This window comes from Flavobacterium sp. NKUCC04_CG, assembly GCF_019345525.1.
GTDB lineage: Bacteria > Bacteroidota > Bacteroidia > Flavobacteriales > Flavobacteriaceae > Flavobacterium.
In genome coordinates this window covers 57,672-115,296 of the sequence record NZ_JAHKRA010000011.1, presented here as the reverse complement: position 1 = coordinate 115,296, position 57,625 = coordinate 57,672, and the positions used below count along the sequence as shown (strand labels likewise).

Genomic DNA, 57,625 nt, shown 5'->3' with positions numbered 1-57,625 from the left:
GCGTCACACGGGAATGTTGTTTATAATAATAATATATCATTTTCGTATAACCCCGTAGGGGTGACATGATTGTAGATGATGCGTCACACGGGAATGTTGTTTATAATAATAATATATCATTTTCGTATAACCCCGTAGGGGTGACATGATTGTAGATGATGCGTCACACGGGAATGTTGTTTATAATAATATATCATTTTCGTATAACCCCGTAGGGGTGACATGATTGTAGATGATACGTCACACGGGAATGTTGTTTATAATAATATATCATTATCGTAGAACCCCGTAGGGGTGATATGATTATAACCCCGTAGGGGTGATATGATTATAACCCCGCAACAAAACGGAAGGGTGTGTGTTAATGCTTAAAACGGTTTTTTCTCTATATAAACTTTGCCCTTTACTTCGGATTAACGGGCATTTGTATCATCGCATTTTATTAAGTATTACGGCTCTAGTGTACCATGCACGAATCGCTATTCGGGGATAGGAAAATTAATCTCAAAGCCGACAGCGCGTATGGATTGAATTACTATGCTTTTATCATATTGAAAGTATTTGCGCAAACGGCTGATAAATACATCCATACTTCGACCGGAAAAGTAGTCGTCTGAACTCCATATACTGTTTAATATTACATCCCGCTTTATTAAACCGTGGTTGTATTGTATTAATAATTGTAATAAATCGGCTTCACGTTGCGTTAAGCGAATTTTTTCATTTGGATGTAATAGAACTAAGTTTTCATAGTCAAAGCTATAACTGCCTATTGATATGGGTTTTGGCAAGTGAATAGGTTTGGATCGCTTGAGTATGTTGTGTATGCGTAGAATTAATTCATCGGGATCACAAGGTTTGGTTTGATAGTCATCGGCACCAATTTTTAAACCGGTAAGTCTGTCGATTTTTTGATTTTTAGCTGTCAAAAATATAAAGGGAAGGTTGGGGTGTTTTTCCTTGATTTTTTGTGCCAAACTAAAACCATCTAAATGCGGCATCATTACGTCGAGTAGGATGATATCATGATCGAATTTTTCCTCTATTAAAGCTAAGGCATCTAAGGGGTTTTTAATCCAAGTTACCTTGAAGTCCGATAGTCCGAGGTATTGTTTTAGAATGATTCCAAAATCTTCATCATCTTCAATTAAAAGCAGGTTAATTTTCATACGGAATGCTGATTTTGACGGTTGTACCTTGGTTTATTTTGCTCTTAAATGTTATGGAGCCTTTGTGTTTTAGAATAATTTTATGAACAAGGTAAAGACCGAGTCCGAGTCCTTTGGTATTTTGGATGTTGTTTTTTTGTATGCGGTAAAATTTCTTCAAAATGTGTTTTAATTCTTGATGTTCCATTCCTATACCGTTGTCACTAATGGATATTTGGAGTCCAATAGGGTCGCTGTCGATTTGCAAGTTTATCTGGTTAGCTCCGTATTTGATACTGTTGCCAACCAAATTACTAATTAGCGTTTGCAATTCGGTTCTGTGTAATGTTGGAATTTTCGTGATGTGAAATTGTAGTTGGAATTGGATAGTGGGATTGCTAAAAGCAAAATCGTTCCATAGATCTGCTATGTCTTTTTCTTGCACTCGTTCAAAATCGTATGGTTGTTCGTAATCGTACTGTATGGGTATTAAGAGGTTTTCAAGTCTGTTGATTTGGCGGTCAATTAACGGAAGTATAGCTAATGAATTCTCTTTAGAAAGTGTCTTAGAAGCTATTTTTAATGTGGCAATAGGGGTTTTAAACTCATGTGAGATGTTATCTACGATGTCGTGTAGTATAATGGATTCCTGACGGTGTTTAATCAAGTTTTTGTAGGTGAGATAATAAAGTATTAATACGGAAGCCAATATTAATATGGAAGAAAGCATAAGTGGAATTAATTCCCATAAAACCACTGTTGTTAAATTAGCGACGTCGTATGTTGTCTTTCTGTTGATTTGAAAATGAAAGTTTGGTTTTTCATTTTTTGACTGCTTGCCCAAGTCAATAGTATCACGATCAGAATTGAAACTACTAGTCACCCACTTGCCATCAGTCACTGTGCGTGGGACAGTGATTGGAGTAGCGGTCTGATACATTACAAACGGTGTTTTAATTAAAGTGTCGTCTGTGGGTAGTGCAATAAGATTAACGAGTTCTTTTTTAATAGCTACTTGGTAATTTTGTTTTTTAAATAGGCTGTCGATATAGGCTGTAATACGTGGACTTATTTTTAAGTTTCTATTATTAAAGTATTGAACTAGCTCCTGATAAGCAATTTCTTTTCGTTGATATTTTGAAAAAAGAACTAGAATTTCGTCTTCTGCTATGTCGGACTCTTCAAAGTAGGGTATTTGTTCTTCTAAATCGAACAATTTTGAATGTACAGAATTGAGAATTTCCTTCTGTTTTAATTGGTACGAATTATAGAAATAGTATGCATGAATTGCCAGTAGAAGCAAAAAGAGTAGGGTTGAAGCGCCTATGTATAAAAAGTTTTTGTTTTTCATCAAAACAAATATAGTCAATTCCCATATAGCCGCTTTGCATTAACCCATCGTTAACCGAGCATTAACCCATTTTGGATATTAAAAAGCGCAATTTTGATAAAAATACGAATTATGAAAAAATTACTATTTCTATTGCTTTTTCCGCTTTGTGTTGTCGGACAAAGTTTGGAATGTGAAGGCAAGGTGGTTAGTGAAAGTGGGGAAGGTCTTTCTTTTGCAACCATTCTACTCATAGATAATCTACAAAATCAAAAAGTAGAAGCGACAAATTTTGATGGAAGTTTTTATATAAAAAATCTAAGTGATTCTCCATTTTATCTCGAGGTTTCGTATGTGGGATACAAAACTTACAAACAAAATTTGACCGTTGATGATTTGGAGAGAAAGTTGACTATAGTTTTACAGATTGAGGAGCGTGAATTGAATGAGTTAGTAATCGAAAGGAAGGCTCCTCTTGTAAAGCGCAAAATTGATCGATTGGAGTTTGATGTGGAGAACAGTGCATTAAGCGCTTTAAGTGGCTGGGAAATAGTAAAGCAGACCCCTGGAGTGACGGCACAAGGGAGTGATTTAAAAATTAAGGGTAGTCAAGCAATATTGGTAACTATAAATGATAAAAGAGTGATGTTAACAGGAGATGAGCTAAAGAACTTGTTAGAGAATACTCCGGGTAAAGACATTAAATCTATAGAAGTTATAACCAACCCTCCGGCAAATTATGATGCTTCTGGTAGTGCTGTTTTAAATATTGTGATGACTAAGAGTAATGTAGAAGGATATAGGGGTATATTATATGCTAAGTATATACAAAGCAAGTATGATAAAGAGTTATTTGGTTTAACCCAGTATTTTCGGAAGGGTAAACTTTCTTTAATGGGTTCCTACTATCGAGGTATGGGAACATATGTAAGAGAAGGATTTGATGCTGTGCACTTTGTTGAAAATCAAACGACTTGGGAAAGTGAAATGGTACGTAAGGATGTCAATCGGAATCAGCATACTTATACATTTAGTATGGAATATGATTTGGACAGTTTGACTAATTTTACCTTTGGTGCTAACGGATTTATTAATCCTAATAGCCAAGGGGTTTATTTGGTTCCAACCTTAATTTACGATAAAGATAGACAAGTAGAATCATCCTATTTGACAAAGAATGATCATTTTAATGATACAGATTACCATAATTTTTATTTGCAGATTGATAAAAAATGGGGAAAAGATCATCGGATTATTTGGACTAATTATCTGACTAATAATCATCAAAAAAAGTTTCAAAATGTATTTACTCGTCTTAATTTTAAAGACAAAGACCCGTCTGAATCTACTTTTGAAAGTGACAACAGCAGTAAGGTAACTCTGTTTTCTACTCAAATAGATTATAGTTTAAAACGAACAGCATGGAAGTGGGATAGTGGCGCTAAATACAGCACCGTGACCACTAACAGTATTTTGGATTTTTATGATGATGAATTGGGGAGCTTAAATTTCAGAGCTGAAAAAAGCAATGTATTCGAGTATAAGGAGAAAAATTTAGCCGCTTATACTACTTTGGCATACACTTGGAGCCAATGGAGTTTTAAAGCGGGGATTCGTGCAGAATATACAGATTTAACTGGGTTGGTTTCACAAACGTATGAGCATAATAAACAAAATTATTTGGAATGGTTTCCTACTTTTTATGCACAATACGAAACTGAAAATCATCACCAATTTGGTGTTTCTTATGGAAAGAGAATTAGCAGGCCAGGTTATTCGTGGTTAAATCCTGCGAAATCATATTATAATTTGTTTTCCTATTTTCAAGGAGATGCTCAGTTAAAGGCGATGATTGTTCACAATTTAAATTTGACTTATTCTTGGAATAATTGGAATGTGGATTTATATTATCGCAAAGAAAATTTGCCCGCCATGGAAATCTCTTTTCAAGATGTGGAAACGCATAATTTGATTTATAGATATACCAATATTAAAGAAGGGAAAATGGGAGGTTTAGATCTTAGTAAAAATTACGATTTCTTTTCTTGGCTAACGTGGAATGCCTACGCTTCGATACAATACAATGAAAACTATTTTTTCGGATTAGACGAACAGCTGTATAAGAATGATAAATGGATATTTTATGGTAGAACCAGCGCAAGTTTTCGATTGGATAAAGCTACAGATTGGAATATAGAATTAGGATATTATTACCAGACACCGGCCATTCAAGGTACTTTTACGATTAGTAAAGAGTCGAGTACTTACTTTATCATGAATAGAACGTTTTTTGATAGAAAGATGGAGTTGAGTTTGATATTTAACGACATATTTAAAACAGAAAAATCTAAGGTTAGTACAAATTATAGCAATCAAAACAACTATTTTTTGGACTATCAAGATTCTCAAAAGGTGTCATTTTCTGTAAAGTATCATTTCGGAAATCAAGTTGTTAAAAATAAAAGAACGATTGAAGCTACGGAAGAGCAAGGTAGGATATAGAAACGGTTTGAAAAAAAATCCCGTCCTAAATTATATAGGGCGGGATTTTACATTTTTGTGATTAGTTATAGAAGTTCTAAAATGCGTTCTAGTGCCATTCCTCTGGATCCTTTAATGAGTAATAAAGATTCTTGGGGAATCATATTTTTTTGAAAAGCTTTTGAAAAAGAATCGTAATCTTTATAAAAGAACTCACGGGATGAATCTTTTTGATGTTCAAAAAAATGCGTTCCGATATAGAAAGTAGTGAGGTTATCAAGGCCTTCAAGTTTTTGGATTAAGGCTAAATGTTCTTTTGAACTTTCTGCTCCTAATTCAAACATATCTCCTAAAAACAAAACTTTAGAGGTTTTGTTCTCTAATTGAATAAAGTTGTCTAGTGCTGCTTCCATGCTACTTGGATTGGCATTATAGGCATCTAATAGAATTTGATTTCCACCTTTCTCGATCCATTGTGAACGGTTATTCGTTGGGGTGTATTGATTTACGGCTTTTTGAGCATCTGCGATAGGAATTTTAAAATATTGTCCAATCGCTACAGCCGCCGCTATGTTGGTGGCATTATAAATTCCCGTTAGATTTGAAGTAAATAAGGTCTTTTTAGTTGTAATTGACGCCATGGGTTGCGCATCGTACTTTTCAATGACCAAATCGTTCTGTTCGTCTGTACCAAAGGTATATCGAGCAAAAGTCATGGTTTTGGCATCTTGTAATCCGTCGTCTGTATTGGTAAATGCCAATTTGTAATTGTTCTCTAAATAATCATAGAGTTCACTTTTGGCTTTAATAACGCCTTCAAAACTGCCAAATCCTTCCAAATGTGCTCTTCCAAAATTGGTTATATAGCCAAAGTCTGGGTCGGCCAATTCGCATAAATGGGCGATTTCCCCTAAGTGATTGGCACCCATTTCCACCACACCTATATCCGTTTCGTCAGTAAATGATAATAAGGTTAAAGGCACGCCAATATGGTTGTTTAAATTTCCTCGGGTTCCTTTGACGTTATATTTTTTAGATAATACAGCCAGTATTAATTCTTTGGTTGTTGTTTTTCCATTACTACCTGTTAGGGCTAGGATTGGTAAACCCAATTGTTGACGATGGTATTTTGCTAATTCTTGTAAAGCCATTAAAGCATCAGCATACCAAAACATTTTGTCGGGATTGCTTAGTTTTTTCTTGTTGTCCATAACAACAAAGCTGGCACCTTTATCTAAGGCTTCTTGAACTAGGTTATTGGCATCGAAGTTATCGCCTTTTAAAGCAAAAAAAAGCGAATTTGGAGTGATGTTTCTCGTATCAATTGATATCCCATCACACTGTAAAAAACATTGGTAAAGCTCTTCTATTCTCATGATTCAAAAGTATAAAAAAAAGCCCTAAAAAATTAGGGCTTTTTTTAAAAGAGTATAATAGTATTAATTTTTAGATCTTTTTTTAGAAGGTTTTGCTCCAACTTTCGTCATGGCACAACGGAATCCAATATAATCTGTCGCTTGGTCTTCTGCAAAGAATCTTCTAGTTGCAGGATCTAACCAATATGCTCTGTCTTTCCAAGAACCTCCTTTGTAAACACGAGATTGATCGTTAACTAGAGAAGTACGTTTGTTACTATCGTATTTTCTAACCATGTCTCCATTTTCATCAGCCAATAAGGTGTGTTCTGGAGCATTGTAGCCTTTAGTAGTACCTCTTGATGCACCATCTCTATAATCTCTATTGTCGCTTGAATCAAAGTTTTGTCTTAAGAAAGTATCTGAGTCATCAACCAATACTTGAGCAACTTGTCCTGGTAGGTTACGTGCTTTTATCTTACCGTTTGGCAAGGTATCGTATACAATGGTTTCTGCAGTTACAATTTCCACTTTTCCGTCAGCGCCAATTTTATTTTTGTAATAAACGTTTCCTCTGAAATAATTAAAATCATTTTCTTCACTTCCAATAGAAGGTCTGTAAACATCCGCTACCCATTCTGCAACGTTTCCAGCCATATCATATAGTCCAAAATCATTTGGAGGGTAAGATTTAACTTGGTTAGTAATATCTGCACCGTCAGTTGACCATCCAGAAATTCCACCATAGTCAGCACGCCCTTGTTTAAAATTGGCCATTTGATCTCCTAGAACTTTTCTTTTTCCGGTTCTAGTATGTGCACCATCCCACGGGTATTTTTTTCTTCCTTTATATGAGTTATACTCTCTATTGCCGATTAAACCAACAGCAGCGTATTCCCATTCAGCTTCCGTAGGAAGTCTAAATTCAGCGGTAAATAAACCAAACTCTTGTGTGGCATAAATATTTTTCTTACCATCTTTTGCTTTGTTTCTTACACCTTGGAAAACGATATCTCTATTTCCTCCGTATAAAGCATCTGGAGCTGCTAAGTACGTTTCAGTACTAAAGTGATTATCTCCATAAGCTTCAAGAATTTTCGCGTTCTTTTTTAGATATCCCGATTTTTCTAAAGTGGCTTCATTAACACGATCTGTTCTCCATTTAGCGAAATCATTTGCTTGTACCCAACTTACTCCTACTACAGGATAATTGGCATATGCAGGATGACGTAAATAGGAAGTCGTTAAACTCTCACTAAATCCAAGTCTGTTTCTCCACACCATAGTGTCTGGAAGGGCTCCCTCATAGATATGTTTGTAGTTTTCGTCACTTGGAGGAAAAACAGTTTTAAGCCAATATAAGTATTCATTATACATAACATTGGTTACCTCTGTCTCATCCATGTAGAAAGACTGAACATATTGTTGAGTAGGGTTATTATTCCAGTCGTACATTACATCGTCTTGGACTCTTCCCATGGTAAAAGTTCCCCCTTCAATAGTCACCATTCCCAACGGCGCCTGTTGGTCTCCGTAGTTGGTGTTGTATTGAAAACCTCCCTTTTTGTCATTTATTTTCCAGCCAGTTGCAGTTGATACTCCTTTAGTACTTGTATTGCTACAGCTAGTAATACCAAGTGATGCTATAATTCCGGCAATCACTTGCAATGTCATAAGTCTATTAATCTTCATGTTTAAAGTGGGTAATTAATTTGCTCGCAATATAATAATTAACGATTAATTAGCAATATATATTTCGTAAATATTTAAAAAAAACTTAAAATTTGTTCGGTGTTCACAAATTTATAGTCCTATAACGCGTAATTTTGCTGAATATTGCCCTCTAAATTATTTATTTTAGCGGAATGTACTATTATGGAAAAATTAACGTTTACTGTATTATGAAGAATATCTTTTACCTCTTTGTCTTTTTAATTTCGATACATCTCGTCGCTCAAAATCGCGAGATTAAATTGTCGTGGCAAGATCCGAAACCTTATGCGCAAGCTTTAGAACCAAAGGTAATTCCGTTCTTCGAATCACAAAATTATAATTTTAATCCAGTTTCCAATACTTTATTATATATTGAAAGTGTTAATGTTTCGGCAGCGGTAAATCCAGCATCCTTAATGATTACCCAGGTTAATTATGAATCCATTGGGATTTCTGAATTAAAAGACCTGCCTGTTAATGATTTACCTAGTTCCATCGACGCAAAACTACAAAATGTATTCGCTAGAGATCGCGTACACTTGTCCTTTTCCTTTGCCCCAATTATAAAAGAAGGGCAACAAGTAAAAAGAGTTACTTCGATTTCCTATACTTATAAGGAAGGAGGGTATGTTGCAAATGCCAATAGGAATGCAGCCTATAATTTTCGTTCCAATTCCGTTTTACAATCGGGAAATTGGTTCCAATTCTATATAGAGAAGTCCGGGGTTTATAAAATATCCAAAGCTTTCTTGAGTAGAATGGGAGTTCCAGAAGGGGTTGATCCCCGTACTATTCGAATTTTTGGAAACGGCGGTAGTATGCTGCCCCTAGTAAATTCAAAAGCAGCTGCCGATGATTTACAAGAAAGTAATATACAAGTTATCGGTGAAGGCGATGGTGCCTTTAACGATTCGGATTATATATTGTTTTATGGAGAAGGTGTTGATCAGTGGAGTGAAGAGAATTTGACTCACCTTAACTTATATGACAACAAATCCTATTATTTTCTAACCTATGGAGGGGAACCGGGTAAAAGGATTTCGGAATTATATCAGCCTTCTGGCAATGCGAGTAAAACATATACTACTTATGATGGCTATGTGTTCCACGAAAAAGACCTGACTAATATTGGGCGTTTGGGGCGTAAGTGGTTTGGGGAAAACTTTGGAGTACAACAGCAGCAAAATTTTTCATTTAATTTGGTTAATCTAGACCCTTCCCAACCGGTTAAGGTTAATATAAATGCTGCATCAGCTTCTTTTGGAAACACCAATTTTTCCTATACTTTGAATAATCAAAATTTAGGATCGGTAAGTTTTAATAGAATAACTGGGCAAACCGTTTCTGGATATGAGAATTTTTTTACTAGAAATGTCTCGATAAACACTAATGCTGTAACAGTAGCGGTAAATTATAGTAATGGTGGCGTTCCCTCGTCTATGGGGTATTTGGATTTTATCGCATTGGAATATACAGCAAACCTTTCTGGTGGTAATGCTCAGTTGCTGTTTAGTAATAAGGCTTTAGCCATGGAGAGCGGCAATGTATTATACGTGATGAACAACGCGAGCCAAGTGGCACAAATATGGGATGTAACCGATACAAATAATGTACAAAGTTTGTTTAATAATGGACAAAACAACATCAGCTTTAAGGCCACTGGGGGAAGTATTAGAAAATATGCAACAGTAGTCAACAACGATGTTTATGAGCCACTGCTTTTGTCCAACTCAAAGGTGGCGAATCAGAATTTAAAAGGAGCCGTTTTTAATGAGGGAGATGTCGATTATTTAATTATCACGAATAATGCTTTAAAAGCTTCGGCAGAACGTTTGGCGAATTTCCACAGAAGTTCAAATAATCTAAAAGTAAAAGTAGTTACCGTTGATCAAATCTACAAAGAGTTTTCATCCGGAAAACAAGATGTTGCTGCTATACGAAATTTTATCAAATACGTATATAAAAATGCGTCTAGTACCGATACGAGACTTCGTTTTGTCAATATGTTTGGAGATGCTTCTTTTGACTATAAAGACCGTATACCTAATAATACCAATATGGTTCCTGTTTTTTATGGAATGAATTTGGGTTTAAAAACTTCAACTGGTGGAGATGGGAGTAATTTTTCGTCCTACACGACTTTTATGTCTGATGACTTTTACGTATTGATGGACGATGACGAAGGACTTATGGTAGATACAAATTATGGTTTAGATTTGGCTGTAGGAAGAATGTTAGCAACCCATGCTGATGAAGCTAATGCTATGGTCGATAAGGTTTTGGATTATAATGGTAAAGAGTCTCAAGGTCGTTGGAGGAATGTGGTAGTGGCACTGTCGGATGATGTTGATGTTGCTGGCGACTTTATACTGCAAAATGGATTAAATGACATGATTGATAAAGTTTCGGTAAAAAAACCGTTTTTGAACGTAAAGAAAATTCATATGGATTCCTATTTACAGGAATCGGCAGCAGGCGGTAAACGTTATCCGCAGGCCAAAAAAGATTTTATCGAATCGATTGAGAACGGGGCGTTGTTTGTCAATTATTTTGGACATGGAGGGGAAGATGGACTGGCACATGAACGTATTTTTGCCATTGATGATGCACAGCGATTAAATAATTATAAAAAATATCCACTCTTTGTTACAATTACTTGTGAGTTTACGCGTTTTGATAATCCATACCGATTGACCGGAGGGGAAAGTATGTATAAAAATAGACGTGGTGGTGCTATTGCATTGATTGCAACAACTAGAGAAATCGGTATAGAATCAGGACGACAAATCAATGCGAGTTTTAGCGATTATTTATTTCCGGATTCCGATAATTACTCTACAATAGCAGAAGCGTTGATGAATACTAAAAACAATTCATCCCAGCGCGATAAAAATGTGGTGTTTTACATTGGTGATCCAGCTTTAAAATTAGCTATTCCAAGGCCTAAAGTTGAATTGACAAAAATTAATGATATACCTTTTGCTGAATTTACAGGAAATTTAGAAGCCTTGGGATATGTGAAGTTGACAGGTGAACTTAGAGATGAAAATGATCAGTTTCTAAATCAATTTAATGGCGCTTTAGCCGTTCAAATTTTTGACAAGGAAATCGATCGTAAAACCTTAGGAAATGATGGGGTTCTGATTAATGGTGTTTTGGGGATCATGGATTTTAAAACCTTGGGTGAAACCATTTTTAGAGGAAATGCTACCGTAAAACAGGGTGTTTTTAGTTTTGATTTTGTTTTACCTAAAGACATTAAAATTGCTGTAGGACCTGGGAAAGTTAGTTTCTATGCTGCTCAAGATACGGGATTAGATTATACAGGAAGTAACAATCAGGTGAGTATTGGAGGGATTAATAAAAATGCTCCTGAAGACAAAATTCCTCCTGTAGTGAAGCTTTTTATGAATGACGAATCGTTTATTTCTGGAGGTGTCACATCGGAATCGCCTGTATTTTTGGCTTTTCTCGAAGATGAAAATGGGATAAATACCTCTAGTGGTATTGGTCACGATTTAACAGGGATATTGGATGGTGATGAATCCAACCCGTTAATTATGAATGATTATTATGAAACGGAGCCCGACAATTTTAGAAAGGGAAAAATTAGTTACCCCTTAAAAGATTTAGCCAACGGTTTGCATACGCTTTCTTTTAAGGCTTGGGATGTTTACAATAACTTGACGACTTCTGAAATACAATTTACCGTTTCAAAAGAAGAAGGGGTTAGTTTGGAAAAAGTATTGAATTATCCAAATCCGTTTGTGAATTATACCGAATTTTGGTTTACGCATAACCGACCGTTTGAAAACTTGGAAGTACAAGTGCAAATCATGACGGTAACTGGAAGAATAGTTAAAACAATTAATCAACTCATAACGACAAATGGCAATTTGTCACGAGATATAAAATGGGATGGATTGGATGATTTTGGAGATCGTATAGGTAAAGGTGTGTATATCTACCGTTTAACTGTAAAATCTACCGTTACAAATCATAAATCAGAGAAAGTAGAAAAACTTGTAATCCTTTAAGAAAAGAGTATATTTGTTCAATATAAATAGTGATAAATGAAAAAAACGACAATAGTTGCTATGGTTGCGATAAGCTCACAATTCGCAGTAGCACAAAAATCTATGCCGGTTCCCGCAAATTATCAAGACTCCCGTGCAATCACTACAGGAGTACCTTTCTTGCAAATTGCAGCAGATGCACGATCAGCAGGTATGGGAGATATGGGAGTAGGGACTACAGTAGATATTTATTCTCAACAACACAATCCAGCTAAATATGCTTTTGCAACTCAACAACAGGGATTTGCAGTTAGTTATACACCTTATATGACCAGTATTGCCAGTGATGTTTCATTAGGGCAATTGAATTATTTTAATAAATTTAATGAACGAAGTGCTTTTGCAGTTAGTTTAAGATATTTTGGATTAGGAGATATTGAACTAAGACAAAACTATAATGATGTTCCAGTTACAAGAAGTCCAAATGAATTTGCAATCGACGGGTCGTATTCTCTAAAATTGACCGAGCGATTCTCTATGGCGGTGGCAGGTCGTTTTATAAGTTCAAATCTAAAAGTCCCAGAAGATATGGGAGGAGGAGATGCCTCAGCAGCCAATACTTTTGCAGTTGATGTTGCTGGGTACTATGAGTCTGAACAGATGTCATTTAACGGATTCGACGGCCGTTGGAGAGCGGGATTTAATTTTCAAAATTTAGGTCCAAAAATCAAATATGATGATAGTTCGCTTGATGCGAGCTTTATTCCTTCTAATTTGAAATTGGGAGGAGGATTTGATTTTATTCTTGATGCTCATAATACGGTTAGTGTATATGGAGAGGTTAATAAGTTATTAGTACCTACACCACAAATACCGAATTTTATAGATTCAGACGGGGATGGTATTTTGTCTGAAAAAGAAATCAACGAAGCTAGAACAAAATCAAGACAAGATTATAATGATATAGGTTGGTTTTCTGGTGTTTTTAAATCATTCGGAGACGCTCCTGGTGGAATGTCTGAAGAAATGAAAGAGTTTGCTTGGGCTTTAGGTGCTGAATATTGGTATGAAGATGCTTTTGCTTTTAGAGTTGGATATTTTAATGAAAATGAACTTAAAGGAGCTCGAAAATACGCTACTTTAGGAGCAGGTTTTAAATACAATACCATTACTGTTGATGTATCTTATTTGTTTTCAACATCAAAAATCAATAATCCTTTAGAAAATACTTTACGTTTTTCTTTGGCTTTCAATTTTGGAGGAAAATACAGCAAGAATTAAACAAAAATCTTATAAAAACATTAAAATCCAAACTTATATTAGTTTGGATTTTTTGTCTAAAATAAATAGCAGATGAAGGAAATTAAATCGACCTCTACTTTTTTTGAATACGAAAATATGGCAGAGTTAACTCTGATTGATCAAGAGTTGATGCAAGCGGCCATTGAAGTTAGAAAACGGGCATATGCACCCTATTCCAAATTCCGTGTTGGTGCTGCCATATTGCTTGACGATGGCACTATTATCGTTGGGTCAAACCAAGAAAATGCGGCTTTTCCGTCGGGACTATGTGCCGAAAGAACCGCTATCTTTTATGCGGGTGCGACACATCCGAATGCGGTGATGCTTAGCATTGCGATTTCGGCTAGTTCGGACTTAAAACCTACGGTCACCCCTATACCGCCTTGCGGGGCTTGTAGGCAAGCAATTTTGGAATATGAAAATAAACAAGAGCAACCGATTCGAATGTTGTTTATGGGTGCTGAAGGGCCTGTTATTGAGTCGCCCTCATTAATCAATATACTACCTTTCCATTTTGATAAAAATTCTTTGTGATTAAATTGTAATTTGTGGTTGACTGATACGGTATTCTACTGTTGTTTTTAATTTATATATAAAAAGTTTTGAGTAAGCGAATTTTTGATATCACATTGGCCCTGTTGCTGCTGTCTATTATATGGATTCCATTGTTGTTTGCATGGGTTTTAGCTTCCTTAGATACCCGTTCAAATGGATTGTTCTGTCAGTTGAGAATCGGACGATATGGACGTCCCTTTACGATTTACAAATTAAAAACCATGCGGAAAATTGACGGGCAAAACATACAAACGGTGAGTGGACTAGGTCGATTTTTTAGAAAATCTAAAATTGACGAACTTCCTCAGTTAATCAATATCATTAAAGGAGATATGGCTGTAGTGGGGCCTCGCCCAGATTTACCAGGCTATTATGATTTGTTAGTAGGAGAAGCACGCCAAGTATTACAACTAAAACCCGGATTAACCTCTGAGGCTTCATTAAAATATTTTAATGAAGCTCAATTATTAGCGCAACAAAAAAATCCCAAACAGTACAACGACGAAGTTATTTTTCCTGATAAGGTTAAAATGAATTTGGACTATCTCCAAAATCAATCGTTTCGCTTGGATTTGACAATCATCTTTAAAACCTTTTTGAGGTGAATAATCAAAGACGACTTTTAATCTCTTAAATATTGCTTTTGATTAGACCGATTTAAAAGAAGAAATTACAAAAGTAATACCGGTTTAGTGTTGTTTTTTGAGTTCTTTTTTAGTTAGTGTGCTTATTATCTATAAGTTAAAAAACAAGAAAAGTTTGTTCTTTTTATTTAAGTTTTTTATTTTTCGTATGTAAACTTTAAATATATATATTATGAAAAACTTTTTGTATGTCTTTATTGGTGTGTTTATGTTTGTCTCGTGTTCTTCTTCGGACAATCAATTAGAAGAAAAATTAAAAACAAATCGAATTTTTCAAAACCCAATGGAAACTGTAGGTGAAGATCATAATTTCATTTTAAATGACATCATGATGAAATGGAAGCGGTCTGATAGTAAAGAAGGAAATTTTAGAAGTAATTAATTTATTGGATAAAAGCGAAGGTAATCTTTTTAGGATGCTTGAAGAAATAGATCAACGTGAACGATTAGTGGATTTAAAATTTCAGGAAAATGACTTAGAAGTGATTTATAGTTTCTTTGTTACTTTAAGACATTCTTTGATTTTTTGGTCTCCTATTACTGAAGGAGAGGAAGGTAGATTTGAACAGTATTGTTTTGAATTTGAAAGTGATAAGTGGTTATTGAATAATAGGATAAGATGGTGGAAAGTTGCTGCATGTGATGCTGTAGGAGCTACTGTAGGAGCAATTCTAGGTGGGGGTAAAGGTGCTTTGGTTACTGGTATAGGCGCTTCGTCCATTTCTATAATAATGCAATGGTAGAAATTATGTATATACAATTTTTAAAATTTTTTGTTTTTTTTTCCTTTAGTTTGTTTTTTTCGAATATACTGGTTGAATATGTTTTTGAAGGGCACTTGGGTAATTTGCTAAATCTTAAATTTTTAGTCGTAAGTATAGTTGTTAGTGTCTTTTGTAGTTTAATTGGTGTTTATGCTAAAAAGCGTATGCTCAATAAGAAATAGAGATTTTATAAATGTGGTTTTTAGAATTAAAAAACGCTTGCAGCCTTGTTTTTTTATAGGAAGTACAAGTGTTTTTTTGTCATATTGATAAGTGTTATGCAAGTTTTTTTACTAGAATCACCGCATTTAGATTGGTTTTTTGGATTTTGTTTTTTTAAATTAGTAATTAATTAACAGGAGTGTGTTCGATAAAAAGGTAATTTTAGAAGACTAACCAAAATACAAAACTTATGAATAAGCTCGAATTAGAAGGAAAATGGAATCAAGTTAAAGGCGCTTTTAAGCAAAAGTATGGAGAATGGTTTGATAACGACCAAGTACTTGCCGAAGGGAAGTTTGATGAAATTATAGGTAAATTGCAAGAGAAAACGGGTAAAACAAAAGAGGAATTAGAAGATGAAGTCCGCAATTGGAAATAATTGGAAGGATTAAATTTTAAAAACAAAAAAGAGAGTAGTCCTATCGGGCTACTCTCTTTTGTTTTTAAATGTATTTTACGAAGATTTCTAAGGCTTTTTAGCACTTAACATCTTATTCATGATTACGGATAAAAAGATATACAACATGATGATGATAGGAATGGCTAAATATTGAAGCCATAACAGCATCACTGCTGAAGAGATTAAAAACAGGTATTGTATTTTGTTGGTTGCCCAGTTTCCGTATTTTACTTTTAGAGAAAATAACGGAATCTCTGCATTCATTATAAAAGCACTAAATAAACTGATAGCAACTAAAACGTACGGATTGCTTAATAGCGTTATAATCCATTCTAGATTGGTTGTAGATGTAATCATCGGCAAACTCAAAATGAACAAGGCGTTGGCGGGTGTAGGAAGGCCGATAAAAGAATCGGTCTGTCTGGTATCAATATTGAATTTAGCCAATCGGTAGCAAGAACCTAAAGTGATGATAAAGCCCAAATAAGGAATAACTCCCATATAATAGGTTTCTGGAGATAAATTATAAATCTCTTGATTTTCTTGTATGCTCGCTAAAAGTCTGTACATAATGATTCCTGGAACAACTCCGCTGGTTACCATATCCGCTAACGAATCCAATTGAACTCCTAATTCGCTTTTAACATGTAAAAGACGCGCCGTAAATCCATCCCAAAAATCAAAGAATATCCCCAAACAAACCCAGAAAAAGGCCATATGTAGGTTATCGTCAAAGGCGTAAATTGCCGCGATTAAACCGGAAGTAAGGTTTAATAAAGTAATTGCATTGGGAATGTGTTTTTTTATACTCATAGCTTTTTGTTTTCAAAAATGGGTTTGACAACGATTATAACTGTTTAATGCAAATGTATTATAAAACTTATGAATAAGTAAAATTAAAATGGAGTTTAGTATTTGAGATTTTTATTACATCTTTGTATAAAATGATATTCTTGTGAAAAATATATTACTTTTAAGCCTGCTGTTAGTGACAGGAACGATTCATGCTCAAAAAGTTAGGAAATATTCTAACGAGTTTATGAATATTGGAGTTGATGCTGCAGCCATGGGAATGGCCAATAGTGTAGTAGCAAGTACCGACAATGTTAATGCAACCTATTGGAATCCGGCCGGATTGATCCATTTAGATACCAAACAGCTCAGTTTAATGCACGCGAGTTATTTTGCAAATATAGCGCAATACGACTACGTCGCTTTTGCCATGCCTATAGATGAAAAAAGTGCCGTGGGGCTTTCCTTAATCCGCTTTGGTGTGGACGACATTATGAATACTACCGAGTTGATTGATCAAAACGGAAATATTGATTACAATAGAATAAGCCTTTTTTCAACAGCAGATTATGCCTTTACAGCTTCTTATGCTCGTAAATTACCTATAGAAGGACTTTCGATAGGAGTCAATGCAAAAATAATTAGAAGAATTATTGGAAAATTTGCTAATTCATGGGGATTTGGTTTTGATATTGGTGCTCAATATCAAACGAATTCCGGTTGGAAATACGCTCTTATGGCAAGGGATATTACAACCACTTATAATATGTGGTCTATCAATAAAAAAGAGTTCGAAAAAATTAGTAATGCTATTCCTGGACAGAATTCAGAACTACCAGAAACAACGGAGATTACAATGCCTAAATTACAATTTGGGATGGCTCGTAAATTTAATTTGACCGACGATTTTTCAGTACTGCCTGCTGTGGGAATCAATATGGAGTTTGCAGAAACTCAAGCTTTAATTTCAACTAAGGGTTTTAGCGTTAGTCCTACTATTGGGGCTGAATTTGCTTATACAGATATGGTATTTGTTCGAGGTGGTATCGGTAATTTTCAGAACACTACACAACTAGACGGTTCAGAAAAAATTGGATTTCAACCCAATATCGGTGTTGGATTCCAATATAGAGGAATACAAATTGACTATGCGCTTACCGATATCGGAGATCAAAGTGTCGCCTTGTATTCTAATGTTTTTTCTTTAAAACTCAACTTAGATATTTTTAGTCGTTAAAACATGAAAATTATTATATCCCTTTTCTTTGGACTACTTTCAATAGTTAGTTGGTGCAAAGATTCTACTAACTTGTATCCTGAATTAACCAATCGAGCCGAGATAAGCATCCTAACTGTTGGAACTGGCAGCCAATTATATACACTTTTTGGACATACGGCATTGAGAGTTTACGATCCCTTGATGCGTGTTAATCGGGTGTATAATTATGGTTTGTTTGATTTTTCTACTCCGAATTTCTATGCGAAGTTTATTAAAGGCGATTTGCTCTATTATGGAGGTTATGAAGACTATGGTGATTTCGTGATGGGATATGCCTATGAAGACCGACCGGTTTATGAACAGCATCTGACTCTTAACGAAAATCAAAAGCAACAACTTTGGCAATTGCTCAATCGATCATTAGAAGACGATCAGAAGGCATATAGATATAAGTTTATCCATCAAAATTGTACTACAAAAGTAGTTGATTTACTCAATAAAGTATTACTACAGCCCATCGAGGTTGAAGAGGTACAACATGATGAATCCTATAGATATATATTAAATCAATCACTTCAAGGGCATTTTTTTGAAAAACTAGGAATAAATTTGGTTTTTAGTTCTCAGTTGGATCAAAAGGCAGCTTTACTTTTCTTACCTGATAAGTTTATGCAAGGATTGGCAATTACAACGGTTGATGGAAAGCCTTTAGTTGATAAAACTACTGAGGTCTTTAAGAGGCAATCAGAACAAACAGAGAACTGGTGGAATACTTATACTTTTTTTGCAATAGCAATTTTTATTTTAGCTTTGTTGTTAAAATATACGTGGGTTCGCTATGCTTATTTTGTAGTTATAGGACTTTTGGGGTGTTTGCTGGTCTTGATAAGTTTTTATTCCTCACATGTGGAACTCGCATATAACAATACACCCTTATTGTGTAATCCGTTATTATTGTTGTTGCCTTTTTTGAGTAAAAGAAATAAATGGGGCAATGTTCAACAGGGAATTTACGGACTTATTGGATTAACAGTCATCCTTTTTATAATTGTCAATTTAACGTCTGAGAAGCTTGTGTTGACTTTACCTTTGGTAATATTAACGCTTTGGGCGTTATTCAAACAGATTAATGTGGAAAAGCGTAAAGCATAATATGAAATTGGTGTGATATTTGTATAAATTACCATTACGCATATAAAAACTCACTAATTTATGATTTCATTTTTTAAGTCAAAACCGATTTTAAAAGATTTGATTCCTACTGGATTTGTAGATATACATTCCCATCTACTATTTGGTATAGATGATGGTGCCAAAACTCCAGATGACACCAAGTTTATAATAGAATCAATGGTGAATTTTGGTTTTGGAAAAGCAATTACAACACCTCATACTACACCATATATTTGGGATAATACGAAAGAGATGATCTTGGAAAAAGAACTTGAAGTGAAACGGGTTTTGCCTCAGGAAACACTAGCTCTTAAACTGAGAGTCGCTTCTGAATATTTGATGGATGATAGTTTTTCTAAACGAATTAAATCCGAACGATTACTTACTTTACAAGACAATTATGTATTGGTTGAAATGTCGTATATCAATCCACCCATGCAATTATTTGATATTTTATTCGAATTGAAGTCAGCGGGATACGAAATTGTATTAGCACATCCAGAGCGCTATAACTTTTATCACAATAATTTGGATGTGTTTAGAAAATTAAAAAGAGCCGGCTGTTTATTTCAATTAAATTTGTTGTCCGTGACGGGTTATTACGGTAGTAAAATTGCCGAAACAGCAGCATATCTTTTAAATTCGGGATTCATCGATTTTGTAGGTTCCGATATCCATCATGTCAAGCACATCAAAGGGTTTGATTCAAAATTAACGATAAAAGACAAAGTGCCCTTAGTAGAAGCATTTGCAAAAAATGCATTATTTGATATTTAGTATCTAATAAAGGTTTATAAAATTGCCTTTTAAAACAAGACAAAAAAAAAGCTGTCTTAGAAATAAGACAGCTTGAACTTTATATAAGTTTAATTATTTAGTTTCTACAACTTCCCCTTTGATACGGATAGCAACTTTACCATCTGTATAGTTTGTTGCATTGGTCTCAACAGTAAGTGTTCTACTGATTCTTCCTACTGACATGTTGTATTTCACATCAATTTTACCAGTTTTACCAGGCATAATTGGAGCTTCCGGTTTTGACGGAACTGTACAACCACAGGTAGATTGAACATTAGTAACAATTAAAGGCGCATCACCAGTGTTTTTGAATTCAAAAGTCCTCAACCCACTATCTTGACCACGAACTACTGTTCCATAATCAATAGTGTTGTTTTCTGCAGTAAATTCAATTTTCGGTCCTGTTTGAGCGAATGAAATTGCACTTACTAAAAATAAGGCAACCAATCCTAGAAATTTTTTCATTGTTATCGTTTTTGTTATTGATTCGTAAAATTAAAAATTTTTGACTAACTCACAAATTTTTTTTCATAAAGTACACTTGAAACTTTGTTTTTATATTTGGAGACTTATCATTATTTTTGTACATTAAATACAAAAAACATACCAAAGACCTCGAATTTAAAATTATTGAAATTTTTAAACTGGTTTTTGGAAGTATAGGAATATATTTAAAATCCGAATTTATTAAATAACAAGTATATATAGATGACAATCCCGACGCAATTTGACGCTAAACAAGTAGAAGAGAAATGGTATTCCTATTGGATGGAAAATAAGTATTTCCATTCCAAACCCGATCATAGAACTCCGTACACCATAGTCATTCCTCCACCAAATGTCACGGGAGTATTGCATATGGGGCATATGTTGAATGTAACCATTCAGGATGTATTGATTCGTCGTGCTCGTTTAAAGGGATTCAACGCTTGTTGGGTACCGGGTACCGATCATGCTTCTATTGCGACTGAGGCAAAAGTTGTTGCCAAGTTAAAAGCTGAAGGGATTGATAAAAATGATCTTACTAGAGAAGAATTTTTAAAACACGCATGGGATTGGACCGAAAAATACGGTGGAACCATACTGGGGCAACTGAAAACTCTAGGTGCTTCTTGTGACTGGGACCGAACCAAATTTACTATGGATGCTGAGTTATCAGCGGCAGTTATCAAATCTTTTGTTGATTTATATCAAAAGGGATTGATATACAGAGGATATCGTATGGTTAATTGGGATCCTGAAGCACAAACAACCCTGTCCGATGAAGAGGTGATTTATGAAGAAAGACAAGGGAAATTATACCACATAAAATATCAAATAGAAGGCAGTTCCGAGTTTTTGATTGTTGCGACTACGCGTCCAGAAACCATCTTGGGCGACACCGCTATTTGTGTTCATCCTGATGATGAGCGTTATACTCATTTAAAGGGAAAAAAGGCCATAGTGCCAATTTGTAACAGAGTAATCCCAATTATTTTTGACGATTATGTAGATGTTGAATTTGGAACGGGTTGTTTAAAAGTAACACCCGCTCATGATATCAATGACAAAGCTTTAGGAGAACGTCATAATTTAGAAATTATTGATATTTTAAATGCCGATGCTTCTTTAAACTCATTGGGTTTACATTATCAAGGTAAAGACCGTTTTGTTGTACGTGAAGAAATTGCTCAAGAATTAAAGAGTATAGGAGCTTTGGAAAAAGAAGAGTTTCACATGAATAATGTGGGGACTTCTGAAAGAACAAAAGCAGTTATTGAGCCAAGACTTTCAGATCAATGGTTTCTGAAAATGGAAGAGTTGGTAAAACCAGCCTTAAAAGCGGTTTTGGAAACAGAGGAAATTAAATTATATCCAAGTAGATATAATACCACTTATAAAAACTGGTTGGAAAATATTCGCGACTGGAATATCTCTCGTCAATTGTGGTGGGGGCACCAAATTCCTGCCTATTACTACGGTGATGGGAAGGAAGATTTTGTGGTTGCTGAAACAATTGAAGAAGCACTTGTCCTAGCTCAGAAACAATCGAATAATCCAACGTTAGCGCTAACCGATTTAAGACGGGATTCCGATGCATTAGATACTTGGTTTTCTTCTTGGTTGTGGCCTATGTCTGTTTTCAACGGAATTGCGGAACCGGAAAACGAAGAGTTTAAATACTATTATCCAACGAATGATTTGGTAACCGGTCCAGATATTATTTTCTTCTGGGTGGCGCGAATGATTATTGCAGGTTATGAATATACTGGAGAGAAACCATTTTCAAATGTCTATTTTACGGGTATTGTTAGAGATGCACAACGTCGTAAAATGTCCAAATCATTAGGAAACTCACCAGACCCTTTAGGATTGATTGAAAAATTTAGCGCTGATGGTGTTCGAGTGGGACTGTTGTTAAGTGCTTCTGCAGGTAATGACATTCTTTTTGATGAAGAATTGTGTAACCAAGGTAAAGGCTTTACCAACAAAGTGTGGAATGCTTTTAGGCTAATCCAAGGTTGGGAGGTTTCAGAAACTATAGTGCAGCCAGAGGCTTCTAAAGTCGCTGTAGCTTGGTATGAAGCCAAGGTTCAGGCGGTGTTGCTCGAAATTGAAGATCATTTTGAAAAATACCGTATTTCGGATGCCTTAATGACCATCTATAAATTGGTATGGGATGATTTTTGTTCTTGGTTCTTGGAAATGATAAAACCGGGGTATCAACAACCAATAGATGCTACGACTTACGGTAAGGCTATAGAATTGTTGGAGAATAATCTGAAGTTGTTACATCCATTTATGCCGTTTATGACGGAAGATATTTGGCAGCATATCAGTAAGCGAACTCCAGAACAAGCTTTGATTGTTTCGACTTGGCCAGAGATGAAAACGGTAAATACAGCAATCATCAAAGATTTTGATTTTGCACAAGGAGTTATTGCGGGAATTAGAACGATCAGAAAAGATAAAAACATCTCTTTTAAAGAGTTAATCGATTTAAAAATCATCAACAACGAAAAAGCATCTACTGCTTTTGATGTAGTGATACAGAAATTAGGGAACATCGAAAACTTGACCTATGTTACCGATCAGGTTTCAGGCGCTTTGTCTTATCGCGTGCAGGCCAACGAGTACTTTATTCCTATTTTAGGAACGGTTAACGTTGAGGAGGAAATCGAAAAATTAGAAGAGGAATTAAAATATTTAAAAGGCTTCTTAAGGTCGGTACAAGGGAAATTAGCAAATGAAAAGTTCGTAAGTGGAGCTCCTGAAAAAGTGATTGATATCGAACGCAAAAAAGAAGCTGACGCCCTTTCTAAAATCACGGCTATTGAAAATAGTCTGCAAGGATTAAAATAAAGTGCGATGAAAATCAATCTTCATACACATCAGTTATCGAATAAACGAAACGTTTTGGATATTGTAAATCAATATCCAAACGATTTGGGAGAAGAACCAGCTTTTTTTTCCATTGGAATCCATCCTTGGTATATAGAGCTAGATGAGTTGCCCGAAAATTTGATAATTATTGAAGACCATTTAAAAAGTGATTCTTGTTTGGCTTTGGGGGAATGTGGATTGGACAAGCGTATTGAAACAGCTTTATCGATACAAATAAGTGTTTTTGAACAACAATTACTATTGGCTGAACAATATCAAAAGCCGGTGATTATTCATTGTGTAAGTGCTTTTCAAGAACTGTTGGAAATCAAAAGTAGACTTCAAATAACAGTACCCTTTGTGATTCATGGTTTTTCTAAAAATGTGCAAGTCATGGAGCAATTACTCGCTAATAACTGTTATATATCCTTTGGTAAATACTTGTTGCGCAATGAAAATTTAGCGGCTGTTTTTCAAGCAGTTCCCCATAATCGTTTTTTTTTAGAAACCGATACCATGGAAGAGTCATTATATGAGGTATATGAGAAAGCGGCAGAAATTAAAGCTGTCAAAATAATAGAAGTAGAACAACAAATTGTCAACACCGCTCTAGAAGTATTTGGGTTTTCAAAAAAATTAAGGAATGTATTAGCATGAGTCAATGGCAGGAAAGAGCAGCCTTGTTATTTAAGGAAGAAGGATTGCAAAAATTAAAAAACGCTAATATTTTAGTAGTCGGATTAGGGGGCGTTGGTTCCTTTGCCGCTGAATTTTTGGTTCGTGCAGGAATAGGTTCGATGACTATAGTTGATGGAGACACCGTTGATGTTACCAACATCAACCGCCAGTTACCGGCATTACACTCAACAATCGGACAAGCCAAGGTAGATATAGTGGGGGATCGTTTGTTGGATATTAATCCAGATTTACAACTAACGCGAATCAAAGAATTTCTTTCTCCTGAACGCACCCATGAGGTAGTTACTACAGAATACCAATTTGTTTTGGATTGTATCGATAGTGTTACGCCTAAAATTCATCTGATTTTGGCAGCCAAACGGAAAAAAGTTAAGGTAATTAGTAATATGGGGGCTGGTGGTAAAATGACTGCAAGTAAAATTGTTGTTAGAGACATTAGTAAAACGGAGGTTTGTCCGTTGGCAAAACAAATTAGGAAACGATTGAAAAAGGAAGGGATTTCGACAGGTGTGAAAACGGTGTTTTCAATGGAGACTCCAGATGAAAATAGTTTGAAATTGACAGACGGATTGAACTATAAAAAATCTTTTTTCGGAACCAACAGTTGGATGCCTGCATTGTTCGGCTTGCATTCTGCCGAATATGTCATTAAATATTTATTGGCTAAACCATAAGTGATAAAAAGAAGCCCAGCATTGCTGGGCTTTTTTATAGCTTTAAAAGAAGTGATTCACAATGACATATAAAGAGGTTATGGAAATAAATAACCATAATAGAACCCCTTGTAATAAAGGTTGAATTCCTACGCTTTTTAGCGATTTTAAGGTTAAACCAGCCCCAATAAAGAATAGAGTAAGGGTTAAACCTTTTTTAGAGATAAACACAATTCCGTTGGTTATGGTTTCGGGGATGGCTATATAAGTATTGATCACGATGGCCAGTACAAATAAAAAAATAAAATAGGGGATTTTTATTTTGCTTTTCTTCTGTTTATAAAATAAGCTGATTAACAAAGAAATAGGAATAATCCAAAGGGCACGCGCCAGCTTGACTGTCGTAGCGATATGGAGTGCTTCATCACCGTATTTTTGTGCGGCTCCGACTACTGAACTGGTGTCGTGTATAGCGATGGCGGCCCACAACCCAAAGTCTTGCTGAGACAGTTCTAAAAGGGTTCCTATATAAGGGAATAAAAATAAGGCAACGGAGTTAAGTATAAAAATGGTAGCAAGTGAAACAGAGGTTTCTTCTTCGTTGGCATCGATAACTGGAGATATAGCAGCAATAGCACTTCCGCCGCAAATTGCCGTACCTGACGCAATTAGCAGGCTGGTTTTCTTTTTTACTTTTAGTTGATATCCAATTAATAAACCTACCGTCAAGGTTAAAAATATACTTAGTACCGTTAACCAGAAACCAGTTTTACCCGTTTTGGCTGCTTCGTAAATATCCATACCAAAGCCTAGTCCTACTATAGATACTTGTAATAGTATCTTTGTGACCCTGCTGTTGTACTTTATAAAAGGGTGTCCAACAACTAATGAAAATGCGAATCCCAATAAAAGCGCTACAGGCGGTTCTATCCAAGGGGTTAAGCATAAAATTGCTATGGCTATAAAGCTTGTTTTTTTCAATTGAGTATTCATAGTGACGTTTTATGAATACAAAATTCCGTTTAAAAAAACTTACATACCAGACGTAAAAAGTTATTTGATATAACTATAAGTTATGATGACTAAGGATAAAATGGATTAATTTCTCAATATAAGGTTTGTTGTTTCCATGGGAAGTGATAAAATAGAAATTGCGCTCAAAACTGATGTCGTCCAAATCAATTATTTTAAATGTACCTTCTTTTAATTCACTCTGAATGGCTTGTATAGATACGATTCCCAGGCAATGAGAGTGTTCTAGGTATTTTTTGATACTCTCTGTACTTCCCAAATGCATTTCAATAGTCAAATCTTTTAACTTGATTTTTTGGGCTTCTAAAAAATGTTGTATTACTTGAAGACTTCCTGATCCAATTTCTCGTAACACTATGGGAGTCTTTAAAAAGGCTTCTCTACTTAGGCTGTCTTTTTTACTGATTGGGTTGGAGTGGTGAGCAATCACAACCAATTCATCTTTCATGAAAAACTGATACTTCAGTTGTTTGTTCTGCGATTGCCCTTCGATAAAACCGAGTTCAATGTTTTGTTTTAGAACTTCTTTTTCTATCTTTTGGGTATTTCCATTGAGCAGTTCCAATTCGATAAACGGAAAGGTTTTTTTTAGTTGAGGTAAGAGCTGTGGCAATACATATTGTGAAATGGTTGTACTAGCACCCAGTTTAACATGAGTGGGGAAGGAGTTTTTTAGTGAGGCGACCTGACTATACAACTCTTGATATTGAGAAAGAATGGTATCGACCTGCTTTTTTAAAATTTTACCATCGTGGGTTAGGGTTATTTTATTTCCTTTTCGATGGAAGAGCTGTAATCCAAATTCCGATTCGAGTTCGCGTATTGATTTGGAAATAGCTGGTTGACTTACAAATAATAAATCAGCTGTTTTGGAGAAACTTAGGGTTTCTGCAACGGTTCTAAAAGCGATTAATTTCTGATCTCCCATAAATACAATGATTGTAATTTCAAAGATAAGATTACTACAGCATAAAGCGATGTAAAATTTCCGCTAACTTGCAGTTCTGATTGGGGAATCTAGTGTTATTGTTTTTAGTAAAATACGTATAAATTCAATTTTGTTATTTGTAGATACCATAAAACAAGTAGAGGTAGTCAGAGAAACTGCTAATTAAATAATACTTTAGCCACCCGTTACTAAACTAAATTTTATATGGCTATACCCGATAAGGATTTAAAGTTTCCTTTAACTGATTATAAGCGATTGTGTTTTTTAAAGAACATTATAACTAATCCCAATATCGTTGTTGGTGACTATACGTACTATGACGATTTTGAAGATGTTTATAATTTTGAAAAAAATGTAAAATATCACTTCGACTTTATAGGTGATCGATTGATTATTGGTAAATTTTGTATGATTGCATCTGGAGTCGTTTTTATTATGAATGGAGCGAATCACATGACTTCGGGACTTACGGCCTATCCCTTTGCTATTTTTGGCGGCGATTGGGCAGCTGCCATGCAAGGTGCTGCTTATCCTAGTAAAGGTGATACTATAATTGGGAATGATGTTTGGATTGGTCATCAGGCTACGATTATGCCTGGTATTACCATAGGTGATGGAGCAATTATTGCAACAAATGCAACAGTAACTAAAGACGTAGCACCATACACCGTGGTAGGAGGGAATCCAGCACAATTTATCAAAAAAAGGTTTACCGAGGACCAAATCACTAAATTACTCGAATTTCAGTGGTGGAATTGGGATATAGAAAAAATCACGGAACAACTTCCATTTTTGATTAAGGGAGAGCTAGGTTTTTAATCTTGTATATTACAATAAAATGGATGCCATCGCCTGACTTTTTGTTTTTAGTCTTTTTTTTTAGTCATTTGGTTGTCGCCAGAGTAAGATTAAAAACAAAAAACGTATTAAATTTTTAAATATTAGCGTATTTCCAAGACAACTGTATCTAATAAATAGATATGTTTAGTTTGTAATTAATCATCTTTTTTCTTTTGGTCTATTTCTTGAATATTTGGTTTGGAATCAGTTAGTTCGAGCTGATTGTTGTTGTTGTTGTTGTTGTTGTTGTTGTTGTTGTTGTTGTTGTTGTTGTTGTTGTTGTGCTCTGAATAGGCAACTACAAATGTGTTTTTAACACGATCTGAGAAATAAACATAGCTTCCCCAAATTACACAAAACGCAATTTGTTTTAGATTATCAGTTAGTAAATTAGGAACCAGATGGAATATTTCTATGTGATAGGCTCCGTAACTAATTATTGAAAGACCAACTATTTTTACTATCATAATAAGAAATAAGGTTTGTGGAAAAAGATCTCTACGGTTGATAAGCAAGTAAATTGCGTAACTAAATCCGCAAATGCTAAATAAATTGAAAGTGAATTCACAAATTAATAGAAACTTATAGAAGTAATGAATATAAGTCCCTTCAATTTCGAGAGTACTCCATATTTCCTTGGTAAATATTCCTGAAATACACATGATGTAAATTTGGATTAAGGTCGATGTTATCAGTGTAATCAGCAACAGTATCAGCCAACCACTAATGGTTTTATACGGTGTTCGTTTGTGGATTGGAATTAAGTTAGAAGCGGCTGTTTTGTTGTAGCGTATTATAGCGAATCCCATGACGCCAAGGCAAATTAGCGCGTAGGCTATCATGACAAAGCTGAACGATTTGTCGTTATTTGAACCATAAATTACACCGTTTTCTTCCAAGTAAAAACCAGTGTATAAAAGTTCGTTGCGATTTGAAAAATCACTGAGATATTGTTCCTTTTCTTCTAGGGGAACATAAGATGTTTTGGGCTCAAATTGGTAACGAATCAATAAGGTGTCGTTAGAGTTTTGTATAACTTTGCTAAAGTTGTACGCGTTGCGATTGAAATGAGTAGCTTTTTTTATTTCGTAAAAAGGAATCTGACCGGAATTGACAATTTTTATGGTATACTTAAACGTAGATGGATAATTCAGAGCAATGGGCGCTACGCTTTCGGTAGGGTTGACGTGCAGTAATTTTTCGTCAAGTTGATTGGCATAGATTCTCAGAAGACGCTTGCCTTTTTCTTTTTCGAATTCTCCGATTTTCTCAATATCATAGTTTTCAAAGACCGCGATATTGTTTTGCAGTAGATGGTCCTCGTACTTTAGTGGGGTTCTAGTTTTAACTTTTGGGTGGATTCGCTGATAGTAGCTTAAGTACTCTTTTTGAATCAGATTTCTAGCATTTGTTTTAAAATACGTTCGTATAAAATCTGCGTCTGAACCTCGGTATACAGTTTTGACTTCGAGTGTAGCGCCTCCTTTTTCATTCAATATATAGGTTTCAGTAACGTCTGAGGAACCCGGATGACTCGATGGTAATTTCGTTAGATATTCCGAATTATTAAGTACGAGTACACTGCCGTAATTCGGGAAGTATCGTTCGTTGATTGCTCCGCTTTGATCGGTAATAGTAGGGTCTATATATAGACTATTACCAGCTATTTCAACCCATACGGTCATGTGGTTAAAAGCCATAGGAGTTGGTAGGAATCTTGCTACGGTGTGTTCCAAAACGGTGCTGGCCAATACAAGAGAGCTCTTTATACCCATATGACTTAACATAGATACCATCAATACTGATTTGTCTTTACAATCGCCATATCGTTGTGAAAATACTTTTTCTGGTAAATTGGCTCTATGGGAATATTCACCCATTTCAACACCCATATAGCGGACATCATTTTGTACAAAATCGGTTACTTTTTGTACAAATTTATAGGAATTACCATTTGATTCATTCCAATATTGAATAACTAAATCGGCCAAGGCGGACCCCTTTTTTAAAGGAGTTATAGGATTAATTGTTTTCGCCCATTGAGCCACTTCGTTCCACGAAGTGTATTCGCTGCATTCGCCCCATGGTAAGGCTGTGTACCAAGATGGAGCGTAATCGGGAAATTCGACTGCATCTTGTGAAGAAACCTCCCAATAATAAGAGGTGGTATTAGAGGTTTTCTCAAGATTGGGTTGTGGGGCGCCGTTGTGCATTTTGAAATTTAATTTTCGACCTTCGGGTACCACATAATTCACATGTACCAAGCCCACCGGTTCATACGATCGCAGGTTGAATTTATCGAAGAATTTTTGAGAAAATACAGGATTGACTCCTACTAAACTATAAGATATAACTATTTTATCACCTTTTCGCAAGTCATCTAGAATCAGATAAGCAGAATAGGTGCCGTTGTAAATAAACCGAGCTAGGTCGGTTTCTGTTGCCACCACTTCAAATTTATTGATGTCAAGTTTGTCCAAGGGATGACCGTCTCGAATCACCTTCAATTCATGCATGATTAACCGCTGATAATTAGGGTCAAAAGGGATATAAACCTGACCGGCATTTTCGGCTCCATTACTGTCAAATAAAACCTTTGTCTCTCGGAAAAATTTGGTATCAAGTCCTAGATTGACTTGATATTCAATCCGCTCATAATAGTACCCCTGACTAATATCTTCTAGGTTTACATCTTTAGGTGTCGTAACTGTTGTACGTACCCAAGATGGAATTGGCCCACGGGAAATTTTGGTATTAGCCTTACTTTGGGGAATAAATGCTAAGGAAAAAAGAATTATGGCGTATAAGAAAGACTTAATTTTCATAAAATAATAATTAAACGCAAATCTAATGGTTAAAATAGTATATTCAAATAAAAACCAACGATTATTGCCGTTTTTTTTTGGGAATAAATTAAGTTTTCCGAAGGCTAAAGTTGAGCCGTTGCTTTTAATTAAAGTGAAGAGAGGAGGTAGGTGGATGTAACTACTTACACAAACGCGTTGAGTAAATAGTAGGAACAAATTTTTTCACTTTGATAGATTAATACTATGAGATAAAACAGCTTTAGCGCTTTTTTGTCGGGGTGGCAGGATTGCCTTCGCTATGCTGCGGCATCCTGTGGGTGGTGAATAGAGACAAAAAAGCAACTTAGTGCTAGACGCACTAAGCCTTTTTTTATGCGCTTTCACGGCACTTAAGCAAGCTTAAGCCGTTTTAGCGCATAAAAAAAGCCCTAACTTTCGTTAGAGCTTTTTTGTCGGGGTGGCAGGATTCGAACCTGCGACCTCCTGGTCCCAAACCAGGCGCGATAACCGAGCTACGCTACACCCCGTTTGTTTGCCTTATTGCGGTTGCAAATATAGTAATTAATTTTTATTGTACAAGATTAATTGTGTTATAATTTTTAATTATGTTACTATTGTTAATTCGAATCAAATTATAAGGAATACTTTTCAATAAAAACTTACATTTGCTAGGATGCTAAATACTAATTAAAGTAATAAGAACATGTCAACAATAGAAACGATTAAGTGCTTGATTATAGGCTCTGGACCAGCGGGATATACCGCAGCAATTTATGCAGCTAGAGCGAATATGAATCCGGTGTTATATCAAGGAAGTCAACCAGGAGGTCAATTGACTACTACGAATGAAGTCGAAAATTTCCCGGGTTATCCCGAAGGAGTAACCGGACCAGAGATGATGATTCAATTGCAAAATCAAGCGGAAAGATTCGGTACTGATGTCAGAGATGGGTGGGCTACTAAAGTAGATTTTACCCAAGCTGTTAAAAAGGTATGGATAAACGATACCATTGAAATTCATGCAGAAACTGTAATTATTAGTACAGGAGCTACAGCAAAATATCTTGGATTAGATTCCGAACAACATTATTTAAAAATGGGTGGAGGGGTTTCAGCCTGCGCCGTTTGTGACGGTTTTTTCTATAGAAATCACGAAGTGGTTATCGTTGGAGCAGGAGATAGCGCTTGTGAAGAAGCACATTATTTATCTAAATTGTGTAAAAAAGTAACCATGTTAGTGCGTAGTGATAAATTTAGATCTTCGCGTATTATGGAAGATCGTGTTCGCAATACACCAAATATCGAAATATTACTCAATACAGAAACAGAAGAAGTACTCGGCGACGGTCAAGTAGTAACGGGAGTTCGTGTTAAGGATAGAGCTACTGGTGCATTAAAAGAAATTCCAGCTACAGGATTTTTTGTCGCAATCGGACATCAACCTAATACGCAAATTTTTGAAAGAGAATTGGAAATGGATGAGGTTGGTTATTTGATTACTCAAGGAAAAACAAGTAAAACCAACATCCCAGGAGTATTTGCTTGTGGTGATGTACAAGATAAAGATTACCGTCAGGCGGTAACAGCAGCAGGGTCGGGTTGTATCGCAGCCTTAGATGCAGAACGTTATTTGGCGAGCTTAGATTAATCAAGTAGCTTTAATAAACAAAAAACGGCTGGATTTTCATTATGAAAATCCAGCCGTTTTTATTTATCGGTCATCGCTTTATAAACTTCAGTGTTTTATAGTTTTCAATTTTAATTAGGTAGATGCCGGGATTTAAGTTACTAACGCTGATGGGAGATCCAAGGCTTTGGTAGACTCCCGATTGAACTGTTTTTCCCAACATATCAAAAATGGAATAATTCACTCTATTGGTGTTGTTGTCTAAAGAAATATTTAAATAATCACTAGTCGGATTGGGGGATAGCACTATGCGTTCTGTAGTTTTTTTAGCGGTTTCTAAGCGAGCCTTTTTAAACTGATAGACCGTGCCGTTTTTTGGATAAGTACTCAAGGTTCCCAGTTTTTCCACTGAAAAACTTCCCTTAGGGTTTTCACTAGTTCCCGACAACGAATAGGCTGCGACTAATTCGTTTTCTTCATCAGCAAATTCGTTGCGAATAGCGGCTGTTTTAGCTATCATGACTTCGAATTTTGGAGTTTGTACTTCAGAAATGGAATAGTCATTAAAAAACAAATTAAAGTTGGTCATGGTGTTTCTACCATAGCGGTATTCAATCAAATCATTGTTTTCATAAAACCAAACTTGAAAATTAATACGCATAGTTTTGGTGTCTTTCTCAAAATATTCGTTTCCATTGGCTGCATTTGGAATCTCGATTTTAAGTATTCGATTTCCCGTTTCTCCTTCAACTTTATATTTTAAAAAGGTTTCACTCGAACTTTCAGGCGCACCAGGATTAAAAACATAACCCGGATCTAGAAGTTCTGCACTTTGTGCAATTAATTGATATTGAATTTTAGCTGTGTTTTTGGAATCCGCATAAAGGATTCCATTGTTGAGGTAGATGTTTTTAACCTCATCCTCCAAAATAGTGATTCTAAAGGGAATTGGTATGTGGTAGTTGTTGTAAAACCAGCTATTGGTATTCAGCGTAATTGCTGAAGTCAACTCATTATAGGGTTGCTCTACATGGCTAAAAATGTAGTTTTGGGCTTGACTAATAAAACCCGTTGTAAAAAGCATTAAAAAAATAAGTAGAAGTTTTTTCATAGGTATATATTATTTTAAAAGTTAGCATAAAAGCTATCGCTTTGTCTTAGTCTGTGTCTCTATTAAATACAGCTTAAGTTATAGACGATTTTATAAAAATAAAAAATGGGTTACCTTCAAAAATACTGATTTTTAAATGATTATTTCCTACTGTGAGTTGAATTAGTATATCTTTAGTGCTTCATTAACAAAGTGTTAGCTAATAAATCGGACTAGTCATTGTTTAGTTAATTCAATGTTTTTTATTGATGAAATAAGAGTCCTATAAAAACAATAGACTATTGCGAATCGAACTGAAATAAAAAGGGCTGCTTCGTTATTTGAAGCAGCCCGGTTTTTATTTTTTTATAAATTTTAATGCTTGACTTTGGTTGTCTAACTTCAGTATGTATATACCACTTGATAATAGGGAGACGTCAATTGTTTGGTCTGTTACTTTGCCCTGTTTTAATTTTTTTCCACTCATATCGAAAATACTATAAGAAACGTTGACATCAAAATCACCATTTATACGTAGTAGGTTTTCGGTCGGATTTGGAAATAAGGTAATGGTAGTGGGGGTTTTTTCTTGATGATCAACACTTAGTGTCTTTGGTGTAAAACGGTAAATGACACCAGTAGTAGGATAATCTAATAAAAAGGCATCTTGGTTTATTTTTAAAAGAGGTGCATTGCTACTTCCATGTAGCAAAAAACTCTTTTGAATTAGATTAATCAAATTATCATCTTCAATGCCTTCGTAGCTTATTTCTGCTAGACCACATCCCATAATCCCATCATATGCAAAGTCTTCTAAATCAACAATGTTATTTGGTCCGTAGTGATACGAAATTACGTTAGTTGTTTCGTGTAACCAGATTTGGAAATCTACAGTCTGGGTTGAAGAGTCAAATTCAGCAAATTCGTAATAACTTGCCGCGTTACTTACCTGAATTTTGAGAATACGGCTTCCAACAACTCCTTCAAGTTTTGTAGTTACTGTAGTCTGTGGATCTGCCGTAGGGTCTAAAGCAGCAAGGTCAATTAATTCTGGGCTAGCGAAAAGAACGCTAGAATAGAATTTGCCTTCAAATTCAAATTCAGTTGCTAAGCCATTTCCAGTAAAATAGACTACATCGATGGGTTTGCCAAATAATGAAAAATTAAAAGGGAGTGCGATAGAAGGGGCATCTTCTATTGAGTTCCAGGGTTCCGTAAATACAGGAGTAGCATTAACAAGTGTGGCATAGGTTTCATTTTGCTTTTCAAAATTATAATCCTGCGCATAAATGATAGGGGCGCAAAGGAACAACAGCAATGTAATCAAGTAGTTTTTTTTCATAATGGTTTAAAATTAAATTAGGTTATAAAAATAATGCTATTACGGTATAAAACTCTAATGTTTTGATAATATTAACTAATCTTTCAAAATATATTTTTTTATATGTATATGTTTATGTTTTTTTTAATGACAATTCTCTACTTTTTTTACCTTTAGACAAAGCTTACTTGATAGGTGAAAACACGAGAAAAGCAATCGCTTTAGTGAAAAATATTTTTTTAATGGTATAGAGTGTGATTTTTTTAGACTGATTTAATTGGTCCTATTAAGTCATAGGGGAAATAAAAATTACTTTTAATTTAATTGTGTTTTCAATGATTAAAAATTTAGGGAACGGTTTGCAAGTATTATATTTGTCTAGAATCAATTTTAAAAAAAGAAAGCATGTTGCGAATTGAAGCGGTTGGGTTTGCTTATGGCGAAAAGCGTGTTCTAAATGACATTAATTTACGCATTAACCCGGGTAATCACGTTGCTCTTTTGGGTGAAAGTGGTTGTGGGAAAAGTACGCTGTTGCAATTGATTTATGGTTTACACGATGCTAACGAAGGAAGTATTTATTGGAATGATAAAGCGGTTTTAGGGCCTAAATTTAATTTGGTACCTGGTGTGGATCAGATGAAATATTTGGCACAAGATTTTGATTTAATGCCGCACATTACTGTTGCAGAAAATGTAGGTAAATACCTTTCTAATATAAATATTACAGCAAAAAAAGCACGCGTTGGCGAATTGTTGGAACTGGTAGAAATGAGCGATTTTGCGGATGTAAAGGCTAAATTCCTAAGTGGGGGACAACAACAAAGAGTTGCTTTGGCTCGGGTATTGGCCGTAGAACCGGAGTTGTTATTGTTAGACGAACCTTTCAGTCATATTGATAACTTTAGGAGAAGTGCGCTTCGCAGGAATTTATTTTCGTATTTAAAATCAAAAGGAATTTGCTGTATTGTAGCTACGCACGACAGTATAGATGCTTTGGGATTTGCCGATCAAACCATCATCATGAAAGACGGACAAATTGTAGCTGCGGGTAATTCAAAAGACTTATATGAGTTTCCTGAAAGTAAATATATCGCCTCCTTATTTGGAGAGGTCAATGAATTACCTCTTTCTGATTTCGACCCCGAAATAGAGGGGCAGGATACGATGTTGTTGTATCCGCATCAATTGATGGTGTCGTCTAAGGGAGTTTTGGATGTAGAAGTAAAAGAATGTTATTTTAAAGGAGATGGTTATTTAGTTAAAGCGGCATTAAATAGAAGAGCGGTTTTCTTTGATCATCCTTTAGAGTTGGAGAAAGGTTTGCAACTAAAATTGGCCCTTAAAACATATCAATAAAAAAATCCGGAAATATTCCGGATTTTTTGTCTTTATCTATTTAAGATACTTTTCTAAGAATTGATCTTGTTCCCACAATAAGTGTAAAATGTTTTCTTTGGCAACATAACTATGACTTTCTTTGGGTAGTATGACCATTCTAACTGGAGCACCTAAGCCTTTAAGTGCTTGAAAATAACGTTCTGTTTGAAGCGTAAATGTTCCGGGATTATTATCGGCCTCACCGTGTACTAATAACATAGGAGTTTTCATCTTATTAGCGGTCATAAATGGCGACATCGCATTATAAACTTCAGGTGCTTCCCAATAGTTTCGTTGTTCGCGTTGAAATCCGAAAGGAGTCAAGGTTCGGTTATAAGCCCCACTACGCGCAATACCAACGGCAAATAAGTCGGAATGCGTCAGTAAATTGGCTGTCATAAAGGCACCGTATGAATGACCACCTACACCTACTTTTTTACGATTGATATACCCCAAATGGTCAACCGCGTCAATAGCGGCTTTACCATTGGCTACGAGTTGCTTTATATAAGTATCATTTGGTTCTTCTGTTCCTTCTCCAATAATGGGAAAGGAAGCGTGGTCTAATACGGCATAGCCCTTGGTTACCCAATAAACAAACGAACCGTAGTATGGAAAGGTAAATTCATTAGGATTGGAGCTGGTTTGGCCAGCGCTGTTCTTGTCTTTATACTCTGTTGGATACGCCCAAATTAATAAAGGCAGTTTCTCTGTTTTAGACTTACGGTCATAATTTTCAGGTAAATACAGTGTTCCAGACAGTTCTACACCATCTTCCCTTGTATATTTTATAACTTCCTTATAAACGTTTTTAATGCTTTCAAAAGGGTTTTTAAAATGGGTAATTGCTTGTAAATCGTCTTTTTTATTAATATTTCTAAAATAGTAGTTCGGGTAGTCACTACTGGACTCTAGGGCAACCAATACTTTTCCTTTTTTAAAATCTTCTATGGAATAAATGGTCTCCTTTTTATCTTTTAAAAGGGAAGTATAGCGTCTTTTTGTTTTTAAGGTATTAAGATTGAGCTCGTCTATAAAGGGGTTTTGTCCTTTTGCAGTATATCCTTCACCTATTAAAAACAAATGATTGTTTTCTATGGCTAAAACATAACGATCAAAAGAATTTTTTACCGTTTCAAAATTTCCCGGATCCGAATATACATCTTGTGAATTTCGATCAAAAACCACTTTTAAGTTTTGCTCTGTTTTTGATGGATCCAGTAAGTAGGTTTTTAAATTACGAGTATCATACCAGTGGTCATATAATATGGCGGTTTTTTTATCGCCCCAAATAATTCTATTATATCGTTGCGGCGTTTTTACTAAAGAAGTCGCTTCTTGATCGAATGGAGCATTCCAGGTGAAAACCTCGTCTCTAAATGGAACCGACGCTGCCGGGTCGCCCTGGTCTAGCGCCATCACATAGAATAAACTAGCGGCTTCATCGGCTCTCCAAGCCATATTTCGCTTACCTTCCCGTACAGCCATAAATCCTTTGGGTATGATTTCGTTTAAGGGAATATCATTTACGATTTTAATTTCTTCACCATTGCTGCTGTATACAATCGACTTCATAGGAAAGCGGCTTAGGGGAACTATATAGGAAAAGGGACGTTGTAAAGTGGTTACCAAAAGGTAATTGCCGTCAGGTGAAAAAGATTCGCCAACATACATGTCCGATTTTTTAAATAACTTTTTACTACCGTTTAAATCGATACGGTATAATTCGGAAGTAGTTAGGTTCTCAAAATTAACTTCATCGGTTTTGTTTTTTAATAAATCTTGATAGGTTCGGTTTTGAGACACCGTGCCTTCTACTGCAGTAGAAATAATTGGTCCTAAAGGAATATCGTTTTTTGGATTAATCAAGGGCGGACGGTTTGCGGGTAACATCCGTACTAATAAAGCTTTACTGTCTTTAAACCAGGATATCGGATTACCCACATTGGCATTTAAATGATGATCGGATATTTTTTTTGCTGTAGCAGTTGCTATATCCATTAACCACAATTCAACGCCTTGAGTAGAAGTATGTGTAAAAGCTATTTTAGATTCGTCGGGAGACCAAGATAAGTTGGTAATTCGGGGATTGGTAGGTAAATTTTTTATTTGTATTTCGTCGGTATCTTTAATCTTGCGTATCTTAAGATTATTGATATAAGTCACAGTGCTGGAAATATTGGTAATCGGATTGATTCGCAATCCCGCCAATTTCATTTCTTCCTCATTGAGTTCTTCTAGTGTTTTATAAGTATTGCGATAGCTCAATAATAAGTATTCTTTTTTTGAATCCATAGAAACCGTAGGGGCTCTTTCAAAGTCAGTAAGAGCTAAAATCTCTTTTGATGGTTTCTGATAAGTGATGTTTTCTTGTGCAAGCATAGTAGTTGATAGAAATAATCCCAGTAACGATGCGTAAAATATCTTCATGTAGCGTTAGGTTTAATTGATGAAAAAGGCAAGTTACTAAAAAAAAACAGCATTCCATTTTTAAGCAAAGGACATTTAAGAGAATCATAACTGAGTAGTAGTAATTCGTGTCTTTGCAGAAGGAATGGCGTGCTTATTAAAAATGGAGAATCGCTTTAAATCGAAAAAACTCCTAGGGAATAACCAAATTTCAAATATGTAAATCCAAAAGCTAACTGGTATTCTAAAAAGTGTACTTTTGTTTTATAAACAAACTAAACTCACCATAATGTTTCAATCAAAAATAACTGGATTGGGATACTACGTACCAAAAAATGTAGTCACCAACAACGATCTGGCTAAGATCATGGATACCAATGATGAATGGATAGTAGAGAGAACCGGTATTCACGAACGTAGACATATAATAAAAGGAGAAGATACCACCACTAGTATGGGGGTTAAAGCGGCAAAAATAGCTATAGAAAGAGCGGGTATTTCTAAAGATGATATTGATTTTATCGTTTTTGCAACCGTAAGCCCAGAATATTATTTTCCTGGTCCCGGTGTATTGGTGCAAAGGGATTTGGGGATAAAAACCATAGGTGCATTGGATGTTAGAAATCAATGTTCGGGTTTTTTATATGCACTTTCCGTTGCAGATCAGTATATCAAAACGGGAATGTATAAAAACATTTTAGTAATCGGTTCCGAAGTGCAATCAACGGGTCTAGACATGACCGATCGTGGGCGTTCCGTATCGGTGATTTTTGGAGATGGCGCTGGAGCAGCAATTTTAAGTCGTTCCGAAGAGAAGGACAAAGGAATTCTATCCACCCATTTGCATTCAGAAGGTGCGCATGCTGAAGAATTAACTGTATTGGCTCCTGGAATGGGTAGTCGTTGGGTTTCGGATATTGTAAAGGATAATGATCCTGAAGATGTTTCTTATTTTCCACACATGAATGGACAATTTGTATTTAAAAATGCTGTAGTGCGATTTAGTGAAGTTATTAAAGAGGGATTGGAAGCCAATCAATTAGAGGTAAAAGATATCGATATGTTAATTCCTCATCAAGCGAATTTAAGGATATCGCAATTTATCCAGAATAAATTTGGACTGTCAGATGATCAGGTCTTTAATAATATTCAAAAATACGGAAATACTACGGCAGCTTCTATTCCAATAGCATTGACAGAGGCATGGGAAACCGGAAAAATAAAGTCTGGCGATTTACTTGTTTTGGCTGCTTTTGGAAGTGGATTTACTTGGGCAAGTGCGGTAATTCGCTGGTAGATAAGCTGCCACGGAAACAGCGGTATCCAAAATAGAAATACCGACAACGATTTACAATCGAGCAAATAAAAAAAAACACTACTTTCTAAAGAAGGTGGTGTTTTTTTATGGCACTAGGTAGTTTTACTGTATATTTTGTTAAATTTAATCAAAAATTAAAAATATTCGTTTTTAAATACTTATAATTAATTCGATTTGTTGGTTTTTTTTAATATGTTTACGATTAACCAATTTTATTATTATGAAAAAACTATTAGTACTGGGAGCTTTTATGTTCTCATTAGGAATCTTCGCACAGCTTACATCTGATCACACTTACATTATGACTGATTGTGGAGTGGCTCAAAAAGCTTACGTTTCGGAATTTAGAACACAGGCTGGGTTAGAGGCTTTAAAGCAATCTGCAAATAACTGGTATTGCGTTCAAAACAAGTATTGTACACTACCATCGTTAAAGACAAGATTAAGCTTTGATGATATTTTTATGATGAAACACGGTAGAACGCCAACTGTAATGGAAAGAATCAGGCTCGATAGATGTACGCCAGTTGATTTTGATCCTGGTATTGTTATCTATAATTAGATTTTTAGTATTTACATTTTCAAATAAAAAAGCGACCTAAGTGGTTGCTTTTTTATTTATCTTGTTAATAGTTCCTTCGAAATATGCTACTTATAACTATTCATCTGCTCCGGTTAAGTATGTCGTTCACAAATTAGGCTTGATTTGATTTCTTGTTTACGCATTTCTGTATAAGGCTATGATATTTACATGTTTATTTTTAAAAATAAATATTTGAAAAGAAAAAATATTTATGGATATTACAATTCTTATTTCGATAGTAGCCTTAGTTCTGACATTAATTAGTGTTGTGAATACAAATTAGTTTTTCGTCGTTCTATTTGCTTAATAATCTAAATATGGTTTTGTATTAACAGCATATAAATTTTAAAGAAAATATTCCTAAGTTTGTTAGAGCACCTTATTCTGCTGTCCTAAAGTTTGAAACTCACAATTAATTATAGCTACGCTTAAATGAAAAAAATAGTATTAATTTTCACTTTATTTATTTCGGTTTTTACTGTATTCGCTCAACCAACGCTGATTAAAGGTGTTTTGTTATCTAGTAATGATGGACTGCCTTTACCGGGAGGTATAATAGAAGAGGTGGGAAAAAAGAATATGGTATCGACAAATTTAGAGGGTGAATTTGAAATTTTAATGAATCTCGATAAAGAAGCCTGTTTAGAGTTTGCTTATATGGGATTTGAAAGTAAAATGGTAAAAATCACTCCAGATGAAAGTTATTACAAAGTATCTATAGCTGAAATAACTGAAACTATGGAAATAGTAATAAATACTGGATATGATGTTAAGCCAGAACGAAATATAGGCTGTGCTGGGCTGGGTAGGATTAGATACGAGGATTTAAAAATAGAAGGAATTCCACAAGTTAAATTGAAAGTACAATAGGAGTTGGAAAAATTGAAGATACGTAAATGATAGGTTTACAGTAGCTTTAGTGAAGTTTTACGAAGTAAACAAAACAAATACTTTAATAATTCAACAAAAAAGGCTTTGAGATAACAGGGCGTTTTTTTGCAAAATATTTAGAGGAAAAAAGTTGGTTAACTATGTGCGAAATAAAACGAATTATTTAAAAATGTAGAAGATTGTATGTCTTTAGCTGCGTTAAAGTACGTGAGTGGTCGAGCTGATGCAGGGATAAAAAAAAGCCCTTACATTGTAAGGGCTTTCTAATCAAGTAATTGTAAAATAACTCAGTGACCTCGACTGGACGTTAGACCAATACTTAACTTGTTGATATACAGTTTTTTGTTTTATTTCTGGAGGCCTTTTTGTGCCAAAATTTCCTGGATTTTCTCCGTATGTTGTTGGATAGCATTTAAATGTATATTGATATCCATTTTGTTTTTTTCTTTTACCAAATTCAGGTGGTCCTCATTATTATACTTGATCACTTCATCTCCCTTCAATAAATAATTTAAATCTATCTCCGGAAAATGTTCCAATAATAGGTAGAGAAAAGACTTACTTATAGTATCAGCATTCATCCATCTAGATACTAAACCTTCGTTGTATTCTAGTTTTGTGGCTATGTCTCGATTGTTCATGCCTTTGGCATCAAAAAACGCCTTTATTCTATATTTGTACATAATTTAGAATCATTATAAATTACACTAAATAGTAAAAGTTTTAGGGTTTAAAGTTTTACTAAAAAGTAAAACTTTTTTATGTTTGTTATAATTAATGACAAAAATATTAATACTATGACAAAAGTACTAAAAAAAAACGCACGCCAAAATAGTCATTTACAAAAATCCATAGGTATTGACATACATATCAAAAAAGCATTTGAAATTATTGAAGAATTTCTTCCAGACAATTATGTACACCTTGTACAGAATAAGGTGTCTTTCTCTCCAGGGACCATTAGAAACGTCAAATTCAAAAAGAAAGGTAATGTGATAATCATCAATGCTTTGTTAGAGGTCTCTTTAGAGAATATGGAGGCAATTGAAAAACTGAAGTGTTTAACCAATAAAGGCGACATACAATGATAAACCTAGTAAAACACCAGGAAAAAGGGCTATTTGAAATAGGGATTCCAAGGGCGGATTATAATATAAAGGCTATTCATTAAGAGATGTTTTATCCTTCTAATTGAATAGCCTTTTGTTTTTTTAGTATGCTATGGAGTGAAAATTTAATGTTTAACTAAAAAGTAAAATGATTGTGATTGAAGTTACAGCAAAATTTACTCAAGAAAAAAAGTTATTACAAAAGTAAGCGAATGATTCGTGCAAGAAATTGCAACGGTTCTAAACTTATTTAGCGGGTGCGCTAGATACACGTTCTTACACTTTTATTGTACACCTTAGGCCGCTCTCGTTTTGACGAGCGGTCTTTTTAAATACACTAAATATGGACAAAATTAAACAATCAACTATAAATGTAGTAAAGGCGAGAATAAAGCAAATAGCAAACAGTCATTTGTTTTCTAAATCAGAAAAACAACTCTTATTGCTCAAGTACAAAGTGGAACTAAAAAAGCTTGAAGATGGGATTAATTAAAAAAGAATTTATCGACAAGCTTTTAGATCGTATCATCATCCAAGATGTAATTGCAGACTTTGTAGTGTTAAAAAAGGTAGGTGTCAATTTTCAAGGCAAATCCCCTTTTGTAGAGGAACGTACACCTTCCTTTGTCGTATCGCCAGTTAAGCAAATATGGAAAGACTTCAGCTCCGGGAAAGGAGGAACTGCTTTGGGGTTCTTAATGGAATTCAACAAGTTCACTTATCCTGAGGCTATCGAATATTTAGCTCGTAAATATTCTGAGGAAATTGAATATGAAGATCCTGAAATAGCACTGATAAAAAAAGAAGCACTTGATAAAAAAGAGAAAATTAGACCGGTTTTGCAATCGACTTTACGACAATATCAAGATCAACTAAATAAGCTTACCGACGATCATGCAGCCTTACTTGAAATTCAAAAAAGAGGGTATTCCAAAGATATCATTATCGAATGGGGGATCGGTTACGCTCCTGAAAATATAATTTATGAATTACTCAAAAATTCAGCAAGGGTTAATGATGGTTTGGCTTTGGGACTTATTCGGGAAGGCCGTAACAAACATCATTACGACTTTTATAGCAACCGGTTAATTTATCCGATACACGACGAAAATGGTTTATTGATTGGTTTAGCCGGTAGAGCTTTGTCTGATACAGCTAAGGCCAAGTGGATTAATCCAACCGTAGAACCATCAAATGTGTTATACAATAAAAGTAAAGTTTGGTTTGGGCTGCATAAAGCCAAAAGTCAAGCTCGGAAAAAAGAGGAGATGTATATTGTGGAAGGCTATAACGATGTAATCGCTTTTCAAGAATTCGGGCTTCAAAATACAGTAGCCCCCTGCGGGACTTCGATTGCTCCCAATCAGATTTATATATTGAAAAGGTATTGCGAACGCGTTGTTTTAGTCATGGATCCAGACAATGCGGGTAAGGCTGCTATGTTAAAACAAATCCCGATCTTCTTAGAGCACGGTTTTCGAGCCGATATAATCGTTTTGCCAGATGGTGATCCCGACGAATTTTGTAGAATTCATCGAGAAAATCTTGCGGAAATTGGTTTGGAAGAAAGGTTTAAAAAAGATGGAGTGCGTAAGGATGGGTTTCTGGCCTTGATGGAAGCCAATCTCGTTGGAGATGCTTTAGACGTCTCTAACGGAGCTAAAAAGCTCTCAGAGATAATATCTAAAATTGAAGACGATACCATGCAGGAAATCTACAGTGGTTGGTTGTCCAAAGAATCGAAAATTACGTCAGCCACCATAAAAAAATGGGTTAAGGAGTTCATCGATAAAAAGGCTGAATCGGCCAAGGTGGAAACAAAAACAGCTACAAAATACGAATTGCCAAAAGACGTCAAAATTCCCCTTAAAGATTTAAAGGATGACATTGTTCAATATAATCTCTTTATGGCCAACAATCAAATTTATATGACGTTGCCAATAAGTCCAGATGGAGTAGTCCGGTTTTCTGCTATTTCCAATTTCCAGATTGAGATTTTACAACACATGAACGACGAAAAGTTTCCGATGAAGTTGCTGCGAGTTAAAAACATCTTTGACGATGAGAAGATTTTCGATGTGCCTTCAGATAGCATAAATAATCCCCAATCGTTTGAGAAAATTGTTACCGACCAGGGCAATTTTAGATTTGATGGAAATAGAACTGCTTTACAATTTCTAAAAAGGTATTTGTTTGATAAAATGGGCAACGGTCGTAAGATCGATGTATTGGGATGGCAACCCGACGGTCAGTTTTGGGCTTGGAACAACCGAATATTAGCCATAGATGGAACGGAGATTCCCATGGATGAAAACGGAATTTTTCAATATGGTGGCGTACACTATTATATTCCTTCAGCGAATAAGATTTATCGGCATTCCAATCTGAAGTACGATGCACAAAAGCGCTTTCGGATGATTGAAAGCAAGATTCCTATGGAAGTGTACTTTTCCAAAATGAGAGAAGTACATCGCGATTTCGCCATCAGTGCCATACTCTTTGCAATGGCCTCTTTGTTTCAAGATATCGTGGTTGAAAAACTGAATAGCTTTCCGCTTTTATTCTTTTACGGACCAGGATCAACGGGTAAGGATGAATTGTCAAACATCGTACAATCATTCGTAGGTATTCCTCAAGTAGCGATTAACCTGGAGGGAAATGTATCGACAATAAAAGCACAGGTTCGAGAGTTTGCCCAGTTCAGAAATGGGATATCTCATCTTTCAGAATACAAGCGAAACAACGATCAGTTGGATGGCGTACTGAAGGGACTTTGGGACAGACGCGGTTATAAAAAGGGAAATATCGAATCGCATATTGGAACCGATTCGGTACCTATAGAATCATCAGCCATATTAACGGGAAACCATTATCCAACTGCAGAACCGTTGATATTGCGCTTGATATGGAATGAGATGGACAAAAGCCAATTTGATCAAGAAGAGATGAAACGGTTCGACGAACTCAAAGACATGACCTTGCAAGGCGTTTCGGGCTATAGTCATCAAATACTAAAACACCGGCAGTTGTTTATAGACAAATTCGATTCGGTTCAACGCGCACTCAAAGTGATGTTGGAACAAGAGTTACCCGAAGCTCGGAGCCGGATAATTTCTAACTTATCGGTGCTTACTGCTGTCTATATGATTTTTAAAGATTTGATTATCTTTCCTTTTACCCAACAAGAAATGTTTACACATTTTAAAAAAGGAGTTGAACAACAATTGAGAAAAATCAGCTCGTCTAGCGTTACCACGCGCTTTTGGGAAATGTTTATCACCTCGCTTCGCGGCCATAAGGACGATCGTTTGCAGGTGGGGTTTATTGTATCAATCGAAACCCATAAACTCTATCTCCAATGGACACATACCTACGCCAAGATCCAACGCATGTGGTTTGCTCACTACCAAGAAGCAGCACCTTCCAAAACGAGTTTGTTGGATGCTTTAGAAAAACTAGGAGTGGTTGCTGGCCGTGTTGACTCCCATTCTTTTTCATCGGGCCGCCAAGCCAATCGTTCCTCTGCTATAGTGATTAATCTGAATGCCCTTGATGAAACGACAAAGAATGACATCGTGGGGTCGATTCTTTTTCAAATGAACCAATTGGTCAACGAAAACGAACTTGGAGGTCTTTTTGGCCCCCCTGCCACCCCCAATGAAGTAAAAGAATTAGGAGAAAGTGAAGAACCTACTTTTTAAAGTCTCAACATTCTCGACATGATTTTTGTATTGATAATCAATGGCTTAGTGTTGAGAGAATGTTGAGATTGTTACAGAATGTTGAGAATCACTATAGTGCTTTCTGTAACATTCTCGACATGATATATTGTAACTAACTGATATTCAGAGGTTGCGATGTCGAGAAAGTAAAAGTGCAATTTTGAGTTTAAAAAATGGATTTGTATAAAATAATCGAGATAAAATGGATATTTCAACACTGTGAGACAGTAGAGGAAGTATTCGAAGCCTGTGAGGTATTTAAATACCTACGGGAGAAGGATTTACTGAGCAACCTTGGAGCACTGGCAGTAGCGGCATATTCGTGTAAGCGCTTTAGAGAAATAGAAAAAATATGAATCATGTATTTAGAAATTCAGGCCAAGTTCCGATTAGCAATATTTGAGGATCTCTTTTATGGAGATATGAATGATTGCGCTAAATGTCAATTTCTCAAGGGAGGGGTAAGTTTTTTTATTAAACACAATCAGGAACTAAAAGGACCGTTTAAAACGCACGACAACCACTACTGTATCTACTACTTTACGGAGATGTACCGAGGAATTCTGAATCAATGGATATATGTTCAGGATCAAAATAACAGCCAGTCAACAATAAAATTCCCTTTATATTTAAGAACCGCAGATGTAAGTGATCTAAGTCGTTTTTCAACTTGTATTTTATACATCAATAAAAATTTGAGTAACCCCTTCGAACTTCCCAATAACTGGATTGATTTCAATCAAAAATGGAAGAAATTTTTTGACAATAGACAACTATTCGTCATCTGTGAAAAACAAAAGTTGATGACGTTTAATTAATAATTTTAACATTTCATTTATAATTGGTTAAATTCGCTTTTTAAAACGATTGCTATGCTTGTAATAAATAACAGTGAAGATTTACATAGAGTTGGTAATGAATATTATGATGCTGAGAAAAATATTTTACATTTTAAAAATATCCATTTTAATACTAAGTTAGATTTTAGTACTTTTTTGGATACTATTGAGGGGGCTTGTAATGCTAAAATTCGTGACGAAAATTCAAGTAATGAAATTCGCATCTATACTTTTGGACTTGAATTTAAAAATATAAATATAAATATAAATATAATTTTTGAGAGATGTGTTTTTGAATATAAATTCGAACTCTTTAAAGTACAGTTTCATAAAGGAATTACTTTTAAAAAAGTAACTTTTAAGAATGATTTTGATGTTACTTCTAGTGAAGGCAATATTAATTTTTTACGTTTGTCTATCTTTGAAGGAGGTTTTAATTGTTTTAAATCGGAACTTAATATTGCTGATTTTAGTTTTATTGACAATATTGTTGTTGAAGAAAATTTTAAAATAATAAAAAGCGTTTTTAAAAAGACATTGATTTTGGACTATATAGAAGTTAAGAAAACACTGTTATTAATAGAAAATAGTTTTGGCGAAAATGTTACTTTTAAAAATTCTAAGTTAGAAAATGCTTTATTAGAAAATAATAATTTTGAAGATATTGATTTAGATAAGTTACCTTCATTAAATTTTTCTCAAGCAATTATTAATTCAGGACTTAATGTATATGAAAACCGTTGGAAAACTATAGATATTAGTAATTCAAATTTTAAGAGTTATTTTTATTTAGAATCTACACAATGTAAATCTCTTAATGCGATAGCAACTACTTTTGATGATTCTGTACTTATTTTAAAGTCAGAGTTTATTTTAGGACTAAACTTTACAGATTCAATTTTTAACAGTACAATAAGTTTAGTACATAATAGAATGCTTGACGCAAAGATTCATTTTGTCAGAGTAAAACTTTACGGAGAATTGTTTTTAGGGAATGATAATTCAGAAAGTAAAATGATGTTCGCAGGTGAAATAAATTTTGACCAGGCAACTATTTATGATACTGCAATTGTCAGGTTTCAAGACATAAATAATAAAGAATTGCCTAATGGAATTATAAAGTTAACAAAAGCGGTAGTAAAAGGGGGAGTTTATTTTAATGATGTTTTTATTAGAATGATTCATTTAAAAAGTGCTGCCGTACCTGGATTTATAAATCATGAATCTAATCAGTTATTTACTGTCGAGGACTGGGAATCGGCTTGTATTTTAAAAAATGAGTTTAAGAAAAACAATAATCAAATTACATATAATGCATATTATAAAAAGGAAATGAAATGTTTCTCAATATCTGAGGAAGCAAATTTTTGGGATAAAGTGATCTTATATCTAAATAAGTGGTCTAATAATTTTGGAACCAGTTGGGCTCGAGGAATCTTATTTACCTTCTTATCCAGTTTACTTTTTTTTGCGGCATATTATCTTTTAACATTTGATCATTTTTATTATGGAGGGGATCCTAATACTTTTTTTCTAATTGAAAGTGATTTTTGGTGTTCGTATCTCAATTACTTTTGGATTCTTGCAGGATTTAATTTGTTGCTAGAAAATTTAGCTGCTGGTTTTACAGGAGGTTTTTGGATAATTTTATGGGGAGTTACTCTAAGCGTTCTTTCGATCTTATCTTTCGTTATAGGTAAAATCATGATTGGTTACGGAACTTTTCAAACGATTAAAGCTTTTAGGAAATATATTTAATAAAAAAGGGAGGAATTAGTTCCTCCCTTTTTTATTAGCAAATGATATACGCATACGTATTACAAAGACATTCAAAATCAAAAAGTTTTGAGCGATCTACACGGCGTAGATTATGAAACGCCCATCCGATTTTTTTAATATCATCTCTAAAGGATTCTAGAAGCGCTTTGTTCTTAAATGACTCTTCAATTTTTAGGTCATCGTCGATGGCATATAACAATTCCCAATAATAATAGTCTCGTCGAGGATTTCTCTTTCCATCCTGCAACTTCGCAATGGTATTCTTCATAATAAACAGTTTTAAATTAATTACAAAACTGCACTATAGGCCAAAAAATAAAAAGGACATACCGTTTTAGGGGGTTAAAGTTAGTTTTGTTTTACTGTTTAGTAAAACTTTATTATATTAGTGTGTTTAAAAGTGCAGTTATGAGTTTGTTTTCAAAAATCCATAGAGCCCCTAGTTTAATTTCCGTTTACCTTGACTTTGACGGAAACCTCCTTCCTGTGAATTCATCAACAACTGCAGCTTTTTATGATAGCGTTGAATTGGGAACCAATTGGATTACCACCCATTTTGGAAAGGGATCCGTTCAGTTTAAAGAAACTTCCGCGACAGCTCGAGCAGGAACCCGATACCAACAACGATTTGTAATCCGATTTCCATCCTTTGATGCGATGCGGTCCGTGCGAACGGAAGTTTTTCACTTAGTTCGAAACATCAAATTGGTTTACAACAACGGTTTTGAAGTGGTAATCGGTAGAAACGATTACATCCAAAACCGCAACCCCAAAGTAACTACAGAAACCATCGGCAATTTTTTGCAAGTGGAGTTTTATACAGAGAGCATTACACCGGCCGGTTTCTTAAAACCCAATACCGATTTATTGGGATTTCCAGAAATATTACCCATAAACTTTTTGAGTCATGACTAAGATGAATTTCCCTTTAGCATTTAAAGATAAAATCAATACTCCCGAAAGAGAAAAGTCGCTGCGTTATCTAAGCCAGGAGAAAAAACTTGATGCTCGAGAAGTTAACTTATTTCGTGATGCGATTAATGAATTGTATAATCGATTGGAAGCTGCTGGTTTGGAAAAGCAAGAAGCATTAATTAATATAAAACCGATTCCAACGGGATTTTATCGTTATATGGTGGCTAATGAAGGACGTTATACGCATTTTAAAGATGCGGAAGACGCGGCTATTGAGGTCAATTCTGAAGATTTAAATCGTGGCTTGGTAGAAATTTGGGTAACTGACAACGTAGCTAAAAAGGTCGTGCTATATCAAGACATACAAAACCAAGTAGAAGCTGGGATTCAGGAAATTGTGGGTAATGAAGATTTAAAAATTATTGTTGAATCTTCTGCAGGAGATTTTTTAGATCCCAACTTTATGCAAACCACTTTAACGCCAACAGTAACCAAATACTTTCGACCTTATAACGACGATGTGGTTTCCTGGCAATGGTTTCGGGAGTCGGGTAATACGGATGAGGATCGCGACAGTGATCAAATTTGGGCACTGGATAAAAACCAACCCATCTTACACTTAGAACCGGAAGATTTTACACCCAAGGTTTTCGATCATGGTGTGACCTTTATTTGTCAAGCCATCGTAAATGGTAACGAGATAATTACTGAAGTAAGCTTATGAGAACAACAAACAAAATGATAAAACTCGTTTACAAGCCCTTTTCTACCTATAGAAATATTCGTTTTTTAAGTGGATCGGAAAGGCAGTTTTACGACGCCAATACACAATATTTTAATCCCGATCGGAGACTGGATCCATTGGTAATTTTGGTAGAATGCGGTGTTACCGATCCACACGGATTTAAGACTGGGTTGGTCAATCAACACTTGACCGATGTCAAATGGAAAATATCGGAATCGGGTGTTTTAAAAGATATATTACCAACCGATACTGAATTTGTAATTGGAACTGGAGTAGATAAAGGGTGGTTGAAAATCTTTAAAAATATAGCCGACACCGAATCGGCCACCTTGATTTTTACAGCTAAATATTTTGATATTGATTCAAAGAGAACGGCGCATTTTCAACAATCTTTTGTATTGCTGACAACGCCAACTGCGGTGTCTCCTGCCGTTTTAGAAACCAACTGTCCGCATGGTGAAAATCTTTTTTTAACACAAAACAAAGCGGGTTTGGTAGTACAGGCACAATTGTTTCGAGAAACATCGGTTTTACCTGCGGCTTATTACTGGTACAAAAACGGTGTCGAAATTACAGATTCAGGAGGGTATTTAAATTCCAAAAGCAGTCGACTATTTGTGCCTGCGTCGGAAATTTCACAGACTGGAACCGTTATTACTGTAGAAGTAGCAGATTGTTCCAACGACCTAAAGAATTTAAACCAAGACGGGAATCTTCCTCCGGAATTACCGGCTAATTACCGACCTGATCAAAAACCGGCTAAGGTTTACAAAGGCGATTTTTTATTGATGAAAAAATATCCAAAATATCAGGAAGAAATCCTCATCACACAAGGGGGAATCAATCCATCGGTAACCTTTGTAGAAGCGGAAATGATTATCAATACATGTGAAGGAACCTTAAAGAATCCCGAAAATGCCTTTTCGGTAGGATGGTTAAAACAACCTGATGGGAGGTTTTTATACAAGGGTTTTAAAATTAAAATTCCCATAGAAAAAATAGTGGAGCTCCACAGTCAAAACAAACAATTAGATGTGGAACTGCGAGAAGATTTAACCTTAAAAGAGTAAGTGATGAAATATATATTAATGAATGAAAAATTGGCGATAGAAAAGGGAATTATCAACGCGAAGCATCACTTTAGAAAAGAAGGAGAGTTGGTTTTATTCAAACGAGATATTTTGACTTTTTGGGAGCAGCAGTCGGGAAATACCACCGACGAATTTGGAGAATTAACCACGCCAGAGGCGTTAAAAACAACAGAAAAATGGAAATTGTAAGAGGGCGTAGAACCATAAGTGTGATAAAAAGAGGTGATAGTTTAATGACCGGACTAATAGCCACTAAACCACTTGTTTCTAAATATCAAAACAATTCGGTTATCGGCAGTTGGACCTTGGAGGAAAACCACCGAATCATTTACGTACAGATATTGACAACTTTGACCAATACACCTATTGCGTCAAATAATATCACTTCTCAGATTTGGAAATTTAATGGAGTTGTGATTTCGGATACGGACAGCCGCTTTGAAAAAACAGTACAGCAGTTGGGAACTGTACAAGTACCTGCTATCAAAATAAAAGCGGATATCATGCAGCAAATCGAAACCACAAGCAGTATTGAATTTAGTGCGTCGGTATTTAGTGGCGGGCATACGATGACCATTCACGCCAACATCACGGTGATAAAGGAAAACATAAGTGCCAATACTTATACTGCCTATATAATTGATCAAAACAGTCGAGGAGCAACGATAACTCAACAATTTCCAACGGTTGTACTCGAAGCGGTATTAGAGAAAGGGGGGATTATTCAAACAGCCAATACCTACCAATGGTATAAAATGACTTTAGATCCTAATTTGGATTTGACCAACGACAATGTAGCTGATCACAGAATGTTGTTACCGGGAAAAACGACCAAGACTATAACACTCACTGCAGCCGATATTGCTACTTACGATACCTATGCGGTGGACATTTTTGAAGCAGGACAGTGGGTCAAAACCGCATTAATATCCGTACGCGACGAAACCGATGTATTGGAATTGATGTTTAATGTTACGGGTAACGAAAGTGCATTGGACATAGGCGAGACTGTTGTTTATACGCCTAAAGTGGTATTGAGAGGAACCACAACTCAAGCAGCCGGTAATTGGACGTACAAATATCAAAAGATAAAAACCGACGGAACCCTTGTGGGCACTCAAACAACGGGGGGTTCCTATACGGTAACCTATGCCGAAGTAATTGCTTCAGGCGATGGGATAGATGTTTTATTTGAAGCAAACGAAGTGTAAAATGGGAGCAATAGTTAGATCAAGACGAAGTATTCAATTACTTCAAAGGGCTAAGTTTATACGGATTAACTGTACCGGAAATCAATTTCACGGTGCGGTTCCTTCAACTATAACCTTATCGGTTGTGCACAGTGGAATAGAAGTAAATACTTACCGATGGTGGCGTGGTAACACCTCTGTAGGAGCTAATCAGAGTTTAATTATTGCCAATGATCAAGTCACTCAAGCTGTTGTTTTTAAAGTAAGGGTTACCGCCACAGATGGCGCTATTTACGAAGATTCGATTTCAATATCAAAAGTGACTAATGGAGAACCAGGTCGAACTGGTGTAATCCCAGTACAGCGAGAATGGATTAGGGGAGAAACCCACCGCAATAATGTTGACGTACTTGACTATATCTACCATCGCAATACCAATTCGTGGTGGCGATTAAAAGATGGGTATAACAATGTTGTGGCTCCAATAAATCCGAACAGCCATTATATACGATTAAACGCGATGGAACAACTAGCAGTAAACTTATTAATTACGGAAGGAGCGAATATTGCCGGATTTGTTTTTAAAGATTTAAAGATGATATCGCCGACTCCAAACTTGCACAACTCCAATTTGATTATTGATGGTAAAGAAGGGAGTATTTACTGTCGGAAAGGGGTGTTTACGGGAATACGTTTAATGAATGTTATTGCAGAACGATTAAAAATAATGACAGATAGCTTAAAGATTCCCGGATTAGAAGCAACGGTGGTGTATCTCGATACGGATGAAAACGGTTTATCTATTGGTTTGGATAGTCCCGATAGGCACACAATTGGGAGTATTAATTTTACGGCTGTAGAGCTTAATGGCATTGCTCATCCTGCTATGCAATTTAAAGATATTATACAAGAGAAAGATGTTATGAGAAACGAGCGCATCAGTCCAGGAACGATGTATGTAGACTCCAGAGGATTCTTAAAATTAAAAATGTAAATCGGGGAAGCATGACAACATAACGATTCTTTTTCCACTAAAACTAAACAAATGAAAACTAATGTCCCTGTACATATTAGACCTCATTTAGTTTCCTTTTTCTTTCACGAGATACAAGGTAAAGAAATTCACTACCTTAATTTTCGATCCAAGTCTTTTGGATTGATGTTTTCCTCATCACTCAGTAAAATCATTCGATTGCTTTTGGTCAAAACTCCAGTTCCGATAAAACTGACTGAGTTAAAAATTTTACTGACCATCAATGAAAGCCATAATCAAAAACAATACAGCGGATCGGTGTTTCAAGTAGTCTCTGGCAAATATCACTTTTTAGAACTTCCTGAAGAAGCCACGGAAGTCATTAACGATTTGTTTGAAGACATCTTTCGAATTGCCTTTGTGTATTATGTAACCGGTCATACCGAAAACAGTGCTTTTCCTCATATTATCCGAGCCATCAATTCTTTTATTGACAAATACGAACTGTTGGAGTTTGGTTTCTCTGTAGAATCGTTAAGGCGGTTGTACTATCGCGAAATCAAGAAAAATACCAAACTCTCCCGTTTGGGACTTGTTTCCAATCGAATTGCGAAGTAAAAAGCATGTCACAGTTTTAGAGATACAATCCCTTTAGTTTTACTAAAAATAAGCCGAATGAAAAAGTTCTTCGACCTAATAGGATTGGAAATGATACTGTTTTTTGCAGGGATTGCTGGCGGGATCACTTCTCTAACTAAAAAACCAAAAGAGATGACACGCGGACAAAAAATAATCACAGTACTCGCCGGAGGTTTTGCAGCCAATTACTTAACCCCGTTGTTAGGCGATTGGTTGGATTTAACAGATAAGTCGTTGTATGGAATTGCTTTTTTGTTGGGCTATTCGGGTTTAAAATCGGTAGAGTTATTTATTCAAAAACTTCACACCAAGTTAGATGATGAGCAGGGCAAAAAAAATTAAGTATATAGTGATTCACTGTCAAGCCGGTCACGGCACCTTGGAATCCATGCAGGCCTTTTGGAAAACAAAAGGGTGGAATGCGCCTGGCTACCACACCTGGGTAAATTACGACGGTACTCGCGAAAAACTGACCAATTACGAAGATATTACCAACGGTGTCAAAGGATTTAATATCCAGTGTATCAACATCTGTTATAGAGGAGGTGTACAGAGAGAAAATGTAACTAAGGCTTTAGATACGCGAACCGTTGCGCAGAAATCGGCCTTGTTAGAAGAAATTTTTGATGCGATAAATTGGTTAACGGAAAACGGAAAAGATTGTACGGTAGATTTGATGATCTTGGGGCATCGAGATTTTTCAAAAGACTTAAATAAGAGTGGAACCATTGAGCCGTGGGAACGCATTAAAGAATGCCCGTCATTTGATGCTATTCCAGAATACAATTGGTTGACCATTTCAGCAGAAAACCCACCTTCTAAACAACTATTACCCCATAATCGATGAGAACCATATACTTGCTTTCCATGGTGTTTTTACTTTCCGGATGCGTTTCGTTAAAAGACCGCGCCGGAAAGTTTTTAAAAGCCAATCCGGATTATTTAGCCGAACAATGTGCGCTAAATTTTCCGCCAAAATTTCAGATTGTAGAAGGCAAGACACGAGTAGATACCCTACGAGAAATACTCCCGGGAGTGGAGATACCCTGTCCAGAGGTAAAGGACTCGGTAGGAACAATGATAAAAAACAAAGTCAAGTGTCCCGATCAACAGATTCAAACCGTTTGGAAAACACGGGTGGACACTTTAAAAGTAGAAAATACTGCCAATATAATTCGCTTGCAATCGGAGATCCTTCAGTGGCAAGCAAAAAATAAAGATTTACAAAAGGGAATGCAATGGAGGAATTGGACATTGGGAGTATTGGCAATATTCTTAGTGTTAACTTTTATAATCAAACGATGAAAACAAATACCTTAGTCATGGAATTACTTCGCGGCATTTGGGCGCTTCAAGTAGAGGCTTTACCGATTTATGGACCCTTGGCCTACCGTTTTTTGTTTGAAAACAGCACCGATGAGTTTGTCAAACCCCAATCGCTTTTTACGGTATTCGATTCCAATTTCCAAGCTGTAAAAGCCGCTAAAAACGAAAAAATCACCATTCCTAAAGACAGTATAGCCGTAGTTGATGCCATTGGATTACTGACCAAATACGGCGATATATGCAGTTATGGAGCCTTGGATATCGTTCGAGCTTTGGATTTTGCGAATCAGCATCCCAATATTATCGGAACCGTTTTAAATGTCGATGGTCCTGGCGGATCGATTGCGGCGATAGGCCCTTTGGTAGAGTTTGGCAAGCGAAAAACCAAACCCGTAGTCGGATTGTGCGATCAAGCTTGTTCAGCGCATTTGTTTGGAATGTTAGCGGTGTCTGATTACATCATGGCAGATAACAATATCAGTGCTCAAATTGGGTCGATTGGAGTGATGTTGTCTTGGATGGATAACAAAAAATACTTAGAAAGTATTGGTTACGAATTTCACCAAGTATATCCCGACGAATCCAAACACAAAAACGAGTCCGTCCGTTTAGCACAAGAAGGAAAATATGAAATGATAAAAAAAGAAATGTTGTCACCAAAGGCCATACAGTTTCAAGACTTTGTCAAAGAAAAACGACCGCGTTTAAAAGCGAATCATCCAGGGCTATTAACCGGAAAAAGTTTTGGAGCGGAAGAAGCATTACAATTGCAGTTGATAGATAGAATAGGAAGTATGGGAGAAGCCATGGAAATGGCCAAATACCTCAGTGAATTGCAACATATTAAAAAGAATTAATAACCCTTTTATACATACTATTATGGATTTTAAAATTTTAGCCAAAACGGTTGCTGCAGTAAAAGCATTTTTGGGAATAAAAGAAATACCCATAGATACAGATGCACTAACCACTCAGTTTACAGACGCGCAAAAAGTACAACTCCAAGCGCATTTTGGAGACGATTTTACTGAAAAGATGATTGATGCCATAGATATCGAAATCAAAAATGTGTTGCAAAACAAGGCCGATTTAGAAACGATACAGGAAGAAATCAAAGCTTTAGAGGTCATGGTCAGTGCCAATGAAAATATGGATGAATCTGATCCCCCAGTTTCTACGGATGTGTTGGAATCTCTAAAAGAATTGAAAGCACAATTTAAACAGCAAAAAGAGCTTATGGCCATTCTTATGGAAGAGCCGGAAGTTGAAACATCACCTTTACAAACCCAACTGATGAAAAACGTCGCTTTATTGCATTCACCTACCCATCTTTTTGCCTCGGGCAAATCGTGGGATGCCTTTGAAAAGAGAAGTTGGAACGCGCGTTTGCGCGACTTTTCTATGAAGGCTACAGACTTTAATAAGGAGGGAAACATCCCGCTATTACAAGATGACGTCGAGCATTTTGTACGACAAAATCCAGAAGCCTTAAACAGTTTGTTTAACGATACCTATAGTTTACCTGCAGAATGGTCTAGAAGAACTGGAGTATTGGATCGTGTGGCCGATGGTTATATCATTCCTGCAGAAATTGTACAAGGCAGATCCAAGGGATGGAAACCTAAAAATCGATTCCATATTGCAGCAGAAGAGGGTAGGGTATTTCGCAAAAAAATCGATATTACTTTTGACGGTTACGAGCTTCAAAAAATTGAAAACACCTGGATCCGTTCCTACAATAAAGAAGGATCGCATCCGTGGAAAATGTCGTTTGTCTTTTTCCTTTTAAGCGAATTGGTAAAACGCCAAGCTGCAGACGATCGTATTGCCCAAATTAACGGAATCTATGTCGCTACTCCAGATGGCGATGGCAATCCAGGGGCTGCTATCAATTCACAAGACGGTTTGATGTACTATTGGTATTACTTTAGAGATGTGGCTAAAAAATACCGCGCCTTTGATATTGGTCGTCCTACGCCGGAAAACATTGTGGATTACATCAAAACCATGATTGAGAAAATACCCGAAACCGAGCGCAACGAACAAGGCAATGAAATTCAGATTTCGTCAACCTTAATGCACTGGTATCGCGAACGTGCCGGTTTCTTATACCAACACCATTACAATACCGATTCGGGAAAACAAGAGTACAAAGAAAACCATCCGATTGACTATCCCAACTTTAAATTTCAGGTTTTGCGCGACATGACGCAAACCGAGTTTATTGGCATCACCCAATCGACAAACGTCGAAGTCTTGGACTATCAAGTGGACGAAAAAGGAAAGTTTACCATAACCCACGAAAAAAGAGATACTCACATATTTGCTGATTACCGTTTGGGAATCCGTTTGGTATTCGTTGGTACCAAACTACAGGACGAAGATCCTCGCGAGTTTGAAGTACAAAAAGTATGGTCCAACAG

The 57,625-nt window shown here is 35.7% G+C and carries 51 protein-coding genes and 1 tRNA gene (1 of these 52 running past the window's edge); 37 read left to right on the top strand and 15 right to left on the bottom strand.

Features of this window, described 5'->3' with window-relative positions; translation table 11 throughout:
* Window positions 1-479 precede the first annotated feature (479 nt).
* Both KO524_RS10370 and KO524_RS10365 read right to left on the bottom strand, forming a co-directional pair.
* Window positions 480-1,169, bottom strand: coding sequence for a response regulator transcription factor (locus KO524_RS10370; protein WP_219293720.1), 690 nt, complete (start codon window positions 1,167-1,169; stop codon window positions 480-482).
* Window positions 1,159-2,499 carry a sensor histidine kinase KdpD gene (locus KO524_RS10365; RefSeq protein ID WP_219293718.1) on the bottom strand — a complete coding sequence of 447 codons (1,341 nt, stop codon included), beginning with the start codon at window positions 2,497-2,499 and terminating at the stop codon, window positions 1,159-1,161. The genes KO524_RS10370 and KO524_RS10365 overlap by 11 nt, the downstream gene beginning before the upstream one ends.
* A 111-nt stretch (window positions 2,500-2,610) precedes the next feature.
* On the opposite strand from KO524_RS10365, the gene KO524_RS10360 reads away from it, so the two are divergent.
* Complete coding sequence (locus tag KO524_RS10360) at window positions 2,611-4,980, top strand: outer membrane beta-barrel family protein (protein WP_219293716.1); 2,370 nt, start codon at window positions 2,611-2,613, stop codon at window positions 4,978-4,980.
* 65 nt (window positions 4,981-5,045) lie between these two features.
* Here the strand turns inward: KO524_RS10360 and murF are convergent, their stop codons facing one another.
* Window positions 5,046-6,335: a UDP-N-acetylmuramoyl-tripeptide--D-alanyl-D-alanine ligase gene (gene murF / locus KO524_RS10355; protein WP_219293714.1), complete on the bottom strand. Its 1,290-nt coding sequence runs from the start codon at window positions 6,333-6,335 to the stop codon at window positions 5,046-5,048.
* Window positions 6,336-6,398: 63 nt separating this feature from the next.
* Entirely contained in the window at window positions 6,399-8,006 is a 1,608-nt protein-coding gene (gldJ, locus tag KO524_RS10350) for a gliding motility lipoprotein GldJ (protein ID WP_219293712.1), read from the bottom strand.
* Between the two features lie 209 nt (window positions 8,007-8,215).
* On the opposite strand from gldJ, the gene porU reads away from it, so the two are divergent.
* The 7 genes from porU to KO524_RS10315 all read left to right on the top strand — a co-directional run bounded on the left by porU (window position 8,216) and on the right by KO524_RS10315 (window position 15,909).
* The gene (porU, locus tag KO524_RS10345) at window positions 8,216-12,064 is read left to right on the top strand and encodes a type IX secretion system sortase PorU (protein ID WP_219293710.1); all 3,849 of its coding nucleotides are present in this window, start codon (window positions 8,216-8,218) and stop codon (window positions 12,062-12,064) included.
* Between the two features lie 36 nt (window positions 12,065-12,100).
* Window positions 12,101-13,324, top strand: a complete 1,224-nt coding sequence (gene porV / locus KO524_RS10340) for a type IX secretion system outer membrane channel protein PorV (RefSeq protein ID WP_219293708.1) — start codon at window positions 12,101-12,103, stop codon at window positions 13,322-13,324.
* A 72-nt stretch (window positions 13,325-13,396) separates the two neighbouring features.
* The gene (gene cdd / locus KO524_RS10335) at window positions 13,397-13,879 is read left to right on the top strand and encodes a cytidine deaminase (RefSeq protein WP_219293706.1); all 483 of its coding nucleotides are present in this window, start codon (window positions 13,397-13,399) and stop codon (window positions 13,877-13,879) included.
* Between the two features lie 68 nt (window positions 13,880-13,947).
* Window positions 13,948-14,505, top strand: coding sequence for a sugar transferase (locus KO524_RS10330; protein WP_219293697.1), 558 nt, complete (start codon window positions 13,948-13,950; stop codon window positions 14,503-14,505).
* Between the two features lie 211 nt (window positions 14,506-14,716).
* The gene (locus KO524_RS10325; RefSeq protein ID WP_219293695.1) at window positions 14,717-14,926 is read left to right on the top strand and encodes a hypothetical protein; all 210 of its coding nucleotides are present in this window, start codon (window positions 14,717-14,719) and stop codon (window positions 14,924-14,926) included.
* Window positions 14,927-14,960: 34 nt separating this feature from the next.
* Window positions 14,961-15,287 carry a hypothetical protein gene (locus KO524_RS10320; protein ID WP_219293693.1) on the top strand — a complete coding sequence of 109 codons (327 nt, stop codon included), beginning with the start codon at window positions 14,961-14,963 and terminating at the stop codon, window positions 15,285-15,287.
* Window positions 15,288-15,720: 433 nt separating this feature from the next.
* Window positions 15,721-15,909 carry a CsbD family protein gene (locus KO524_RS10315; protein WP_219293691.1) on the top strand — a complete coding sequence of 63 codons (189 nt, stop codon included), beginning with the start codon at window positions 15,721-15,723 and terminating at the stop codon, window positions 15,907-15,909.
* A gap of 87 nt (window positions 15,910-15,996) precedes the next feature.
* On the opposite strand, the gene KO524_RS10310 is transcribed toward KO524_RS10315, so the two are convergent.
* On the bottom strand, window positions 15,997-16,737 hold the full coding sequence (locus KO524_RS10310; protein ID WP_219293728.1) for a CDP-alcohol phosphatidyltransferase family protein: 741 nt from the start codon (window positions 16,735-16,737) through the stop codon (window positions 15,997-15,999).
* Between the two features lie 148 nt (window positions 16,738-16,885).
* Here KO524_RS10310 and KO524_RS10305 point away from each other — a divergent pair, with 148 nt between their 5' ends.
* The 3 genes from KO524_RS10305 to KO524_RS10295 are packed head-to-tail and all read left to right on the top strand — an operon-like array spanning window position 16,886 to window position 19,891.
* Entirely contained in the window at window positions 16,886-17,959 is a 1,074-nt protein-coding gene (locus tag KO524_RS10305; protein WP_219293689.1) for a PorV/PorQ family protein, read from the top strand.
* A gap of 3 nt (window positions 17,960-17,962) precedes the next feature.
* Window positions 17,963-19,093: a DUF4105 domain-containing protein gene (locus KO524_RS10300; protein WP_219293687.1), complete on the top strand. Its 1,131-nt coding sequence runs from the start codon at window positions 17,963-17,965 to the stop codon at window positions 19,091-19,093.
* 60 nt (window positions 19,094-19,153) lie between these two features.
* On the top strand, window positions 19,154-19,891 hold the full coding sequence (locus KO524_RS10295) for a tyrosine-protein phosphatase (protein WP_219293685.1): 738 nt from the start codon (window positions 19,154-19,156) through the stop codon (window positions 19,889-19,891).
* A 93-nt stretch (window positions 19,892-19,984) separates the two neighbouring features.
* Here KO524_RS10295 and KO524_RS10290 read toward each other — a convergent pair whose 3' ends face one another.
* Entirely contained in the window at window positions 19,985-20,377 is a 393-nt protein-coding gene (locus KO524_RS10290; protein ID WP_219293683.1) for a DUF1573 domain-containing protein, read from the bottom strand.
* Window positions 20,378-20,620: 243 nt separating this feature from the next.
* On the opposite strand from KO524_RS10290, the gene KO524_RS10285 reads away from it, so the two are divergent.
* Genes KO524_RS10285 through KO524_RS10275 form a run of 3 tightly spaced genes read left to right on the top strand, consistent with a single transcriptional unit; the run spans window position 20,621 to window position 24,648 of the window.
* Window positions 20,621-23,254, top strand: coding sequence for a valine--tRNA ligase (locus KO524_RS10285; RefSeq protein WP_219293681.1), 2,634 nt, complete (start codon window positions 20,621-20,623; stop codon window positions 23,252-23,254).
* 6 nt (window positions 23,255-23,260) lie between these two features.
* Entirely contained in the window at window positions 23,261-23,932 is a 672-nt protein-coding gene (locus tag KO524_RS10280) for a TatD family hydrolase (RefSeq protein WP_219293671.1), read from the top strand.
* Complete coding sequence (locus tag KO524_RS10275; RefSeq protein WP_219293669.1) at window positions 23,929-24,648, top strand: ThiF family adenylyltransferase; 720 nt, start codon at window positions 23,929-23,931, stop codon at window positions 24,646-24,648. The genes KO524_RS10280 and KO524_RS10275 overlap by 4 nt, the downstream gene beginning before the upstream one ends.
* 42 nt (window positions 24,649-24,690) lie before the next feature.
* On the opposite strand, the gene KO524_RS10270 is transcribed toward KO524_RS10275, so the two are convergent.
* Both KO524_RS10270 and KO524_RS10265 read right to left on the bottom strand, forming a co-directional pair.
* The gene (locus KO524_RS10270) at window positions 24,691-25,620 is read right to left on the bottom strand and encodes a YeiH family protein (protein WP_219293667.1); all 930 of its coding nucleotides are present in this window, start codon (window positions 25,618-25,620) and stop codon (window positions 24,691-24,693) included.
* 73 nt (window positions 25,621-25,693) lie between these two features.
* Entirely contained in the window at window positions 25,694-26,587 is an 894-nt protein-coding gene (locus KO524_RS10265; RefSeq protein ID WP_219293665.1) for a LysR family transcriptional regulator, read from the bottom strand.
* A gap of 225 nt (window positions 26,588-26,812) precedes the next feature.
* On the opposite strand from KO524_RS10265, the gene KO524_RS10260 reads away from it, so the two are divergent.
* The gene (locus KO524_RS10260) at window positions 26,813-27,427 is read left to right on the top strand and encodes a CatB-related O-acetyltransferase (RefSeq protein WP_219293663.1); all 615 of its coding nucleotides are present in this window, start codon (window positions 26,813-26,815) and stop codon (window positions 27,425-27,427) included.
* A 176-nt stretch (window positions 27,428-27,603) separates the two neighbouring features.
* On the opposite strand, the gene KO524_RS10255 is transcribed toward KO524_RS10260, so the two are convergent.
* Both KO524_RS10255 and KO524_RS10250 read right to left on the bottom strand, forming a co-directional pair.
* Window positions 27,604-30,273 carry a DUF3857 domain-containing protein gene (locus tag KO524_RS10255; RefSeq protein ID WP_219293661.1) on the bottom strand — a complete coding sequence of 890 codons (2,670 nt, stop codon included), beginning with the start codon at window positions 30,271-30,273 and terminating at the stop codon, window positions 27,604-27,606.
* Between the two features lie 434 nt (window positions 30,274-30,707).
* Window positions 30,708-30,782: transfer RNA gene (locus KO524_RS10250), tRNA-Pro, on the bottom strand.
* A 176-nt stretch (window positions 30,783-30,958) separates the two neighbouring features.
* Here KO524_RS10250 and trxB point away from each other — a divergent pair.
* Window positions 30,959-31,903, top strand: a complete 945-nt coding sequence (gene trxB / locus KO524_RS10245) for a thioredoxin-disulfide reductase (protein ID WP_219293659.1) — start codon at window positions 30,959-30,961, stop codon at window positions 31,901-31,903.
* Between the two features lie 70 nt (window positions 31,904-31,973).
* On the opposite strand, the gene KO524_RS10240 is transcribed toward trxB, so the two are convergent.
* The gene (locus KO524_RS10240) at window positions 31,974-32,993 is read right to left on the bottom strand and encodes a T9SS type A sorting domain-containing protein (RefSeq protein ID WP_219293657.1); all 1,020 of its coding nucleotides are present in this window, start codon (window positions 32,991-32,993) and stop codon (window positions 31,974-31,976) included.
* 337 nt (window positions 32,994-33,330) lie between these two features.
* Window positions 33,331-34,314, bottom strand: a complete 984-nt coding sequence (locus KO524_RS10235; RefSeq protein WP_219293655.1) for a T9SS type A sorting domain-containing protein — start codon at window positions 34,312-34,314, stop codon at window positions 33,331-33,333.
* Between the two features lie 384 nt (window positions 34,315-34,698).
* Between KO524_RS10235 and KO524_RS10230 the strand changes: the two genes are divergently transcribed.
* Window positions 34,699-35,652: an ABC transporter ATP-binding protein gene (locus KO524_RS10230; RefSeq protein ID WP_219293653.1), complete on the top strand. Its 954-nt coding sequence runs from the start codon at window positions 34,699-34,701 to the stop codon at window positions 35,650-35,652.
* Window positions 35,653-35,688: 36 nt separating this feature from the next.
* Here the strand turns inward: KO524_RS10230 and KO524_RS10225 are convergent, their stop codons facing one another.
* On the bottom strand, window positions 35,689-38,103 hold the full coding sequence (locus tag KO524_RS10225; protein WP_219293651.1) for a S9 family peptidase: 2,415 nt from the start codon (window positions 38,101-38,103) through the stop codon (window positions 35,689-35,691).
* A 268-nt stretch (window positions 38,104-38,371) separates the two neighbouring features.
* On the opposite strand from KO524_RS10225, the gene KO524_RS10220 reads away from it, so the two are divergent.
* The 3 genes from KO524_RS10220 to KO524_RS10210 all read left to right on the top strand — a co-directional run bounded on the left by KO524_RS10220 (window position 38,372) and on the right by KO524_RS10210 (window position 40,853).
* Window positions 38,372-39,379, top strand: a complete 1,008-nt coding sequence (locus KO524_RS10220; RefSeq protein WP_219293649.1) for a 3-oxoacyl-ACP synthase III family protein — start codon at window positions 38,372-38,374, stop codon at window positions 39,377-39,379.
* Between the two features lie 241 nt (window positions 39,380-39,620).
* On the top strand, window positions 39,621-39,962 hold the full coding sequence (locus KO524_RS10215; RefSeq protein ID WP_219293647.1) for a hypothetical protein: 342 nt from the start codon (window positions 39,621-39,623) through the stop codon (window positions 39,960-39,962).
* A gap of 453 nt (window positions 39,963-40,415) precedes the next feature.
* Window positions 40,416-40,853, top strand: coding sequence for a carboxypeptidase-like regulatory domain-containing protein (locus KO524_RS10210; RefSeq protein ID WP_219293645.1), 438 nt, complete (start codon window positions 40,416-40,418; stop codon window positions 40,851-40,853).
* 368 nt (window positions 40,854-41,221) lie between these two features.
* On the opposite strand, the gene KO524_RS10205 is transcribed toward KO524_RS10210, so the two are convergent.
* Window positions 41,222-41,557 (bottom strand): hypothetical protein, encoded by a 336-nt coding sequence (locus KO524_RS10205; protein ID WP_219293643.1) that lies wholly within the window; start codon window positions 41,555-41,557, stop codon window positions 41,222-41,224.
* 114 nt (window positions 41,558-41,671) lie between these two features.
* Between KO524_RS10205 and KO524_RS10200 the strand changes: the two genes are divergently transcribed.
* The 5 genes from KO524_RS10200 to KO524_RS10180 all read left to right on the top strand — a co-directional run bounded on the left by KO524_RS10200 (window position 41,672) and on the right by KO524_RS10180 (window position 48,302).
* Complete coding sequence (locus KO524_RS10200; RefSeq protein WP_219293641.1) at window positions 41,672-41,962, top strand: hypothetical protein; 291 nt, start codon at window positions 41,672-41,674, stop codon at window positions 41,960-41,962.
* A gap of 500 nt (window positions 41,963-42,462) precedes the next feature.
* Window positions 42,463-45,684 (top strand): DNA primase, encoded by a 3,222-nt coding sequence (gene dnaG, locus KO524_RS10195; RefSeq protein ID WP_219293639.1) that lies wholly within the window; start codon window positions 42,463-42,465, stop codon window positions 45,682-45,684.
* A gap of 200 nt (window positions 45,685-45,884) precedes the next feature.
* Window positions 45,885-46,061 carry a hypothetical protein gene (locus KO524_RS10190; protein ID WP_219293637.1) on the top strand — a complete coding sequence of 59 codons (177 nt, stop codon included), beginning with the start codon at window positions 45,885-45,887 and terminating at the stop codon, window positions 46,059-46,061.
* A 3-nt stretch (window positions 46,062-46,064) separates the two neighbouring features.
* Window positions 46,065-46,523, top strand: coding sequence for a hypothetical protein (locus tag KO524_RS10185; RefSeq protein WP_219293635.1), 459 nt, complete (start codon window positions 46,065-46,067; stop codon window positions 46,521-46,523).
* Between the two features lie 54 nt (window positions 46,524-46,577).
* The gene (locus KO524_RS10180; RefSeq protein WP_219293633.1) at window positions 46,578-48,302 is read left to right on the top strand and encodes a hypothetical protein; all 1,725 of its coding nucleotides are present in this window, start codon (window positions 46,578-46,580) and stop codon (window positions 48,300-48,302) included.
* A gap of 34 nt (window positions 48,303-48,336) precedes the next feature.
* On the opposite strand, the gene KO524_RS10175 is transcribed toward KO524_RS10180, so the two are convergent.
* Window positions 48,337-48,591 (bottom strand): hypothetical protein, encoded by a 255-nt coding sequence (locus KO524_RS10175; protein WP_219293631.1) that lies wholly within the window; start codon window positions 48,589-48,591, stop codon window positions 48,337-48,339.
* A gap of 140 nt (window positions 48,592-48,731) precedes the next feature.
* Here KO524_RS10175 and KO524_RS10170 point away from each other — a divergent pair, with 140 nt between their 5' ends.
* The 12 genes in view from KO524_RS10170 to KO524_RS10115 are tightly spaced (at most 57 nt apart) and all read left to right on the top strand, a layout consistent with a single transcriptional unit that may run on beyond the window.
* Complete coding sequence (locus tag KO524_RS10170) at window positions 48,732-49,238, top strand: hypothetical protein (protein ID WP_219293629.1); 507 nt, start codon at window positions 48,732-48,734, stop codon at window positions 49,236-49,238.
* Window positions 49,231-49,962, top strand: a complete 732-nt coding sequence (locus tag KO524_RS10165; protein WP_219293627.1) for a hypothetical protein — start codon at window positions 49,231-49,233, stop codon at window positions 49,960-49,962. Before KO524_RS10170 ends, KO524_RS10165 begins: the two co-directional genes overlap by 8 nt.
* Window positions 49,963-49,976: 14 nt before the next feature.
* Window positions 49,977-51,053: a hypothetical protein gene (locus KO524_RS10160; protein WP_255555230.1), complete on the top strand. Its 1,077-nt coding sequence runs from the start codon at window positions 49,977-49,979 to the stop codon at window positions 51,051-51,053.
* 3 nt (window positions 51,054-51,056) lie between these two features.
* The gene (locus KO524_RS10155) at window positions 51,057-51,263 is read left to right on the top strand and encodes a hypothetical protein (RefSeq protein WP_219293623.1); all 207 of its coding nucleotides are present in this window, start codon (window positions 51,057-51,059) and stop codon (window positions 51,261-51,263) included.
* Window positions 51,251-52,285: a hypothetical protein gene (locus KO524_RS10150; protein WP_219293621.1), complete on the top strand. Its 1,035-nt coding sequence runs from the start codon at window positions 51,251-51,253 to the stop codon at window positions 52,283-52,285. Before KO524_RS10155 ends, KO524_RS10150 begins: the two co-directional genes overlap by 13 nt.
* A 1-nt stretch (window position 52,286) precedes the next feature.
* Entirely contained in the window at window positions 52,287-53,258 is a 972-nt protein-coding gene (locus KO524_RS10145) for a hypothetical protein (protein ID WP_219293619.1), read from the top strand.
* Window positions 53,259-53,309: 51 nt separating this feature from the next.
* Window positions 53,310-53,855, top strand: a complete 546-nt coding sequence (locus KO524_RS10140) for a hypothetical protein (RefSeq protein WP_219293617.1) — start codon at window positions 53,310-53,312, stop codon at window positions 53,853-53,855.
* Between the two features lie 57 nt (window positions 53,856-53,912).
* A complete protein-coding gene (locus KO524_RS10135; RefSeq protein ID WP_219293615.1) occupies window positions 53,913-54,218 on the top strand; it encodes a hypothetical protein in 306 nt (101 codons plus the stop codon).
* Window positions 54,219-54,225: 7 nt separating this feature from the next.
* Entirely contained in the window at window positions 54,226-54,723 is a 498-nt protein-coding gene (locus KO524_RS10130; protein ID WP_370629729.1) for an N-acetylmuramoyl-L-alanine amidase, read from the top strand.
* Window positions 54,720-55,181, top strand: coding sequence for a hypothetical protein (locus KO524_RS10125; protein ID WP_219293614.1), 462 nt, complete (start codon window positions 54,720-54,722; stop codon window positions 55,179-55,181). The genes KO524_RS10130 and KO524_RS10125 overlap by 4 nt, the downstream gene beginning before the upstream one ends.
* A complete protein-coding gene (locus KO524_RS10120) occupies window positions 55,178-56,059 on the top strand; it encodes a S49 family peptidase (protein ID WP_219293612.1) in 882 nt (293 codons plus the stop codon). The genes KO524_RS10125 and KO524_RS10120 overlap by 4 nt, the downstream gene beginning before the upstream one ends.
* A gap of 22 nt (window positions 56,060-56,081) precedes the next feature.
* Window positions 56,082-57,625: the 5' portion of a hypothetical protein gene (locus KO524_RS10115; RefSeq protein WP_219293610.1), read on the top strand. Its footprint extends 595 nt past the window's final position; 1,544 of the gene's 2,139 nt are visible here — the first part of the coding sequence; the start codon lies at window positions 56,082-56,084; its stop codon lies beyond the right edge, outside the window.

Coding starts and splice junctions, on each gene's coding strand:
- KO524_RS10370 (WP_219293720.1), bottom strand. CDS start 1,169: ATGAAAATTAACCTGCTTTTAATTGAAGATGATGAAGATTTTGGAATC.
- KO524_RS10365 (WP_219293718.1), bottom strand. CDS start 2,499: ATGAAAAACAAAAACTTTTTATACATAGGCGCTTCAACCCTACTCTTT.
- KO524_RS10360 (WP_219293716.1), top strand. CDS start 2,611: ATGAAAAAATTACTATTTCTATTGCTTTTTCCGCTTTGTGTTGTCGGA.
- murF (WP_219293714.1), bottom strand. CDS start 6,335: ATGAGAATAGAAGAGCTTTACCAATGTTTTTTACAGTGTGATGGGATA.
- gldJ (WP_219293712.1), bottom strand. CDS start 8,006: ATGAAGATTAATAGACTTATGACATTGCAAGTGATTGCCGGAATTATA.
- porU (WP_219293710.1), top strand. CDS start 8,216: ATGAAGAATATCTTTTACCTCTTTGTCTTTTTAATTTCGATACATCTC.
- porV (WP_219293708.1), top strand. CDS start 12,101: ATGAAAAAAACGACAATAGTTGCTATGGTTGCGATAAGCTCACAATTC.
- cdd (WP_219293706.1), top strand. CDS start 13,397: ATGAAGGAAATTAAATCGACCTCTACTTTTTTTGAATACGAAAATATG.
- KO524_RS10325 (WP_219293695.1), top strand. CDS start 14,717: ATGAAAAACTTTTTGTATGTCTTTATTGGTGTGTTTATGTTTGTCTCG.
- KO524_RS10320 (WP_219293693.1), top strand. CDS start 14,961: ATGCTTGAAGAAATAGATCAACGTGAACGATTAGTGGATTTAAAATTT.
- KO524_RS10315 (WP_219293691.1), top strand. CDS start 15,721: ATGAATAAGCTCGAATTAGAAGGAAAATGGAATCAAGTTAAAGGCGCT.
- KO524_RS10300 (WP_219293687.1), top strand. CDS start 17,963: ATGAAAATTATTATATCCCTTTTCTTTGGACTACTTTCAATAGTTAGT.
- KO524_RS10295 (WP_219293685.1), top strand. CDS start 19,154: ATGATTTCATTTTTTAAGTCAAAACCGATTTTAAAAGATTTGATTCCT.
- KO524_RS10290 (WP_219293683.1), bottom strand. CDS start 20,377: ATGAAAAAATTTCTAGGATTGGTTGCCTTATTTTTAGTAAGTGCAATT.
- KO524_RS10285 (WP_219293681.1), top strand. CDS start 20,621: ATGACAATCCCGACGCAATTTGACGCTAAACAAGTAGAAGAGAAATGG.
- KO524_RS10280 (WP_219293671.1), top strand. CDS start 23,261: ATGAAAATCAATCTTCATACACATCAGTTATCGAATAAACGAAACGTT.
- KO524_RS10275 (WP_219293669.1), top strand. CDS start 23,929: ATGAGTCAATGGCAGGAAAGAGCAGCCTTGTTATTTAAGGAAGAAGGA.
- KO524_RS10270 (WP_219293667.1), bottom strand. CDS start 25,620: ATGAATACTCAATTGAAAAAAACAAGCTTTATAGCCATAGCAATTTTA.
- KO524_RS10265 (WP_219293665.1), bottom strand. CDS start 26,587: ATGGGAGATCAGAAATTAATCGCTTTTAGAACCGTTGCAGAAACCCTA.
- KO524_RS10260 (WP_219293663.1), top strand. CDS start 26,813: ATGGCTATACCCGATAAGGATTTAAAGTTTCCTTTAACTGATTATAAG.
- KO524_RS10255 (WP_219293661.1), bottom strand. CDS start 30,273: ATGAAAATTAAGTCTTTCTTATACGCCATAATTCTTTTTTCCTTAGCA.
- trxB (WP_219293659.1), top strand. CDS start 30,959: ATGTCAACAATAGAAACGATTAAGTGCTTGATTATAGGCTCTGGACCA.
- KO524_RS10240 (WP_219293657.1), bottom strand. CDS start 32,993: ATGAAAAAACTTCTACTTATTTTTTTAATGCTTTTTACAACGGGTTTT.
- KO524_RS10235 (WP_219293655.1), bottom strand. CDS start 34,314: ATGAAAAAAAACTACTTGATTACATTGCTGTTGTTCCTTTGCGCCCCT.
- KO524_RS10230 (WP_219293653.1), top strand. CDS start 34,699: ATGTTGCGAATTGAAGCGGTTGGGTTTGCTTATGGCGAAAAGCGTGTT.
- KO524_RS10225 (WP_219293651.1), bottom strand. CDS start 38,103: ATGAAGATATTTTACGCATCGTTACTGGGATTATTTCTATCAACTACT.
- KO524_RS10220 (WP_219293649.1), top strand. CDS start 38,372: ATGTTTCAATCAAAAATAACTGGATTGGGATACTACGTACCAAAAAAT.
- KO524_RS10215 (WP_219293647.1), top strand. CDS start 39,621: ATGAAAAAACTATTAGTACTGGGAGCTTTTATGTTCTCATTAGGAATC.
- KO524_RS10210 (WP_219293645.1), top strand. CDS start 40,416: ATGAAAAAAATAGTATTAATTTTCACTTTATTTATTTCGGTTTTTACT.
- KO524_RS10205 (WP_219293643.1), bottom strand. CDS start 41,557: ATGTACAAATATAGAATAAAGGCGTTTTTTGATGCCAAAGGCATGAAC.
- KO524_RS10200 (WP_219293641.1), top strand. CDS start 41,672: ATGACAAAAGTACTAAAAAAAAACGCACGCCAAAATAGTCATTTACAA.
- dnaG (WP_219293639.1), top strand. CDS start 42,463: ATGGGATTAATTAAAAAAGAATTTATCGACAAGCTTTTAGATCGTATC.
- KO524_RS10185 (WP_219293635.1), top strand. CDS start 46,065: ATGTATTTAGAAATTCAGGCCAAGTTCCGATTAGCAATATTTGAGGAT.
- KO524_RS10180 (WP_219293633.1), top strand. CDS start 46,578: ATGCTTGTAATAAATAACAGTGAAGATTTACATAGAGTTGGTAATGAA.
- KO524_RS10175 (WP_219293631.1), bottom strand. CDS start 48,591: ATGAAGAATACCATTGCGAAGTTGCAGGATGGAAAGAGAAATCCTCGA.
- KO524_RS10170 (WP_219293629.1), top strand. CDS start 48,732: ATGAGTTTGTTTTCAAAAATCCATAGAGCCCCTAGTTTAATTTCCGTT.
- KO524_RS10165 (WP_219293627.1), top strand. CDS start 49,231: ATGACTAAGATGAATTTCCCTTTAGCATTTAAAGATAAAATCAATACT.
- KO524_RS10160 (WP_255555230.1), top strand. CDS start 49,977: ATGATAAAACTCGTTTACAAGCCCTTTTCTACCTATAGAAATATTCGT.
- KO524_RS10155 (WP_219293623.1), top strand. CDS start 51,057: ATGAAATATATATTAATGAATGAAAAATTGGCGATAGAAAAGGGAATT.
- KO524_RS10150 (WP_219293621.1), top strand. CDS start 51,251: ATGGAAATTGTAAGAGGGCGTAGAACCATAAGTGTGATAAAAAGAGGT.
- KO524_RS10145 (WP_219293619.1), top strand. CDS start 52,287: ATGGGAGCAATAGTTAGATCAAGACGAAGTATTCAATTACTTCAAAGG.
- KO524_RS10140 (WP_219293617.1), top strand. CDS start 53,310: ATGAAAACTAATGTCCCTGTACATATTAGACCTCATTTAGTTTCCTTT.
- KO524_RS10135 (WP_219293615.1), top strand. CDS start 53,913: ATGAAAAAGTTCTTCGACCTAATAGGATTGGAAATGATACTGTTTTTT.
- KO524_RS10125 (WP_219293614.1), top strand. CDS start 54,720: ATGAGAACCATATACTTGCTTTCCATGGTGTTTTTACTTTCCGGATGC.
- KO524_RS10120 (WP_219293612.1), top strand. CDS start 55,178: ATGAAAACAAATACCTTAGTCATGGAATTACTTCGCGGCATTTGGGCG.